The sequence below is a fragment of the Compostimonas suwonensis genome, assembly GCF_002797855.1.
GTDB lineage: Bacteria > Actinomycetota > Actinomycetes > Actinomycetales > Microbacteriaceae > Compostimonas > Compostimonas suwonensis.
In genome coordinates, this window is sequence record NZ_PGFB01000002.1 from 681,780 (window position 1) to 737,274 (window position 55,495).

Sequence of the window (55,495 nt, forward strand, 5' to 3'; positions counted from 1 at the left end):
GACGTCTCGCGCGCGAGCTCGACGAGAACGTGGCGCGCCGGCTCGCGCTGGCCGCGCAGAAGCTCGAAGAGCTCACCCTTCGGCAGAAGTGGGAGGACCGCGCCGAGCCGAGCGGCCTCGACGAGGTGACGGCGGCTCTCCGAGACGCCTTGAGACGGGTGCAGGAGATCTCCGCGACCATCCGGGGCTGACGAACACGCGAACACGGCAGCGGGCGGGCCTCGGCGAGCTCAGCTCACGGCGCCGAGGTGCCCTCCGGTGCGGCATCCGCGTCTTCTCCCTCGCGCGCGGCGGCAGCACCGTCGGGCGCCCGCAACGGGATGCCCCGCAGAGCCGCGATGAAGAGGATGACGACGCCCACGACGATCGCGATGTCGGCGACGTTGCCGATGAAGAAGTTCGCGTAGGCGATGAAGTCGACCACGTGCCCCTGGCCGAAGGCGGGCGGGCGCAGCAGGCGGTCGCCGAAGTGGGTCGCGGCCCCGCCGAGCACGAGGCCGAGGCCCACGGCCCAGACCGTCGAGCCCACGCGCCAGGCGAGCCAGACGAGGAGCACGGCGACCACACCGGTGACGATCGTGAAGACCCAGGTGACGCCCGTGCCCGTCGAGAAGGCGGCCCCGGGGTTGTAGACGAGCTGGAGGCCCAGGAGGTCGCCCAGCAGCGCGACCCGGCCGCTGCCGCTCAGTGCGCTCACCGCCCACCACTTGCTCAGCTGATCGGCGAGCACCACGACGACACCGATGGCGATCGTCCACCAGAACAGCCGGTGACCGGCGCGCCGCGGCTCGCTGTCGTGCGTTTCAGGGCTCGGATCGACCACGTTCGCTGGTTTCCTTCCGTCGGGAATTCCAGCTTCCCACACGGGAGGCCCGTGCGAACGCGGTCTGCTCCGCGCTGTTACGCCGGGGCGCCGGCGATGTTGATCATCCAGCTGACGCCGAACCGGTCGACGCACATGCCGAAGCTGTCGCCCCACGGAGCCGTCTCCAACGGCAGGGTGACCTGGCCGCCCTCGGACAGCTTGCTCCAGTAGCCGCGCAGCTCCGCGTCGTCATCGTGCTCGCCACTGAGGGAGACCGAGTAGTTGCTGCCGGGGGTGTAGTCCATGCTGTTGGGCGTGTCCGACGCCATCAGCACGAGGCCGCTGTCGGTCTCCAGCACGGAGTGCATGATCTTGTCGAGCTCGGCCGGGTCTTCGCTGGCGTGGAACTCCCCGAAGGTGCTGCGGGTGAGCGTGCCTCCGAAGACCGACTGGTAGAAGTCCATCGCGTCTTTCGCCGTGTCGCGGAATCCGAGATAGGGGTTGAGACGAGTACTCATGGTCTGATCTCCTCGCTGTTCAGGATGTTGTGCTCCGATTATCGACCTGTGTCCAGGCGAGCGCGAGCCCCCGAACCCGTATCGACGAGCCGCTGAGCCCGGGCTGATCGCGGAGGGGCTACGGCAGCGCCGAGGCGCCGAGCTCCTCTGCGATCGCCGCGCCCAGCTCCGCCGTCGTGCCCGTGCCGCCGATATCGGGGGTGAGAGGCGATCTCCGGGCACCCTTCGCGAGCACGGCCTCGATCGCGCTGACCACGGCTGCTGCGGCATCCTCGTGGCCGAGATGCTCGAGCATCATCGCTCCCGACCAGATCTGGCCGATCGGGTTCGCGATACCCCGGCCCGCGATGTCGGGCGCCGAGCCGTGCACGGGCTCGAACAGGCTCGGGAACTCGCGCGAGGGGTTGATATTGGCGCTCGGTGCGACCCCGATCGTTCCCGTACAGGCAGGCCCCAGATCGGACAGGATGTCACCGAAGAGGTTGCTCGCCACGACGACATCGAAACGGTCGGGGTGCAGCACGAAGTTCGCCGTGAGGATGTCGATGTGGTACTGATCGAGCCGCACCTCGGGAAAGCGGCGTCCCGCCTCTCTCACCCGCGAGTCCCACCAGGGCATCGTTATGGAGATCCCGTTGCTCTTCGTCGCGCTCGTGAGGTGGCGCGCCGGGCGCCTGTCGGCGAGTTCGAAGGCGAAGTCGAGGATGCGGTCCACGCCCGTGCGGCTCATGACCGTCTCCTGCAGCACGACCTCGCGATCGGTGCCTTCGAACATGATGCCTCCGACGCTCGAGTACTCCCCCTCGGTGTTCTCGCGCACGACGTAGAAGTCGATGTCCCCAGGTTCGCGCCCGGCGAGCGGGCTCGGGATGCCGGGCATCAGCCGGCACGGGCGCAGGTTGACGTACTGGTCGAAGCCGCGGCGGAACTTCAGCAGGCTCCCCCACAGCGAGATGTGGTCCGGCACCCTGTCCGGCCAGCCCACGGCCCCGAAGTAGATCGCGTCGAACGCCGACAGGGTCTCGAACCAGTCCTCCGGCAGCATGTCACCGTGCCGCTCATAGTATTCGGCGCTCGCGAAGTCGAACTCCGTGAACTCGAGCGAAAGGCCGAAGACGTCTGCGGCGGCACGCAGCACCCGCACGCCCTCGGGCATGACCTCGGTGCCGATGCCGTCGCCGGCGATGACCGCAATGCGCTGGCGGCCCGTCACGAGACCACGAACGACCGGAGGAGCTCGACGACCGAGGGCTCCTCTTCGAGGGAGAGCACTCGATCGGCCAGAGCCTGCGGGTCGGTTCGCACGCCGCCCCAGGCCAGGCAGTCGGAGAACTTCTCGATGAGCTCCTCGTCGGACATCGGGTTCTGCGGGCTGCCCTTGCCGAAACTCGCCCGCGTCTCGAGCCGGCGCCCGTCACGCAAGTGGATCGTGATGATCGTGGTCATGTTGTTGTAGCCGGCGGCCTCGGCCTCGGGGGCGACCCCGAAGTCGACCCGCTCGATGAGCTCGCGCACGTCGTCGCGCCGCACGACCTCGTCGGTGAACTGGGCGAGACCCGCGCGCCGTTCGAGCAGCAGGATCGCGACACAGAACTCCATGCTGAACTTCGCCTCGAGCTCGGTCGTCGGGCGGTGGTGGATGAGGGCGTTGGGCATGTGCCGGTTGGTTCCCACAGTCACCCGTTCCACCTGCTCAGGCCGCACGTCCTCGGCGAGGATGAGGTCGAGGAGCGCCCCCATGCCCGGGTGGGTGAGAGAGCCGGAGGGGTGCGGCTTGATCGAGACGCCAGGCTCCTCGAAGATCCACGGCCGGCCGAGCTGCTCGTGGACCGCCGTGGAGTCGTATCCACCTCCGGCCGCATGGAAGAAGCCCCGGCGGGCCTCGAGGACATCGGAGGCGGCGCTGAATCCTGCACCCGCGAGCTCGACGGCGAAGACCGCGCTCTCGGCGGCGTGACCGGCATGGAAGGGCTTCGTCATGGTGCCGAAGTTCTCGCGCAGCCCGGCCGCCTGCGTGGCGGCGAGGCCGAGCGCGATCCTGGTCTCGTGGTCGCCGAGCCCGAGAACCCGCGCGGCGCCCGCGGCCGAGCCGATCGTGCCGAGGGTGCCCGTCGCGTGGAAACCATCGTCGTAGTGCCGGGGGTCGATCGCCTCCGCGAGCTTCGTCGCGACCTCGACGCCGATCAGGTAGCCGAGCAGGAGGTCTGCACCGGTGCCGTTCGCCCGCTCGACGAGGGCGAGCGAGGAGGGCAGCACGGGAGCGGTCGGGTGCGTCAGCAGGCCGTAGACCCGATCCGATCGCACCGCCAGCTGTGTGTCGTCGTAATCGTGGGCGTGGATGGCGAGGCCGTTCATAAACGCGGCGAAGCGGGCCGGCATCCGCGTGCCCGTGCCGAGCGTCGTCGCGTCGGGCCGCAGCTCTCCGTAGCTGCCGATCAGCTCGCCCGGGATCGTCGCAGCCTGCGTGACCGAGCCTGCCACGGCGAGACCGAGGCCGTCGAGCAGCGAGCGCTTGCCCTGCTCGACGACGGCCCGGGGGATGTCGGAGAGCCGGGCCGTGCGCACGAACTCGGCGACCTCCTTCGTGATCTCGAGAGTGGCGCTGTAGTCGCTCGTGCTGTCGGCGAAAGCACTCACGCTCGAGCCCTCGGCAGCGCCGGGGGAAACGTTCTGCGGTGTGGGATGGTTCATTTCTGTCTTCCTCATTCGTTGACGTGGTGTCGAGTGCAGCGGGTGGGGATGAAGCTCTAGATGGTGTGGAGCCGGGTGGGCAGCGTGTTGAAGATCTCGATGCCGTCGTCGGTGACGACGTAGTTGTCCTCCATCTGGAAGCCGCCGAGCCCTCGCACGTAGTAGGGCCGCTCGAAGGCCATAACCATCCCGGGCAGCAGCGGGCGCTCCTCTCCATCGGTGACGTAGGGCGCCTGCTCCCCGATGCCGATGCCGACGGCGTGCCCGTGGTGGCCGCGGGTGTAGGTGGGCAGCCCGTGCTTGCGGATGGTGCCCTCACAGGCCCGGAAGACCTCGCCCATGCTCGTGCCCGGCCGCAGCAGCTCGAAGCCGGCCTGGCTCCCCTCTGCGAGCGCGTCGGCGACGCGCAGCGTCTGCGGCCCGGGCTCACCGGCCGAGAAGGTGTAACCGATGTCGGATGCGAGCCCGTCGATCTGCACGCCGCAATCGATCCAGATGACGTCGCCCTCGCGCACGGGGATCTCGTTGCGGGAGACGATGGGCCCGACCCCACCACCCGTCGAGATGTAGACGCGCATGTCTTCGAGGCCCTCGGTCGCGGGGTCGTTCCTGACCGCGTCCATGATCGCGAGCTGGTACTCGAGCCTCAGCTGCGAGACCGTTTTGCCGCGGGGGTCGGCGTCGAGGAAGATTCTGCGCACTCCGAGCTCGGCGAGCTGGGTGGCGCGACGCAGAGCCTCTACCTCCCCGGGGGTCTTGATCGCCCGCAGATCTTCGAAGAGATGCGTCGCATCGACGAACTCGATATCGGTGAACTCCCCCTCGAGCGCAGCGAGCAGGGCGGAGGGGATCATGGCGCGTTCGAGCCCGATCCGACGGCCGCGCAGACCGCGGTCGTCGAGCAGGTCGCGCAGGATCGCGAGGGTCTGCTCGCGGCTGAACTGCACGGGTTTCTCGACGACCGTCGTCCGATTGGTCTCGAGGTCGTGCAGGTCGTCCATCTCGACCCACAGCTGCACCGTTCTCACGTCGTCGAAACGCGAGCGGATGCGAGCCCAGTGCTCCTCGAACTGCCCGACGACGAACGCGGGCGGCAAGGAGGGGTCCGCGCAGAACAGGGCGCAGAAGATGCCTTTCAGCTTGGGGTTCGCCGGAGCGTGCCCCGTGAGGTAGCGCACGTTCTCGACGCTGAACGGCAGCACGGCGTCGAGGCCCTGTGCCTCCATCGCGGCGCGCACGCGCTCGAGGTCGGCGCGGGGAAGGGATTGTGTGAACGGCGAGCTCTCGAGCTGCATCAGTCGACCTCCAGGACGAGTTCTACTTCCATGGCCATGTTGTGGGGGATGACGGCGACACCGATCGCCGCTCGGGAGTGCCGACCCTTCTCGCCGAAGACATCGACGAGCACGTCGGATGCGCCGTTCATCACGTGCGGCTGCTGGTAGAAGCCGGGGTCGCTCGCGATGTAGCCGAGGGCCTTGACCACGCGGGTCACCCGATCCAGGCTTCCCAGCGCCTCCTTCGCCGAGGTCAGGCAACCGAGCACGCACAGCCTCGCGGCGTCGTACCCCTCCTCGACCGTCAGCTCGGCGCCGAGCTTGCCCGTGTGCACGACCTCCCCGTCCACGTCGCGGGGGCCGTGCCCGGAGACGAAGAGGAGGTCGCCCGTTCTCACGGTCTTCACGAGGTTGGCGATCGTCGACGTCCTCGGTTTCGGGAGCTGCAATCCGAGCTCCGCCAGCCGCTCATCTATCGCTGACATGGGGTGGTTCCTTTCTCTGAGCCGATCGTGGGGCCGGCGGTGGTGTCGGTGAGAGGGTCGGTGACGGCGGAGGACATCAGGCGACGGTCATCGTCAGGGCGCCGACGCCGTCGATGTCGACCCGGAGGTCGTCGCCCGAGACGATCCCCGGCGGCACGCCGGGGGTTCCGGTGTAGAAGAGGTCGCCGGGCTCGAAGGTGATGTACCGGCTGGCGAAGACGAGCAGCTCGAGGGGAGAGAAGATCATCTCCCCGACCGTCGTCTGCTGCTTCACCTCGCCGTTGATGCGCGTCGTGAGGGCGACATCGGGCCCCGGAACCCCGCGGGCGATCCGTGGGCCGATCGGTGAGAACGTGTCGGAGCCCTTCGCGCGCCAGAAGTGGCGATCGGCCCGCTGGAAGTTGCGCGCGCTGATGTCGAAACCGCAGGTGTAGCCGAAGATCGCCTGCGCGGCCGTCTCGGGCGTGAGGTGCTTGGCCCGACGGCCGATGACGAGCACGAGCTCGCCCTCCGCCTCGACGATGTCGGCGTCATCCGGCAGCACGACCTGGCGGCCCGGCCCGATCACCGAGGAGATCGGCTTGTAGAAGAGCTCGGGCTTCTCGGGCGGATCGCGCCGGATCGCGTGGCTGACGTAGTTGACCGCCGCCGCCACGATCTTGCCCGGTGCGACGGGTGCCAGTAGCCGCACATCGTCGAGGCGGAGCTCGGGCCCCGTCGTCGCCGAGCCGCCGAAGGGGTCGCCCTCGAGCGCGTGCACGGCTTCCCCGCTCCACGCCACGTAGCTCCACCCGCTCTCGGTGGCTGCCTGGACTCTGCCGATCGCATCGTCACGTGCGAGATCTGCCATGGTGTTACTCCTCTCTCACCTTCACATCGGCGAAGGTCCGTTGGTGTTTGCGCTTGCGCGCCTTCTGCACGATCGGGATGGCCAGCACGGCCGCGATCGCGACGACGAGCACGGCGCTCACCGGTCGGGTCACGAAAACCCCGAAGTCGCCACGCGACAGGTACATCGACTGACGGAACGCCGTCTCGAGGAACCCGCCGAGCACGAGCGCCAGGATCATCGGCGACAGATCGAACCGGAGCTTGTTGAGAGCCCAGCCGAGAAAGCCGAAGGCCACCATGACCCCCACGTCGAAGACACGGTTGTTGAGGCTGTACGCACCGACGAACATCGTGATGGTGACGATCGTCAGCAGCACCGGCTGCGGGATGCGCAGCATGCTCACCCAGATGCCCACGAGCGGCAGGTTGAGGATGAGCAGCAGCAGGTTGCCGAGATACATCGAGGCGATGACACCCCAGAAGATCGCCGGGTTGTTCTGGATGAACAGGGGCCCCGGCTGCACGTTCTGGATCTGCAGCGCCGCCAGCAGCAGCGCGCTCGTCGCCGAGAACGGGATGCCGAGGGCGAGCAGCGGCACCATCTGGCCGCTCGTGGCCGCGTTGTTGGCAGACTCCGGCCCCGCGACCCCGCGGATGGCGCCGTGGCCGAACTCCTCCGGGCGCTTCGACAGCCGCTGCTCGAGCCGGTAGGAGGCGAAGCTCGAGATCACGTTCTGCGGCCCCGGCACGAGACCGAGGCCGAAGCCGAGGAACGAGCCGCGCCAGATCGCCGGGAAGGCCTCCTTCCACTCCTTGCCGCTGGGGAACAGCTCCCGGAACCGGATTCCCTTGACCGAGGGCAGGGTGCTCGGCCCGCTGACCGCCTTGAGCACCTCGGCCATGCCGAAGAGGCCCATGACGATCGGCACGAGGTCGAGCCCCGCGCTCAAGTCGAGCGAGCCGAAGGTGAAGCGGCTCATGCCGGAGGTGGGGTCCGTTCCGACCGTCGCGATGCCGAGGCCCAGGGCGACCATGGCGATGCTCTTCCAGCGCGAACCCGAGGTCAGGAACGACAGGGCGAGCAGTCCGAGCAGGGCGATGAGGCAGTACTCCGGCGGCGCCAGGTTGATCGCGAGCGAGGCCAGCGTCGGGGCGAAGAGCATGAGCAGCAGCACGCCGATCGTGCCCGCGACCGCCGAGCCGACGGCCGCGACCGCGAGGGCCGCACCCGCCCGGCCTTTGCGCGACATCTGATAGCCGTCGATCGAGGTGACGATCGATGCCGCCTCACCGGGGATCCGCAGGAGGATCGCGGTCGTCGAGCCGCCGTACATGCTGCCGTAGTAGATGCCCGCGAGCATGATGAGGCCCGCGGTCGGGCTCATCACGAAGGTGAGCGGCAGCAGCAGCGACATCGCTCCCGTCGGCCCGATTCCGGGGAGCACACCCGTGAGGGTGCCGATGATGGCTCCGAGGAGACCCGCGAGCAGGTTCTCCGGCGTGAAGAGCACGCTGAAGCCGAGCAGCAGTCCGTTGATGGGATCCATAACGCCCGCCTAGAAGAGGGGCCCGGCCGGCAACGGCACGCTCAACACGGTTCCGAACAGGAACTCGACTCCGGCGCTGAAAACGATGCTCAGCAGCACTGTCAACCACCATCTCTTCGATCGCATTGCGAACAACATGGCCACGCAGAGCACAAAGCCCGCGAGGAACTGGCCGATCGTGGGGATCGCCGCGATGTACACGATCGAGGCGAGCAGCACGACCACCAGACGGAAGGCGTACGAGGCGAGCGGCCACACCACGAACTGCTCACGCGGCAGCCGGATCGACTCCCCGATCAGCCCGATGGACGCCGCGACCATCCCGCACCCGATGATGATCGGGAACAGTCCGGCTCCGGGCTGATCGAGGGTTCCGACGTCGTAGCCGAAGGCCTGTACGAGGTAGATGGCCGAGAGTGCCAGGAACAGGCATCCTGTCACCGTCACCGAGATGCGTTCCGATACCCGGTGGCCGACCTCGGGCTCCTCCTCGAAGAGGTCGGCCAGCGGGTCGTCGGGTGCCTCGGGGGCTCCGCGGGGGTCAGGGTCCGGTGTCATCAGAGCCCGAGGTCGCCGATGATCTTCTTGTACCGGTCGTAGTCGGTCTGGAGGGTCTCACCGAGCTCTGACGAGTCCTTGTACTGAACGATCGCCGAGTTCGCCTCGGCCCAGGTTGTGAAGGAGTCGCTCTCGATCGCGGCTTTCAGGGCATCCTGCAGCGTCTCGGTGACGTCGGCCGGGGTGTCCTTGGGCAGCAGCACGAAGTAGTAGTTGTTCTGTGTGTAGGTGACCCCTGCGGTCGTGAAGCTCTCGACGTCGGGTAGCGATGGGATCGGCTTGTCGTTGAACGAGCCGATGATCTTCATGTCTCCGGATGCCACGTGCTGGGCCACGTCGGCGGGCGAGGAGATGATCGCCTCGATGCTGCCGCCGAGCAGTGCCGGAACGGATTGCGCGAAGCCCTGGAACGGCACGGAGGTGATGTCGACCGAGAGCTCCTGGATCATCTCCTGGAGCGCGACGTCGGGCAGGGTTCCGACGCCGCCCGTGCCGACCCGGATCTCGCCCGGATGGCTCTTCGCGTAGTCGACGAAATCCTGCGGTGTGTCGTACGGCGCCGACGCGCTGACGGCGAGCACCTGGGGGAAGTACAGCAGGCCAGCGACCGGGGTGTAGTCGTCGGGGCCCTTGTAGGGAACGTCGACGCCTTCGCGCCAGGGTTGGATGGCCATGGCCGCCACCGAGCCGAGGTAGGCCGTGTAGCCGTCGGGCTTGGCGCCCAGCATGGCGCTCGCGCCGATGACCCCGCCGTCACCGGCCTGGTTCACGACGACGACGCTCTGCCCGAAGTCCTGCGGGATGTCTTTCGCGACCTCGCGGGCCACGAGATCGAGCGCCCCGCCTGCGGCGAAGCCGACGATGAGCTGCACGGGATGCTGAGGGTAGTTCGAGCCGCCGCTCGCCTCACCACCGGAGCCGGTGCTGCTGCAGGCGGCCAGCGCGAGCGCCGCGGCCGCGGCGATTCCGGCGATGGCCGCGTGGCGGATGCGTCTTCTCAGAGTCGCGCCGGTCTGTGTCATGCGGGCGGGTGCCGTGAGAATCGGTGAAGCGTGATGGTTCATGTCATCTACTCCTTGCTCTGTGGGGGCGGTGCTCCGGGGTGTTCCGTGGATGATCGCTAGCGATCGGTGCGGTTCGAACGGCTCGTCGACGGCACGGTGCCGTGCGTCGAGTAGCCGATCCGTTCGCTTATCTCGCAGGCGGCGTGGACGACGGCCTCCGCCATGCCTGCGATGGTCTGCGGGGTGAAGCGCGCCTCCGGGCCGGTGACGTTGATGGCGGCGATGACGTCGCCCGCGCGGGACCGGATGGGAGCGGCGATCGAGACGATTCCGGCGAGACGGTGAGCCCGCGAGACCGCGAAGCCCTTCTCCCGGATGTCGGCGAGCCAGCCGAAGAGCTCGACCGCGTCCCTGAACTCGATGTCGGGCCAGGGCTGTCCGTTCTGCGGAACGTAGCGGTCGATCTGCTCCTGGGGCAGGAAGGCGAGCATCGCGAGGCTCGGTGCGCCGAGGTAGAGGGGAACGCGCTTGCCGAGGTCGGAGTAGGTGCGACGGAGCTGGTGATACGACTCGACCTGCACGACCCCGACCCGGGAGTCGCCCTGGCGCAGGTGCAGCGCGGCGGTCTCCCCCGTGCGATCCCGAAGGGTCGTGAGGTAGGAGAGCGAGATCGACCGCAGGTCGTCGAGCTGGTGGAGGAAGGTCTCGGAGAGCTGGAGCACCCGCGCCGACAGCTCGTAGCGAGAGCTCTGGCCAGGCCGACGGCGCACGATGCGGTTCGCTTCGAGGATCTGGAGCAGGCGGTGCGCGGTCGTGCGGTTGATTCCGGCGGCGTTCGCGACCTCGAGCGCGGTGGGATGCGGGTTCGCCATGGAGAAGGCGAAGAGCACGTCGAGGATCTTCGCGGCGGACGGATTCGATGCTGGCGACTGCTCCATGACGTTCACTCCTCGAACTCGACGTTCACTGGTTGGCCAACTTTAGGAACCGGTGAAGAGGCCTGTCAAGGATGCGGAGCGCTCAATCCGACAGGGCGTTCGTATGCTGAACGGATGGCGAACTCAGCGTGACGCAGACGCGCCGGAGACCCGGTCTCGTACCGGAGACGGGCCCCGATCTCAGCCCGCCGAGGCGTCTACGTCGTGCTGCGCTACGTGCCCGACTATCCGCTGACCGCCGCGAGCCCGCGTGACAGCCGATGCGAACGCCATCACCGCGAGCTCCGAGCCGGTCGACCTTGCAGCGGTCGTGCGGACCGCCCTGGCCGAGAGCACCGGCGAGGCAGCGCAGCATCGGGTGGTCATCACGTCGAGACTGGATGCCGCCCCGCCGCCGTCGACACAGCACTGCTGGCGCATCTGGCGGCCAACCTCGTGCAGAACGCCATCCGTCACAACCTCAGCCCGGGAACGGCGACGATCGCCACGAGCCACGATCCGGTACGCGGCACGGTGACCCTGCGTGTCGAGAACACCGGCGCCGTCTACGAACCGGAGCAGGCCGCGCGGCTCAGCGAGCCTTTCCTGCGCGGCACCGGGCGCGCCACCCGCCCCGATCAGGCGCGCAGCTACGGCATCGGACTCGCCCTCGTCTCGCGCATCACGGAGGTGCACCACTGCACCCTCGTCATCGCGGCCCGCGACACGGGCGGGCTCGACATCGTCGTTGTGCTTCCCGACAGCACGAGCACCCGGGCACGGGCGGCATCCGGTCACCCAACGCGGTGAGCGAGACGGCGACGGACCGGAGCGGCCCGGTGCGGGATATCAGACCGATGCTCAGAGAGCGCGAAGACGCGGCGCGAGGTCGCGCTCGAAGAGCGTGAGGAACCGGCGCTGGTCGTGCCCGGGAGCGTGGAAGACCAGGTGGTTGAATCCCGCGTCGACGTACTGAGCGATCTGAGCGACCGTCTTGTCGGGGTCGGCCCCGACGATCCACCGCTTGGCGATCTGCTCGATCGGCAGGGCGTCGGCGGCGCGCTCCATCTCGACGGGATCGGTGATCGAGTGCTTCTGCTCGGGGCTCAGCGAGAGGGGCGACCAGAACCGCGTGTTCTCGAGCGCGGTCTGCTCGTCCTCCTCATAGGAGAGCTTGATCTCGATCATCCGGTCGATGCCCGAGGCGTCCCGGCCGGCGAGCTCGGCGCCCTCGGCGACGGCGGGCAGCAGCTTCTCGGTGTAGAGCTCCATGCCCTTGCCCGAGGTGCAGATGAAGCCGTCCCCAGCGCGGCCGACGTACTTGGCCACGACGGGCCCGCCCGCCGCGATGTAGATCGGGATGCCGCCCTCCGGCCGGTCGTAGATGCTCGCGTCATGGGTCGAGTAGTACTCCCCCTCGAAGCTCACCCGGTCGCCGCTCCAGAGAGCGCGCATGACCTCGATCGACTCCCGCAACCGCGCGAACCGTTCCTTGAACTCGGGCCAGTCCTGCGCGCCCGCACCGCGAAAGCCCGTCGCGATCTCGTTCAGCGCCTCGCCCGTGCCCACCCCGAGCATGATGCGCCCCGGGTAGAGGCAGCCCAGCGTGGCGAAGGCCTGCGCGATGACGGCGGGGTTGTAGCGGAAGGTCGGGGTCATCACCGAGGTGCCGATGCGTATGCGCTCCGTGCGCTCGCCGACCGCCGCGATCCAGGCGAGCGAGAACGGCGCGTGGCCGCCCTCGTGCCGCCACGGCTGGAAGTGGTCGCTCACGGCGACGGACTCGAACCCGTGCTCCTCGGCGGCCACCGAGATCTCGACGAGCTCTCGGGGATCGAACTGCTCTGCGGAGGCCTTGTAGCCGAGGGTGAGCGTCATGGGGTGTCCTTTCTGCCGACTGATCTAGCGTACTTCGGCAGCCTGGCCAGCACGGGCTGCCCGAGCAGGATCCCCAGGAAGACCAGCGCGAGACCGAGCAGCTGCTGCACGGTGAGCAGCTCGCCCGCGACCAGGGTTCCGAGCAGCACACCCGTCACGGGGTTGAGCAGGCCGACGAGGCCCACCGTTCCTGCGCTCAGGTGCTTGAGCCCCGAGAACCAGGCGAGATAGGCGACGGCGGTCGCGACGATCGAGAGGTAACCGAAGCCGAGGAGGGCAGGCGCGTCCAGGGCCGGCGGGGCTCCTTCGACCGCGATCGCGACGGGCACGAGCACGACTCCCCCGGCCACGAGCTGCCAGGAGGTGAGCGAGAGCACGTCGACGTCGGAGCTCCACCTCTTGGCGAGGACGAAGCCGATCGACGACATCGCCATGGCGGCGACGGAGGCGATCACGCCGATCGGGTCGATGGCGCCGCCGCCCGTGAGGAGCATGGCGCAGACGCCGGCGATCCCGAGGCCGGCTCCCGCGAGCGGCAGCACCCGCGGCCGCTCGGAGAGGAGCAGCCAGGCGAAGAGCATCATCACGACGGGCGCGGTCGCCATGATCGTCGAGGCGATGCTCGTGGGCAGGAGCTGCGCGGCCAGATAGACCAGAGCGAAGAACGCGCCCATGGTGAGGGAACCGAGCACGATCGACTTCCACCACCACGAGCCGTGAGGAAGCCGCCTGCGTGCGAGGAGCAGGAGCAGCCCCGCCGGAAGCGCCCTCAGCACCGCGCCGTAGAGCGGATGATCGGCGGGCAGGAAGTGCAGGGTGACGAAGTAGCTGCTGCCCCACGCGACGGGGGCGATGGCCGTGATCACCGACCATCGCACAGTAGCTTCCATGGAAGCCACTATAGCTTCCTAGGAAGATGATGACTACAGTGCAGGGATGACCGGAGAACTCGATCACGTCGCCCGCATCCAGCAGGAGTGGGCTCGCGAGCGCCCCGACGTGGATGTCGCCCCGCAGGGCGTCATCGGGCGGCTCCACCGTCTCGCGGGGTTCCTCGACGAGGAGCTCGCGACCGTGTTCCGCGGCCACGGCCTCGGGGAGGGCGACTTCGACGTGCTCGCGGCGCTCCGTCGTGCCGGTGCCCCCTACGAGCGCACGCCGAGCGAGCTGGCGCAGTTCACGATGGTCACGACCGGCGGCACCACCAAACGCATCGACCGGCTCGTGCGCGCGGGCCTCGTCACCCGGCGGCTGAGCGAGAGCGACGGCCGCGGACGCCGCGTGGGGCTCACTCCGGACGGCCTCGAGCTCATCGACCGGGCCTTCGGGGAGCACATGGCCAACGAGCACCGGCTCCTCGCCGGCCTCGCCCCCGAGCAGGTGGCGCAGCTGGAGTCGCTGCTGACGATCTGGCTGGCGCGCTTCGAGAGCCCGCTCCGCCCGCCTCAGAGCTGACAGCGCTTTTCTTTCGGTCTCCTGTGAGGGTTCGCAGCACCCTGCTGTACTGTTCTAGGGCCGGCAGTCGCCGGCAATCAGGGAAGACGTCTCGTTGACCGTTGGGCCCATCCGGCCCGGCCACGATCCCGTCGCCTCCTCTGAGTCACTCAGAGGAGCGTTATGCCCCAGTCCATCTCCCCGTCCGATTTCGTCGTGCAGCGCCTCGAACCCGCTCACGACGCCCTCGCCTCCCTCCCGCTCGGCGCCTCGGCCGTGGTCTACTGCGAAGGCCAGTTCGGCGAGCAGGACGGCAAGACGGCCAACGGCCTCGTGCGGCACTCCGAGAAGTACGAGATCCTCAGCGTCATCGACAGCCTGCGTGCGGGCGCGGACGCCGGGGCCTTCCTCGACGGCACGCCCAACGGCATCCCCGTCGTCGCCGGTCTCGCCGAGGCCGTCGCCGACGCCGGACGGGTGCCCGACTACCTCATCTGCGGCGTCGCGCCGGCCGACGGCCTGCTCTCCTCCGCGCAGCGTGTGGTGCTGCTCGACGGCATCGCCCGGGGAATGCACATCATCAACGGGCTGCACGAGTTCTTGAACGACGACGTCGAGTTCGCGGCCGCGAGCCTCCTCGCCGGCGTGACGATCACCGATGTGCGCCGCCCCGCAGAGAAGAAGGATCTCCACCTCTTCTCCGGCCGCATCTTCGACGTGACCTGCCCGCGGATCGCCGTGCTCGGCACCGACGGCGCGATCGGCAAGCGCACGACCGCCACCCTGCTCGTACAGGCCCTCACCGAGCGCGGCATCAAGGCCGTGCTGGTCGGCACCGGGCAGACGACGCTCATCCAGGGCGGCAAGTACGGGGTGGCGCTCGACGCGCTCGTTCCGCAGTTCTGCTCGGGCGAGGTCGAGCACCAGGTCGTCGCAGCCTTCGAGGGCGAGAACCCCGACATCATCGTCGTCGAAGGCCAGGGCGCGCTCAGCCACCCCGCCTACCTGACCTCCGCCCACATCCTGCGCGGCAGCAGACCGGCCGGCGTCATCGTGCAGCACGCGCCCAAGCGCCGGGTGCTGGGCGACTTCCCGATGGTCGCCATGCCCACCGTGGGCAGCGAGATCGCGCTCATCGAGGCGTTCGCCGACACCACGGTCATCGGCATCACCATCAACCACGAGCAGATGAGCGACGACGAGGTCGGCGCGACGATCGACGAGTACGAGCTCGAGTTCGGCCTGCCCGCCACAGACCCGCTCACCCGTCCCCTCGACCGCCTGGTCGACATGGTGCTGCTATCCTTCCCCGCGCTCGAGGCCTCACTCGCCTCGAGCGGACGGTGACCGCGCCACGCCTGGAGATCGACCTCGACGCGATCGAGCACAACACCCGGATCCTCGTCGACCGGCTGGCCCCCAGGGGCATCCGCGTGACGGGCGTGTCGAAGGCGACCCTGGGCTCCCCCGGCGTCGCCGCGGCCATGCTGCGCGGCGGAGCCGTCGGCATCGGCGACTCGCGCGTCGAGAACCTCGCACGTCTGCAGGATGCCGGTGTCGCAACCCCGCTCACCCTCATCCGCTCCCCCATGCTCAGCCAGGTCGAGCACGTCGTGCGCACCGCCCACCGCAGCCTCGAGACCGAGACCGTCGTTCTCGAGGCGCTCTCGGCAGCGGCCGCGCGCTGGCACATCACCCATGAGGTCGTGCTCATGGTCGAGCTGGGCGACCTGCGCGAGGGGGTGGATGCCGCCGACGTCGTCGAGCTGGCCCGCTCCGCCTCCCGGCTGCCCGGCCTCGAGCTCGCCGGTCTCGGAACGAACCTGGCCTGCCAGAGCGGCGTGATCCCCGACCAGGAGAAGATGGACGAGCTGTCCCGTCTGGCGGAGCGGGTCGAGTCGGCCTGCGGAGCACGGCTCTCGATCGTCTCGGGAGGCAACTCGGCCAACCTGGAGTGGGCGCTGAGCACGCCCGACGTCGGACGCGTCGACGAGCTGCGGCTCGGCGAGTCGATCCTGCTCGGCACGGAGCCGCTGCAGCGGCGGCCGATCGACGGCCTCGACACCCGCGCCTTCACCCTCGTGGCCGAGGTCATCGAGGCGAAGGTCAAGCCCGCGCAGCCGTGGGGCGGGATCGCCCAGGCCGCGTTCGGCGAGCAGGACCTGCGAACGGGCAGCGGCAGCATCCGCCAGGTCATCCTGGCCCTCGGCCGCCAGGACGTCGACCCGCGCGGGCTCACCCCGCCGCCGGGCATCGGCGTGCTCGGAATGAGCAGCGACCACCTCGTGCTCGACGTGGGCGATCATGAGGTGTCGGTCGGCGACGAGCTGCGCTTCGAGCTCGACTACAGCGCGCTCGTGCGGGCCGCGACATCCCCCTTCGTCACTGCGGTCGAACGGGGCGGCTCCGAGGCGTGACGAGCGTGCGTCAGCGGCGCAGGAGGTACGCCTCGATGCGGTCGAAGGCGCCGACCCAGACCTGCTGGCCGAAGAAGTCGCGGATCTCGACGGTCGGGAAGCCGCTCTGCACGACGGTCACGAGCGTGCCGCGGTCGTGCGCCTCGAACGTCAGCTCGGTGCGGGTCGTCATCGCCATGTCGCCCTGAGGGCCGCTGCCCGTCGACTCCGTGACGAGCCGGTGCGGGCGGTCGATCACGAGGAAGGTCTGCGTCTCGCGGAAGAGGGTGCCGGCGTTCGGGCCCCAGACGGCGGTCTGCGTGCCGCCGACCCGCAGATCGACCTCGATCTCGACGATGCCGGGCTCCTCATCGAGGATCGAGAACCAGATCCTCTGCTTCTCGGCATCGGTGTAGGCGTCGAAGACCTCCTCGGGTGTCGCCGGGAGCTGTCGGGTCATCCGCAGTCCGATGGCGTCGGGCTGCTCGCTCATCGTTCTGATCCTCTCGTGAGTGTGAAGTGGAGAGTGCGATCGATCGGTGGATCAACCGGGCTGGACGATGAGGAAGCGGTTGCCGTCGGGGTCGCGGAAGAAGAACTGCACGGGAATCGGATCGGGCACGCTGGCCTCACGCGAGACGAGCCCCGTACGGGTGCCGCCCGCCCCCGCGATCGGCTCGACCACGACACCACGTGCGCTGAGCGCCGTATGGTCGGCCTCGATGTCGTCGGAGGCGAAGGCGCAGTACGTCTGGTCGCTCGGCACCCGCTCGCCCTCGCTCGACGGCACGAGCGCGAGCGCGTTCACCGAGCCGGCTGGGGCCACCTCGATCCACCGGCGGCCGCCGCCGTAGACGAAATCGCCGCGCTTCTCGAAGCCGAGCACGTCGACGTAGAAGCCGAGAGCCCGCTCCTGGTCGGAGACCGGGACGAAGATGGTGCCCACCTGCGTGATGCGGGTCGTTGCCGCGCTGTCGCTCATCGTGTCGAACCTCTCCTGTGACTCGGATATGACTACCGGGGCTGCCCGCCCATTGTCCCTCAGCCGCCGCTGCGAGCACAGAGGTGCTGCGAGATCCAGTCCGGCGCCGCCGACAGCGCCAGGCCTCCCGAGCGGATGAGGCCGGCGAACTCGATCGCCTCGTCGGTCAGGCGCCCGTCGGCCGAGCCCTCCTCGTCGCGCCCCACGTGCACCGACAGCCAGCGGGTGAGGCCAGGGCCGATCCTCGCGCTCACCGCGACGATGCCGGCGAAGTGCCGCACCTGGCCGCGGGTGCCGTCGTCGAGCTCGGAGCGGAAGCCCGCGCCGGAGAAGACGTTCCGGCCGCCGACGGCGGCATCGAGAAACCAGAACGGCCCGGTGCGGATGCCCGCGGCATCCGTGCCCAGCTCGATCAGGAACCGCCGCGGTGTGGGTTTCTCGCGCGCGAGTCGTGCGGCCAGCGAGCAGAGTTCGGCACAGGCGTCCATCGGAGAACCGTATCGGAGACAGCGATGTCGGGCGAACGCTACGCGGTCGGCTTGGTGGCCTTGCCGTCGAGCCACAGGGTGTCGGACTCGTCTCGGTGCACGCCCGTCGTGCCGACGTGCTTCGAGGCGATCGTGGGCCCGTTCTTGATCATGTGCACGAGCGCCATGCCGTGGCCTCGGCCGAGCTCGTAGTCCTCCTTCAGCCACTCGAGGATCGCACCCGCCGCGACCGCCGGGTCGCCCAGGCCTTTCTCGTGCGCGATCTCGAGCAGCTGGCGGGGTGTGAGCCCGGTCTTGTCCTCGATCGTGTCGAGATATGCCTGAAACGACATGTGCGCGACCCTCCTCATATAAAACCGATTGGTTTCCGTCGGGCCCGACCCGGCACGACGCCCGAAGCGCCCGGCGATCCCGCCGGGCGCTTCGGCGTCACCGGGCCGACACGGATTCGTGCGTCCCGTCCGGCCCGCGGGCGTCGACGGGAGGGCGCCGGCGCCCTCTCTCGGCGAGCCGGATCGCCGCACTCGGCTCAGGCGGTGCGCGTGTCGTAGTCGGTGCGCGAGCGGGCGATCCCCGTGTAGTGCTCGATGGCCCAGTTTTCGAGGGCGCGAAGCGGCTCGAGCAGCGAGTGCCCCGCCTCTGTGAGCTCGTACTCGACGCGCACGGGCACCTCGAGATGGGCCGCGCGGCTCACGAGGCCGTCGCGCTCGAGCCCGCGCAGGGTCTGGGTGAGCATCTTCTGCGAGATGCCCTCGACCCTGCGCAGCAGCTCCGAGAAGCGCCGCGGGCCGCCGCCGAGCGCTCCCACGATGAGCACGGTCCAGCGATCCCCCACCCGGTCGAGCACCCGGCGGGTGGGGCAGCCCTCGCGGTAGGGGTCGAGCGCCGGATACTCCGCGCCGTCGATCGTGGTTACCACGAAGTGCCTTCTTCCCATTGGAGAGCAAGTTACGTACAGTAACCAACTGTACGTGCGAAGCATCGAGAGAGGACGACAATGTCGACGATCACAGTTCTGGGAGGCACCGGTTACACGGGCGCCAACATCGTGCGCGAGGCGGCCGCCCGCGGCCACGAGGTCGTCTCGTTCAGCCGCAACGCCCCGCAGGATGCCGTGCCCGGCGTGCGCTACGAGACAGGCTCCCTGCTCGACGACTCCGTGCGCGAGCGCGCCGTCGCCGGAGCCGATGTCGTGATCGCCGCCCTCGCGCCCCGCGGCGAGCTCGAGACCGGGCTGGACGCCGTCTATCGGCGCGTCGCCGAGCTCGCGGCAGCGAGCGGCGCACGTCTCGGCGTGATCGGCGGCTACAGCTCCCTGCGGATGACCGAGGGCGCCCCGCGCATCGCCTACGGCGACGACGTGTACCCCGAGTACGCGGCCGAGAGCCGGGCGATGGCGGAGATCCTCGACGAGCTCGTGGAGAGCGCTCCGGAGGGCCTCGACTGGTTCTCCGTGAGCCCCGGCGCCGGCTACGGCTCCTACGCCCCGGGCGAGGCGACCGGCGTCTTCCGCATCGGCGGGGATGTCGCGCTGTTCGACGAGGCCGGCCAGTCGGCGATCTCGGGGGCCGACTTCGCCACCGCGGTGCTCGACGAGGTCGACTCCCCCGCGCACCACCGCACACAGTTCTCCGTCGCCTACTGAGCGGCTCGCCGGCGCCCTGCCGAGCGGTTCTCCGTCGCCTGTCGAGCGGTCGGGCTCAGAGGTCCAGCTCGTAGACGTACTGGATCGGCCCGCCCTCGCCCTCGCGGTTGACGAATCCGACGCTCTCGTAGAGGGCGCGGGCGGCGACGTCGTCCTCGCTCGTGCCGAGATCCATCCAGGCGGCGCCACGGCCTCGGGCATACTCGATCGCGGCGTTCAGCAGGGCGCGGCCGAGACCGCGGCCCCGGTTCCCGGGGGCGACGTAGAGCTCCGCGAGGTAGCACTCGGGCGCGGCCACCCAGATCGCCGGGCGGAAGCGCAGCACGACGAGTCCGTGCGGGGCGCCGGGATCGTGGGCGTCGTCGGGGTCGTAGCCGAGCAGCACAGCGGTGTCGCCCGCGGCGAGAAGCTGCGACATCCGCTCGGCCAGCTCGCGCTGCTCGGGCACGATGTCGTCGTACTCGGCGTTGAAGGCGCGCAGCAACCGGGCGATGTCGTGCGCATCGGCGGATGTCGCGAGCCGCGTCTGGCTCATACGCCCACGCTACCCCGCAGCGCCGCCCTCATCGAGCCCCTCGGCACGGGGTGTGTCAGGCGGCTGCGCGGAGGCCGAGCGTCGCGGCGAGCCATTCCCGCGCATGGTCGAGGAGCCGCTCGGCGGGGGCCGTCGTCGCGGCCCAGTTCTCGAAGCCGTGGACCGCGCCCGGCACGATCTCGAGGGTGACGTCCACGCCGTCGCGGCGCAGGCGACCGGCGTACTCGACGATCTCGTCGTGGAAGAGCTCGATGTCGGCGGCGTAGAGCCAGGTGGGCGGCAGGCCCGTGAGATCCTCACGACGGGCGGGCACCGCGTAGTCGGGCAGCTCTGCCGCCCCGGGCTCGCGCCCGAGATAGGCGCTCCACCCGAAGCGGTTCGCGCTGTTGTTCCACACCCAGTGGTCGATCCCGTCGAGCTCGCGGCTGGCCGCGGTGCGGTCGTCGAGCATGGGGGCGAAGAGCCACTGGGCCACGGGCTGCACGGCCGAGGTGTCGTGGAGCCGCTGCACGAGACTCGCGGCGATCCCGCCGCCGGCGCTCTCCCCTCCGACGACGACCCGTGCCGGGTCGACGCCGAGCTCGGCGGCGTGGGCCTGCAGCCACTCCCAGCCGGCGGTCACGTCGTCGAGCGCGGCGGGGAACGGCGACTCCGGGGCGAGCCGGTATCTGACCGAGACGACCGTGATGCCGAGCCGGCCGGCGGTCTCGGAGCACAGCCTGTCGTCTTGTCTCGCGTCGCCGATGACGAGACCGCCGCCGTGGATCCAGAGCAGTCCGGGGCCGTCCGCCGCGGCATCCGGCCGGTAGACGCGCACACGCACCGAGCCGTCGCGCAGCCAGCGCGTCGTGACGCCCTCCACGCGGTGTTCGCGCATCAGCCGGGGGCCCACCCGGCCGAGGAGCCGCACGAGGCGCTTGCTGTTGTCGAGCGCCGGCAGCTTGAGGAGCAGCGGGCGGAGTTCTGGGTCGACGGCTTCGATGTCCATGGACCGAGCATCGCTGCACCCGACGACGATGTCAACTAAGTTGATCGATCTCGCGCCTCGGCCTCGCCCGGAACGACGAACGGACGGCCGAACCCGCGAATCGCGGGCCCGGCCGTCCGTCGGTCAGGCATCCCTCACGGGACCCGGGATCAACCCAGGGCGGTGAGCGTCAGCGTGGCCTGGTAGGTGCCGTTCGCGACCTCGAGCGGAAGCCGCAGGTCGAGGTCGGCGCCGAGCTTCGCCGAACCCAGCTCGTGGCCGTTGGCGGCCAGACCGAGGGTCGAGGATGCCGACAGGCCGTCGCCCGAGAGGAAGCCCGACGCGACGGCGTTGCCTGCAGCAGCGCCACCGCCGGCCTCGACGAGGAGCGGGGTCCAACCCAGGTACTTGCCCGAGAACGTCGTGTCACCGTTGGCGAAGTCGCCCACCTGCGCCGAGATCGACCACTGCGGGGCCGAGGTGCGGGTGTCGGTCACGCGAACCGGGTTGATCGAGCCGGTCGCGGCGAAGTGATCGCCGTCCTGCTCGGCCGTGCCCAGGTTCACGAGGCCGTTGGTGCCGTCGATGTTCCAGACGAACTCGCCCGGCTCGCCGGTTCCCTGCTCGGGAACCGTGACCTCGACCTGCTGGTCGTCCGTGTCGGCCGGGGCATCCGGCGTCTCGGAGACAGCGGTGAGCACCGCGCGACCCAGCTGGGCGTCGAAGGTCCAGACGCTGCCGAAGTCCCAGCCGATGGCCTCGTAGGTCGACTGCTGCGCGAGCTGCGCGGCGGTGCGGTTGGCGCCGTTGAGGTTCGTCGCGGTTCCGTTGGTGATGAGCGAGCCGTTGACCGTCGCCGTGTCGAGCGACAGGTTGTCGGTGTAGCTCGGGCTGCCGTTCTCGCGAGCGAGGACTCGCGCACGAGGGCTGTTGGTGGTCTGCACCGTTCCGCTGACCACGACGTTGCCGATGACCCGGGTGCCCGTGTAGCCGTAGCCGGTGAGGATGCCGCCGTTCTGAACGTCGGCCTTCACCGTGGCCGACGCCACGTAGTTGTTCTGCAGCAGCGCCGAGGAGGAGTTCCAGGCGACGAGGCCGCCGACCTCCCAGTTGGCCCGGGCGTTGGCGTCGACCGTGTAGCTGTTGCGGATCTCGGCGTTGTTCTCGGCCGCGATCGGCGCGGAACGCCAGCCGCCGGAGACCTCCGACCCGATCACGAAGACCTGGTCGATGAGTCCGAAGTTGGCCACGGTCACGACCGCGACACGGTTCGCCTGAATGTAGGCTCCCGGGATCACGGCTGTGGCGTCGATGAAGCCGAGCTGGCGGATGGTGCCGGCGTTCGTCATGATGAACGCCTTCGACTCGGAGCCCGCGACCTCGAGGCCCGAGATCTTGTGGCCGTTTCCGTTGATCGTTCCGTCGAAGCTCGCGACGGGGGTCCACGGACGCGTCATCGTGATGTCGGCCGTGACGTTGAACGTCGCGGCCGGGTGCTGCGCGATGAGCGCGAGGTCGGCCTCGCTCGAGATGTCGTACGGGCCGGTCGAGCCGTCCTCTTCGAGGGGGTTGTCGATCGCATCGGTCGTGATGCGCGCGAGGAACCCGCCGCCGCTTCGCAGCGTGGGCGTGAGGGTGCTCGTGCTGTCGACCGTCGTCGTCGTGCGCGACATGCCCACCGCGACCGTCTTGTCGGCGTAGAGGTCGACGTTGTACGTCGTTCCCGCCGGCAGGAAGTCGAGCGGGATCGACAGCTGGCCGGGAGCGGTGGTGCCGGATGTCACGGCGATCCAGTACTCGCCGTCAGCGGTCTCGCGCGCCACGGCGGCGAGGCTTCCGATCTTGCTCTGCGGAAGCATCCAGCTGCGCTTCCAGGTGGTCGGCAGGTTCTCGATCACGTTTCCGACGAGGTCGTGGTACTGACCGCCGGGAGCGAGGTACGCCGGACGCTCGGACAGCTGCATGTACGGCATCGTGTAGACGACCGTCGAGGCCAGCTGGTGAGCCCACGAGACGTTCCATCCCGAGCCCGAGAGCTGGAACGGCGTGAAGTCGGCGGGGCCGGCGATCAGGCGCGTGAACGGTGCGAGCACGTCCTGGTTGGCGTCGTAGCCCGACTGCAGGCCGCGGATGGCCTCACGACCCAGCTCGTTGGGGTACGTGCGGTTCTGGCCGGTCGGCTCGAGCGGGTTGTGGAAGATCACCATGAGCTGACGAGCCGCGGAGTCCCGCGCCATGTCACGGAAGAAGTTGACCTTCGTCTCCGTCTCCTCGTTGGTGTGGTCGACCTTGAGGCCGGCGAGACCGCTCTGCTTCACGAGGTCGAGGTAGGCCTCACGGAAGTCGGGGTTCTGCAGGCTGTTGCGCGCATAGCTGCTGCCGCTGTCGTAGCTGATCGCGTTCGTGAACGTCGTGTCCGCGCCCGCGCCCTTGTCGTAGTCCGTCCACAGCCAGACGTCGACCGGAACGGTCTTCGACTTGCCGCGCTGCACGAGCGCGGCGATGTTCGCGAAGCGCTCAGCGGTGTTGGCACCCCACGAGGCGTCCGTCAGGTTGCCTTCGATGAGGATGCCGGTGATGCCGGCGTCCGCCGTCGAGTCGAGGAGCGACTGCATGCCCGTGAGGCTCTGGTCGTTCGTCGTCTGGGTCGCCCACGAGTTGGTGCCCGGACGGATCCAGCTCAGGTCGCCACCCGGGAACACCGAGGTGTCGATCGGGTCGTTGACGGCCGTCACGATGTCGGAGTTCGTCAGGTCGGTGAGGTTGTCGGCGATCGTGATGACGCGGAACGGGGAGTGCAGCGTCTCGGGCTTGACCGCGAAGGTTCCCTGGCGGTTGTCCGTGGCCCAGTAGTACGTCGAGATCGAGCCGGTGCTCGTGGTCTTGAGCGCGATCGCCGGCCAGTCGAGGACTTTGGCCTCGGTGACGTTGGCGAAATGGCCGTCGGGGAGCTCGACGGTCGGCAGCACGGTGATGTTCTGCGCGCCGGCAGCGGCGAAGGTGTTGCGGCTGAAGCTGTTCTGCAGATCGTCGATCGTGCCGCTCGTGACCACCTGGTAGTTCAGCGTCGAGGCGGGGTCGAAGGCGAAGGTCGTGTCCTCGCGCGAGACGACGGCGCCGGCGAGCGACGGGTCGAGCACGTAGCGCAGGGCGATGCCGGTGTCGAAGACCTCGAACTCGAGCGAGAGGACGCTCGCGTCGTCGCGCAGAACGGGGATGACGCTCGTGTTGTTGTGGTCGCGTCCCGTGTCCTGGTGGCCGATGAGCGGGTAGCTCTCGTCGACCGCGGAGGTGGTGGCGGTTCCCAGGGTCACGCCGGTGCCCCAGTCGGTGCCGCCGATCACGAGACCGAGATCGGATTCGCGCACGACGGTCGCGCCGTCCTGCGTGACGGTGTAGCCGAGGTTGCCCTCGTCGTCGGTGGAGACGGTGGCGACGGTCTTGCCGTCGGGGCTCGTCGTCACGACCTCGGACGCGAGGCCGTCACCGGGCTCGGTCGGGTCGTCGGTCGGGTCGTCCGTCGGCTCGGTGGGCTCGTCGGGCTCGGCCTTCTCGGGCACGGCCGTGAGCACCGGGCGCTGAGCGGCCTGGTCGAAGGTCCAGATGCCGGCGAAGTCCCAGCCGATGGCCTCGTACGTGGCCTGCTGCGCGAGCTCCGCGGCGCTCTTGTTGAGCCCCTGACGGTTGTCGGCCGCGCCACCGGTCACGGCTGCGCCGCTCACCGGGAGCGTCGCGAGCGCGAGGTTGTTGACGTACGTCGCGCCCTTGCTCGCCACGCTCGTGTTGTTCTGGCCGTTGATGCGGCCGATGTTGTTGGCGGACTGGCCGCTGCCCTGGGCGACGGAGCCGCCGAGCGCGACGGCGCCGCGGATCGTCGCGGTGCTGTAGCTGTAGCCGCTGATGATGCCGATGTTGCGGGTCTCGGTGACCATGGTCGCGTCGGCGTAGACGTTCGTGATGCGCTCGGTGCCCACGTTGTCGTTGCGAGCGGCGATTCCGCCCGACTCCCAGCCGGAGTGGATCGAGCCCCGGAAGTAGCTGTTCTGGATGACGCCGTTGGAGAGGTTGTCGGCGACGATTCCGGCCGTGCGCCATCCGCCGTCGATCGAGCCCATGACGTACACCTGGTCGACGAGGCCGTGGTTGTTGGCCACGACGGTGGCCTTCTTGGTGTTGGTGGTCTGCGACTCGGCGGAGGAGGTGCCCGTGATCGACACGCCGCTGAAGCCGACGCGCTCGATGGTCCCGGAGTTGTTGTTGATGAGGGCGGCCGTCTTGTCGGCGCCGCCCGTGCTCGCGTAGACCTTCGATCCCGTGAAGTCGATCGAGAGGCCGAAGACCGTGTGGCCCGTGCCGTCGAGGACGCCCCCGAAGCTGTTGATCATGGGAACCGGGGCGGTGAGGGCGATGTCGGAGGTGAGCGCGTAGTGCGCAGCGGCCGAGCCGGTGCCCGCCGTGTCGGCGTTGACGTTCGAGATGAACGACGAGAACTCGTCGACCGTCCCGATCTTGTAGGGGTCGGCGGCGGTGCCGGCGCCTGTGAGGTCGGGCGCGGCATGCGCGAGCAGGGTCGTCGTCGTGACGCCGGCCACGACCAGTGCGGCGGCCGCAGCCACCGCCCCGATTCGTATACCGCGTCGCGCGACCATCGGATGTGTCTTCACGTGAGCTATCTCCCTTTGCAGACTTCCTGCCGCGCCGAACAGACCACCGCGACAGCGGATGTTGATATGCATCCCAGAGACTCGTCACGCATGCCGACTACTTGCCCACGGCTAACTGAAGGAACCCTCTCCACGAGGTGAACAGTCGACGTCACTCCTGTCAGCTTCGTGTTCATCTTCGTGAGCGGGTCGGACGACGACGCGCAACGGATGCCGCGGCGGCGCTTCAACGACCGAGCGCGGGCCTGTTCGCGGGCGACGAGCGTCTGCACGCCGCGCCCGCGAGCAGACCCGCGCTCGAGAGGAACCGCCCTGAGATCAGCCCCGGGGAACGGGGGTCTCGCGGGAGGAGTCGCCGTCGGTGCCCGCGTCGGATGACGCATCGGCACCCGCGTCGGCGGTGTCGGCCCCGGCTGCCGTGGCGGCATCCGCTGTCGTGCCGGCATCCGCGGGGCGCTTCCCGGAGGCCTCGAGGCGCTGAGCGGCCTCGAGCGCCTCGGCCTCGTCGCCGCCGATCGCCTCGCCGCGGGCGACGAGCCCCGCGACGTCCGACAGCGGGATCTGCTTGAGGAAGAGCGAGAGCACGAATGCGATGCCGATGAACGGCAGCAGGTACCAGAACACCGGAGCGAGGGCGTCCGCGTAGGCGGCGACGACACCGTCGTGGAGGGCGTCGGGCAGCTGGTTGAGCGTCTGCGGATCGAGCGTGGAGGTCGAGCTCGAGGCATCCGCCGCACTGGCGCCGGCGCTCGTGAAGACGTTCTGGAGGTTGTCGGTGAGGCGCGTGGTGAAGATGGTGCCGAACACCGCGACACCGAGCGCGGCGCCGACCTCGCGGAAGTAGTTGTTGGTGCTCGTCGCGGTGCCGACCATCTCGGGGGCGACCGAGTTCTGCGTGATGAGCACCACGACCTGCATGATCAGGCCGAGTCCCGCGCCGAAGACGAACAGGTAGACGCAGATGAGCCAGATCGGGGTGTCTGCGGCGAGGGTCGTCATGGCGACCATCGCGGCCGCCGTGAGGATCGTGCCGAGGATCGGGAACAGCTTGTACTTGCCCGTCTTGGAGATGGCGATACCGGAGGCGATCGAGGTTCCGATCAGACCGACCATCATCGGCAGCATCAGAAGACCGGATGCCGCGGCCGAGGTGCCCGACGACATCTGCAGGAAGGTGGGCACGAAGCCGATCGCCGCGAACATGCCGAGTCCGAGGGTGAGGCCGATCGCCGTCGCGTTGACGAAGATCGGGTTGCGGAACAGCGACAGAGGGATGATGGGGTCTGTGGCCTTGGCCTCCGCGAGCACGAAGAGCAGGGCGGAGAGCACGACGCCGACGCCGAAGAGCCAGGTCTCGATCGCGCCCCAGCCGTGGTCGGAGTCGCCGCCGAAGTCGGTGAAGAAGATCAGGCAGGTCGTGAACGCCGAGAGGAAGACCACCCCGAGGATGTCGATGGGCTGTGTGGCCTTCTTGTTGGGCAGGGTGAGGGTGAACCAGGCGATCGCGAACGCCGCGATGCCCACCGGGATGTTGATGTAGAACGCCCACTGCCAGGTGAGGTGGTCGACGAAGAACCCGCCGAGCAGGGGGCCGCCCACGGCCGAGAGGCCGAAGATCGCGCCGAGCGGGCCGAGGTACTTTCCGCGCTCGGAGGCGGGCACGATGTCGGCGATGATCGCCTGCGAGAGGATGATGAGCCCACCGCCGCCGAGGCCCTGGATGGCGCGGAAGACGACGAGCTGGGTGAAGTCGCCCGCGAATGCGCAGCCGATCGAGGCGATCGTGAACAGCGCGATCGCGATGAGGAACAGCCGGCGGCGACCGAGCACGTCGCCGAACTTGCCGTACACGGGCATGACGATGGTCGTCGCGAGCAGGTAGGCGGTGGTCAGCCAGACCTGGTGCTCGACGCCTCCGAGCTGGCCGACGATCGTCGGCATGGCGGTCGACACGATGGTCTGGTCGAGACTGGAGAGCAGCATGCCGGCGATGAGCGCGGCGAAGATGATCCAGATCCGGCGTTTGGTCAGCAGAAGCGGCGCTTCGGCGGTGGTGGTCACTGGTGGGCCTTTCGGGATGTGGTGGGGTCGAGCTGCGGTGGATCGGGAGGAAGGGCGGAGCGTCGGAGAAGAAGGATCAGGATGCGGCGGGCGCCGTCACCGCACGGAGGGCGGCGAGCGAGTCGAGCAGTGCGGCGCCGAAGTCGGCGGCGACACGGGGGTCGGAGAGCCGGTCGGCGGTGGAGCGCAGGACGGCGGTGGCGACATCCACGGCCGCTCGCGCGAGCGGGTCGTCGAGCGGCACGCCCTCGCGTTCCGAGACGAGCTTCACGAGCTTCAGCTCCTGCACCCGGCCCATGCCGATGACACGGGCGAGCAGGCGCGGTTCCCGCTCGAGGATCGCCACGAACTCGGCGTGCTCCGCGCTGCCGAGCCCCGCGGCGTTCGTGGCCTGGATCGCGAAGTCGACGAGATCGTCGATGACGGCCGGCCATCCTCGCGAACCACGGGCACGGAACTCCTCGATGAAGCGCCGGGTCTCGCCCGCCTCGTCGACGCCGACCACGGCATCCTCTTTGGAGGGGAAATAGTTGAAGAACGTTCGGCGCGAGACCCCCACCTCGCTGCACACCTCTTCTATCGTGAAGCCGTTGAGGCCGCGTTCGGCGGTCAGCTGCCGGCACAGTGCCGTGAGACGGGACGCCGTCGCCAGCTTGCGCTGGGACGCCCGCGTGAGGGTTGCACTCTCATTCACGGTGTGCAGTATTGCACTATCGAATCGATGGTGCAAATCGAGAGCGCGTCACTGTGCCGTCGACGCGGACGGCGGGTAGACGGATGCCGGATGCTCAGCTCATCGACGCCCGACGCTCAGCTCATCGACGCGGTGTCGCCGGCGCGACGGTACGCGGCCTCTGCGAGCCGCGCGGCCCCGAGCATGTCGCCGAGGTCCGTCTGCGGCCCCTCACCCTCCCGCACCCGCCGGATGACGTCGCGCACGAAGGCGGGATAGAGCTCCGCCTGGTCGGTTCCGCCGTCGATCACGACCCGAGGCCCATCGGCAGGGGTCGCGACCACGGTGCGCGTCTCCCCCAGCCAGCGATAGTAGGTGTCCCCCGCGCACACCTCGAGCACGACCTCGGGGACGGGGTTCGGGAGGTAGCCCGTCTCGATCGAGGCGATCGAGTCCCCCGCCGAGAGCACGACGAGGGAGAGGTCGTCGACCTCCTCACCCGAGAAGGAGCCGCTGATCGCTGCACCCGCGACCCTCCAGTCCGCCGAGGGCGCCAAGGCCCGAACGAGGTCGAAGTAGTGGATGCTGAGGTTGAGGGTCGTCCCTCCCCCGGATTCCGCCCGTTGCAGATGCCATTCCGCGCCCCAGTCGCGGTAGCGCTGCGCCGAGCCCGGTATCTGACGGAAGATCCCGTAGCTCATCTCGACGCCCGGCGACAGCTCGGCGATGAGCCGGCGGAAGGGGGTCATCCGCATCGTGAACGGCACGGCGACGAAGGCGCCGGCCTCGCGCGCCAGCCGCTCGTTGACCTCGATCTGGGAGACGGAGATGCCGGTCGGCTTCTCCATCGCGAACGGGATCCCCGAACGGATGAGGAACTCGGCCTGCTCCGCCATCTCGCGATGACGTCCGAAGGCGAAGACGAGCTCGGGTCGCTCCACCTCGATCATCCGCCGGTAGTCGAGATAGGCGGTCGCCCCCGTCTTCGCGGCGAGGTCGTCCGCCCATCCCGGGCGGGGGTCGGCGACACCGACGAGTCGCACGTCCGGCTCGCCGATCACGCCGGGCAGATAGTACGGGGTGTGCCAGTGGGAGACGCCGATGAACGCGACCCGCATGAGTGCTCCTTTTTTCCTGTGACGATCGGGATCGCGGTCGGGCGCTCAGCCCACCGCAGCACCGGGAGCGCTGCCCGAGTGCACATACCGAACCGCGTCACGCCCCGCGGCTGTGCCCGTGATGTGCGCCGGCGCGAGCCCGCCGGCGTAGCCGTAGCTGGAGAGGCCGCCGATGTCGCATCCGATCGCGTACAGCCCGGGGATCGGAGCGCCGTCGCCGCCCAGCACCCTGGCCGTGGTGTCGACGGCGAGCCCTCCCATCGTGAACGTGATCGACGGCTGGACCTCGAGGGCGTAGTAGGGGGGCGTGCGCAGCTCGGCGAGCTGCCCGGCCTCGGGCAGCGGCGCGCGCTCGAGCCGGGAGGCGAGGAACGAGCGGGTGGTGTCACCACGAAGCGTACGCAGCAGCTGCTCGCGGTCGACCCCGAACCCGGCCAGCCGATCGGCGAGCTCCTCGAACGTGGGCGCGACCGCGTGTCGGGCCCCGGCATCCATCGCGTAGCGCAGGCGGTCGAGGCTCACGAAGTTCGGGAACGGCTCCGACAGGGCGTGACTCGAGCGGACCGACTCGTCGAAGATCACAAAACCGCGCATGCCGGGCACGCCGGCGAGATCCTGGTTGAGCAGCTCGTCGCCCCGCGACTCGTCGGAGACACGACGGCCGTCGGCGACGACGAGCACGGCGTGGCTCGAGAAGTAGATCGAGTAGTGGAAGAACTGCTCGGGGCTCCAGCTCGCGATCGGATGCGGGATCAGATGTCCGTAGAAGGATCCGGTGTCGCCGGCTTCGGCCGCTCCGAGGGAGCGGCCGAATCGCAATCCGTCGCCCCGGCTGCCGGGATTCGACCGGACGAGGATGTCGGGGCCCACCTGGGGCAAGAGCTCTGCCCGCAACGCCGCAGAGCCCTGGAACCCTCCCGTCGCGAGAACGACCGCGGAGGCCACGACCTGGGCGACCGCTCCCCCGCGCTCGAAGCGCACGAGGAAATGCCCGCCCCTCCTCTCGACCTCGGTGACGCCCGCATCCGTCAGCACGGTGCCGCCGCGCGCGATCAGCTGATCGCGCATGTGCAGCAGATAGGGGCGGATGTCGGTCGAGTACCCGCGCCCCCATCCCATGACCTGCCGGTGGGGCTCCTCGGCCACGAAGACGCCGCTGGCTCGGATCTGCGCCACCTCGTCGTCGTAGGCCGCGAGCACAGCGGCGGCCAGACGGCGATCGCCGTGGGGAACGTGCTCGTCGTAGGCGGCCATCGTCGGGGGCAGCCAGAACATGCCGGCCGACAGCCGAGCCGATCCCCCGACCTCGTCGAGTTTCTCCAGCACGAGCACGCGAAGGCTCCGAGCGGCGACCGACGCGGCCCGCAGCCCCGACATCCCCGCACCGATGACGACGAGGTCGACCTGCTCCGGCTCGTTCACGCCTCAGCTCTCGTCTGAGCGCAGATACGGCTCGATGAGGGCGTCGTATCGTTCTCTCATCAGACGCACGACGTCGACGTACGGGGAGTCCCAGATCTCCTGGTTGAAGATCTCGACCTCGACGTCGCCGTCGAAACCGGTCGCGGCGACCGACCGCGTGATCGTCGCGAAATCGATGTGGCCGTCGCCCATCATCCCCCGCGCGAGCATCAGGTCGGAGGGAACGGGTGTGATCCAGTCGCTCACCTGATAGCTCGCGACGCGGCCTTCCCTGCCCGCCCGCGCGATATCGGCGGCCAGTTGCGCGTCCCACCAGAGATGGAAGGTGTCGACGATCACGCCGACGGTCTCCTTCGGGAACGGCTCGACCAGGTCGAGGGCGGTGCCGAGGGTGCTGACGACGGAGCGGTCGGCGGCGAACATGGGGTGCAGCGGCTCGAGTGCGAGCCTCACGCCCGCGTCCCGTGCGTGAGACTCGAGCTCGCCGATGGCGTCGCGCACCCGTCCGCGCGCGGCCGCGAGGTCGCGCTCCCCCGGCGCGAGAGGGCCCGCGACCATCACGAGCATGGCTGTCGAGCCCGCCGCGGCCGCCGCATACAGAGTGGCGGTCTCATCGATCGCCCGGTGGTTCTCGTCGATGGCCGCGCGACGCTCCGGTCCTTCCGGAGCCGTCACGAAGACCGCCCGACAGAGACTCGAGAGGCGCAGTCCGGAGTCCGAGAGCCGTCGAGCGGCTTCATCCAACCCGATGGGCTCCACCCGGTCGCGCCAGACGCCGATCGACTCGACGCCGACCTCGACGCACGCGTCGAGGGCTTCGGCCAGCGTCGCCGTGCGCACGGTGCCCTGATTAAGCGAGAGGCGCGATGACATGGTCGCCTTCCTTCGGAGTTCGGGTGATGGGCATCAGTCGGCCGCGACCTCGACGCCCAGGAGCTCGCGCGCTCGCGCGGCGACCTCGATGAAGGCCTCGTCCTGCATGACATCGGCGTAGACCCGCTCCGCGGGCAGCTGCACGTCGAACTCCTCGATGATCCGCCCGGGCCGGGGGCTCATCACGACGACACGCGTCGCCAGGTAGACAGCCTCGGCGACCGAGTGGGTCACGAGGAGCACGGTCGTCCCGGTCTCCCGCCAGATCCGGTTGAGCTCGACGTTCATCCGTTCGCGGGTCAGGGCGTCGAGCGCGCCGAAGGGCTCGTCCATGAGCAGCACGTCGGGCTGGTGCAGCAGCGCACGGCACAGGGCCACACGCTGCTGCATCCCTCCGCTGAGCTCGTGCGGCAGCGCGTTCTCGAAGCCGGTCAGGCTCGTCATCTCGATGAGCTGCTCGCAGCGCTGCCGGGCGGTGGCGCGATCCATGCCGCGCATCTCCGCCTGGAGCAGGATGTTTCCCCGCACCGAACGCCACTCGAGCAACGCCGGCCGCTGGAACACGAACCCGATGTCCTGACGGGGTCCGCGCACCGGCTCGCCGTGCAGCGTGACGCCGCCCGTCGTGGGCGCGGTGAGTCCGGCGATCGCTTTCAGCAGCGTCGACTTGCCGCATCCCGACGGTCCGACGATGGCGATGAACTCGCCGGGCCGAGCCGTCAGGTCGACCTCGCCGAGGGCTTGGACGTCTCCTCGTTTGGAGGAGAACTCGATCGAGAGCCCGGCGACCTCGACCGATGCGAGAGACGTGTCGTTCATGGTGGGGTATGACATCCGGTCCTCCTTGTGCGTTATTTGCCGACGTTGTCGGCGAAGGATCCGTCGTAGTACTTGGTGACGTCGCCCGCGGACTCGATGAGACCCACCTTGGCGAGCAGGTCGAGGCTGTCCTGCCAGTCCTCCGGCGTGTTGACGCCCGGCGCGTCGTCTGCGGTGCGGTCGGTGTGGAGGAAGTCGATCGTCTGCTTCCACTGCGAGAGCACGACCTCGGGCGATTGGAATCCCGGGTCCTTGCCGGTCGTCGATGCCGCCGCCGCCTCGGGATCCTCGACGGCCGCCGCGAACGACTCCGAGACCGCGTCGACCATGGCCTGCACCGTGTCGGGGTGATCGGCGATCATGTCGTCACCCGTGATGAGGCCGTTCGAGTACCAGGTGAGGCCGGCGTCGCGGTAGTAGAAGTAGCGGAGCTTCTTGCCGCCCTGCTCTTCGAGGGTGGGGCCCGCGTCGCTCGCGAAGCCGATCATCCCGTCGGCCTGGCCGGAGAGCACGGCCGAGATCTTGCCCGCCGCGTCGAGGTTCTGCTGGGTGACCGAGCTCTGGTCGACCCCGATGGCGTCGAGGTAGTACGGGAACATCACCGTCGGCCCGTCGCCGGCGGAGACCGCGATCGTGTGACCCGCGATGTCCTCCGGCTTCGTGATGTCGGAGTCCTCCCAGACCTGCACGGCGGCGGGCGACTGCTGCAGGTAGACGCCCAGGCTCTTCGCGCGCACGCCCTTGTCGATGTTCGCCGCGAGCAGCGCGGTGTCGGCCCAGCCGAAGTCCGCCTGCCCCTGGCCGACGGCCTGGATGGTCTTCGTGGATCCCGAGCCTGACTGGATGGTGAGGTTGATGCCGTGCTTCTCGAAGATCCCGAGCTCGACGCCGTAGTAGAGCGGCGCGTGCTCGCCGATCGGCAGCCAGTTCAACAGCATCGTGACGTCGGTCAGCGGTGCGCCGGAGTCGTCGCCCGAGGGCTCGCTTCCGCCGCTGCTGCACCCGCTGAACAGCAGCGCGGCGGCGACGGGGGCGGCGACCAGGCCGAGCAGACGCCGGTAGCGGCGCGGTGAGTTGGTGGATTTCATTTCAGTCTCCTTCGACTTCATTTGACGCGGAATGTGCAACAGGAACGGACGGACGGTCCGACGGGCTACTGCCCGAATTGGGGAAGGGAACGGTTGCGCTGCGAGGCGTGCCACGGGATGAGCAGACGCTCGGCGACCTCGATGATGACGAACAGCACAACACCGAGAAGCGACATCACGAGGAGCGCCGCCACGAGGAGCGCGGTGTCGAGGTTGCCGTTCGCCTGCAGGATCACGTAGCCGAGCCCCTGGTTGGCCCCCACGAACTCACCCACGACGGCACCCGTCACGGCGAGGGTCGCCGCGACCTTGAGCCCCGAGAGCAGTTCGGGCAGTGCGGCGGGCAGCCGGACCTTGAACAGGGTCTTGAAGCGCGAGGCCCCCATGGTCGAGGTGAGCTGCAGGATCTCGGGGTCGATCGAGCGCAGACCGCCCAGGCCCGAGATGACGACCGGGAAGAAGGCGACGAGCACGGCGACGAGGATCTTCGGCGCCGGCCCGAAGCCGAGCCAGACGACGAACAGCGGAGCGATCGCGATCTTGGGCACGACCTGGAAGAACAGGATGATCGGATAGAGCGTCTTCTCCACCGTCGGCGAGTAGACCATCAGGATGGCGACGAGCACGCCGACCACCGCCGCGATCACGAAGCCGGCGAGGGTCTCGTACGTGGTCACCCAGGTGCTCGCGGCGATGTAGCCCGGCTCCTCGATGAAGACCTGCAGCGTCGCACCCGGCGAGGGCAGGATGTACTCCGGCACGAGGCCGAGCGCGGTGACCAGCCACCACACGAAGAGCACCAGCACGACGAAGACCAGCGTGTACCACGGGAAGCCGCTGCCGGCCGGCCGCTTGGCCTTCTTCGGGCTCTTCTGATTCGTCGGGCGCGGTGCATGGGTCTTGCCCGGCGGGGTCGTGCTTGTCGTCGTTAGCATCGCCTACACATCCTTGTGTCGTTATGGGATTCGCAATTGGTTCTACCAATAGCGGGCAAGAGGATGCTAGATCACTGTCGCTCGACATGTCAACGCGACTTCGCCGACAATCGAAAAAAGTTATGCGATCTCTTCCCTCTCGTTGACAGTCCCGCACTTCCTCGTTGACAGTCCCGCACTTCGCCCATAGTGTTCCATTGGTACAACCAATTGTGGCGAGAGATGTCGAACAATCGACTCGGACTCGGCGCACACGTCGAAGCCGACGCGGCGCCGTCGCCCGGAACCCCGTCGGGCGGAGATCCCGGCGCGGGGCCGAGCACCAGCGACAGCGACATCCCCTCGCAGCCAGACAGATGAGGTGACAGCGCCGTGCCCACGACAACATCCACGATCAGCCTGCCGCGCCCGGATGGATCGACCCTCGTGTATACGATGCACGAGCCGCTCGAGCGCCCACGGCATCCGCAGACGTTCACCTCGCGGCTCGTGTACGCCGCACCGCACGTCGTGCCCGATGTGCGCGCGGCCTACACCCCGGGTCGCGGCCCCGCCGTCGACTGGGACACGACCCTCGCCTTCCGCCGCCACCTCTACTCGTACGGGCTCGGGATCGCCGAGGCCATGGACACCACCGAGCGAGGCCCCGACGGCCTCGACTGGCCGCGGGCCCAGGAGCTCATCCGGCTGAGCCTCGAGCTCGCCCGGGAGACCGGCGGGCTCATCGCCTGCGGCGTCGGCACCGATCAGCTCGAGGAGCAGGCACCCAGCCTCCGTCAGGTGACGGACGCCTTCCTGGAGCAGCTGGCCTTCGTCGAAGACCTCGGCGGCGCTGGCATCCTGCGTGCGAGCCATGCGCTGCACCGGGCCGCCTCCTCCGAAGCCGACTATCTGCAGGTCTACGGCGAGGTGCTGACGAAGGCTCAGCGCCCGCTGATCCTGCACTGGCTGGGAACGGCCTTCGATCCGAGCCTCACCCGCTACTGGGGGCACGAGGACCAGCGCGTCTCCATGGATGCCGTCGTGCGGCTCGCCGAGGAGCACGAGGACGACCTCGTCGGCATCAAGTTCAGCCTGCTCGACCAGGCCCTCGAGCGGGAGTTCCGCGAGCGCCTGCCCGAGACGGTCAAGGTCTTCACGGGCGACGACTACGACTACGCCACGATGCTCCGGGACGAGGGCGGCCGTCACAGCCACGGCCTGCTCGGCGTCTTCGACCCGATCGCACCCATCGCCTCGACCGCGTTCGCGGCACTCGACGCCGGCGACGAGCCGGCCTTCGTGCAGCAGATGGAGTCGACGCTTCCCCTCGCGCGGACGATGTTCGAGGCCCCCGCGGCCCGTTATAAGGTCGGTGTGGTCTTCACGGCCTGGATCGCCGGGCATCAGGAGCACGCGCGGATGGTCACCGGCAACGAGGGGATGCACTCCGTGCTGCACCTCGTGGACCTCTTCATGATGATGGACGAGCTCCGGCTGCTGCCGGACCCGCAGCTGGCTGTGCACCGCATGGGGCTCGTCCTCGCCGCCAACGGCGTGGCCTGACATCGACGATCGCAGAGGAACAGCCGAGATGAGACTCGAGGATTTCGTGGAGCGCCTGCTCGCGCTGTCGAGCGAAGAGGGCGAGATGAGGGGCGCCCGGCTTCCACCGGAGCGCGAGCTCGGCGAACGGCTGCAGATCAGCCGAGGAGCGCTGCGCGAGCAGCTCTCGATCCTCGACGGCCTCGGGTTCCTCGAGCGCACTCAGGGGCGCGGCTCCTACCTCCACATGCCGAACGACGAGTTCGTGCGCACCTTCTTCACGGTGTCCCGCCAGGTCGGCTACATCGACGACGACAAATACGCCGAAGCCCGGATGATGATCGAGGAGACGGTCGCAGCCGGCGCGGCGGAGCGGGCGAGCGACGAGCAGATCGCCGCGCTCAGAGAGCTCGTCGACACGATGATCGCCTCGACGCGCGCCGGCGACTACGACGCGGCGCTCGAAGCCGACGTCCGGTTCCACTCAGAGCTCACCGACATCATCGACAACCCGATCTTCCGCTTCCTCGAAGCCGGTCTGAGCCACGTGCTGCACGAGACCATCCAGTACCGCCGCCAGCTCGCGATCGAGGTCGAAGAACCCGACGCGGACGGCATCCGCAAGACCGACAAGGTGCACTACACGATCGTCGACGCGATCGCCGCCCACGATCCCGACCGCGCGCGGCAAGCCATGCGCGAGCACTTCGAGGACTGGCGACGCCTCGGCTTCCCCGACTCCCACTGACCACAACGACGAAAAGCGAGGCCCTGATATGCCTACCTCCTCCCTCTCCCCAGACGTCACCTTCATCGGGCTCGGCGCGATCGGGCTTCCGATGGCGAGCCAGCTCGCCCGCTCGGGGCTCCGCGTCGGCGGCGTGGACCCCTCGGAGCACGCCCGAGAGCGCGCCCGAGATGAGGGGATCCTCGCGGTGCCCTCCCTCGGGGAGGCGCCCGTCGCCCCCGTCGTCGTCGTGATGGTCGCCACACCCGCCCAGCTCGAGAACCTCGTCGCCCAGGTGCTCGCGGAGCGGGCGGCAGCTCAGCACTGGGTCATCATGAGCACGGTGGGGCCGGAGGCGGCCATCGCATCCGGAGCGCGCCTCACCGAGCTCGGCGCCCGTGTCGTCGACGCCCCCGTGACCGGAGGGGTCCCCCGGGCCGAGAGCGGCGAGCTGACCATCTTCGCGTCGGGCGACGATCAGGCCCTCGGCGCGGTGTCTCCTGTCCTCGAGAGGATGGGCCTGGTGCGGGTCGTCGGCGCCCGCGTGGGAGACGGGCAGGCCATCAAGGTCATCAACCAGCACCTGTGCGCGGTGCACATCGCCGTGGCGGCGGAGTCGCTCGCCCTTGCGAGCTCACTCGGCCTGGATCCGGCGGCCGTCCTCGGCTTCGTCGAGACCGGGGCCGCGGCATCCTGGATGCTGACGGACCGCGGCCCGCGGATGCTCATGAGCGATCCCCCGGTGCGCAGTCAGATCGACATCTTCGTCAAGGACACCGGCCTCGTGGCGGCGGCGGCGGCCGAGGCGGGGGCGGAGACGCCGCTGCTCGACGCCGCACGCCGTCGTTTCCTGGCAGCCAGGGAGCTCGGACTCGGCTCGAGCGACGACTCCCGCGTCATCGAGACCTACCCTGCGCCCTCGGACGTCGTCACCGCACGGGCCGACGGCGCGACCCGATGACGAGAACCGTCGTCTTCGACGACGACCCGACCGGCACGCAGTCCGCGTCAGGGGTCGACGTCGTGCTCGACGCGAACCCGCGGACGCTCGCGGACGCCCTCGCGAAGGCGCAGAGCGTCTATGTGCTCACGAACACCCGCGCGATGCCGCAGGCACGGGCCGTGGCGCTCCTGGTGCGATTGCGCGAGGCGGCGGTCGAGGCCGCACGCGGGCTCGGCGACTCCGTTCAGTTCGTGCTCCGCGGCGACTCGACGCTTCGCGGGCACGTCTTCGCCGAGATCGACGTGTTCACCGAGGCCGACTCCGTCGTGCTGTTCGTGCCGGCCTTTCCGGCGGGCGGCCGTCGCACCCGCGACGGCGTGCACTACGTGCGGCTGGACGGCGTGGATGTCCAGGCCCACCTGACCGAGTTCGCCGACGACCCCGTGTTCCCGTTCGGCGCCTCGTACCTTCCCGACTACGTCGCCGAGAAGTCGGCACGGGCTGCCGTGTCGGTGCGCGGCACCGGGGCGGATGCCGAGGAGAGACTACGCAGAACGCTCGTGACGGCGGCTCCCGGCACGGTCGTGATCCCCGACGTCGAGACCGACGACGACGTCGTCCGGATCGCGCGGGCGCTCGAGCGGGCGCGCTCGGCCGGCCGCTCCGTCGTCGTTCGCTCGGGCTCGCCGCTCGCGGCCGCGATCGCAGGCGTCACGAGCCCCGGGCTGCTCCCGAGCCCTCTCGTGCCGCAGGCCCGGCCCACTCTTCTCGTGTGCGGATCGCACACCGCCGCAGCCGGCCGGCAGCTCGCCCGTGTCGAGGCCGATCACGGCCCGGCCGCGATCATCGACACCGAACGTGCGCTCGACGACCCGCTGGCCGAGGGCGAGCGGGTCGCCGAGCTCGTCGGATCCGCGCTCTCGAGCACCGGTTTCGCCGCCCTCGCGAGCGAACGGATCCGCCGCCCCGAGCACGGACTGCTCGATCACGGCGAGCGGGTGATGTCGGCGGTGACCGCGGCGGTCTCGCGATTGCGCGGTGACGCCGAGATCGTCGTGTCGAAGGGCGGGATCACCTCGGCGGAGGTGGCGCGTCTGGGCCTCGGCGCGAACACCGCCCGAGTGCTAGGCCAAGTCCTGCCCGGTGTGTCGGTCTGGTCGCTGCGCACGCCCGAGGGCTCCGAACGCCTCTACGTCGTCGTGCCGGGCAACGTCGGCGACGACGACGCGCTCGTCGACGTGCTCAGCGCCCTGCGCGTGGCTCGCGCCTGACCGCGTACGCTAGCCCGGCAGCATCTTGACCTGGCGCTGGTGCCACACCAGCGGAGCCGGCAGCTCGTCGCTCAGCATCGCCACCACACGGAACACGACGATGTCGTGGTCTCCCGCCGGGTAGACGTGTTCGACGACGCATTCGAGCCAGGTCGGCGAGCCCTCGAGGAAGACGGCCCCGGAGGCCGTCTCCGTGCGCCCGACACCGCGAAGGCGATTGTGCTTGTCGCGCGATGCGAGCTGGCGGGTCGACTCCGCGTGGCCCTCGCCGAGGATCGACACGCCGATCGTCGGCGCGCTCGCGAGCAGGGGCCAGGTGCTGGAGGTCTTCTGCGCCGCGAACGAGACCATGGGGGGCTCGTAGGAGACCCCGACCGAGAACGACGACGCGATCATCACGACCGCCTCGCCCTCGACCATCGCGGCGAGGGCTGCGACACCGGAGGGGAAGCCCGAGAACGCGGCCGACATCTCGGCCGGGTCGGAGGTGAACTCGTGGATGAGAGACATCCTGCTCACCTCTCCCGCACCGAGGCGTGCACGGCCTCGCCCCAGCGATCGACCCACGCCGTGAGCGAATCGTCGGCGGCGTACCGCGAGTCGAGCTGGTACAGCCCCTGCGCGGGGCAGATCGCGCCGAGCTCCACGAGCACGGGCTTGAGCGTCAGCTCCGGCGCCAGGGCGTGAGCGGGACCGGCGCCGAGCATGATCGGGATGCCGACCTGGCCGGCGAGCCCCGTACCGGTCGCGAACTGGTCCAGGAAGACCTTGAGCAGGCCCGTGTACGTGCCCTTGTACGTCGGGGATGCCGCGATCACGAGCTCGGCGGCCTGCACCCGTGCCACGGCCTCCGCCACCACGGGGTCGCCGAAGCCGAGCACACCCGCGCCCAGCTCGGCGACCTCGATGACGACGGTCTCAGCGCCGAGGGCCGCCGCGAGCCGTTCCGCGGCGTCGCGCGTGCGCGAGCCGGTCTTGGGGTTTCCCACGATGATTGCTGCCGTGACCATCAGGCGACCTTCGTCCGTTCTTCTCGTTGTTCCGCGAGTCGCGACCGTGCGTCGCTCTCGTCCTTCCGCATCGCGTCGATGAGCTCCCCCGCGTCGGCGAAAGCCCGTTGCAGACGGATCAGCTCGCCGGGGACGAGCTCCGCCCGCTGTCCGTACAGGTCGCCGTCGAAGTCGAGCACGTGCACCTCGACGGTGTGCTCTCGCCCCGGAAAGGTCTCGTTGGAGCCGATCGAGATGAGAGCGGGCCGTGACGATCCCCAGGATTGCACGCGGAAGCGCCCGAGGTACACACCGTCGGCCGGCGTCGGCGCCGGCGGTTCGAGCGCGATGTTGGCGGTCGGGTAGCCCAGCCCGTGCCCGGCCCCTTCGCCTGCCACCACGACCCCGGTCAACGGCGCGAGGGCGAGGTCATCGGCATCCTTCCGCGTGTGATCGGCAGAGGAGCGCCCCGGCAGCAGCGCGGCGGCCAGCACGCTGACGAGCCCCACGGCGGCGAGTACCAGCAGGGCCCCGGCATTCGTCGCGGCAGCCAGCACGACCGCCGTGACCGCGCTGCCGAGCACCGCGCCGAGCTGCTTCATGCCGTTGAACGCACCGGACGCCGCTCCGACCGAGTCGCGGGGAACGGTCGTCACGGTGGCGATCGAGAACGGCGACCAGACGAAGGAGTTGGCGACGCCGAACACCGCGAACACCGCCGAGATCGCCCAGAGCGGCGCATCGGCCGACACCAGAGCACCCGTGCCGCCGATCGAGACGACGAGCGCGGCCGCGCCGATGAGCGCCACGACGCGGATGCCGACGGTGTTGTTGAGCCAGGCCGAGAACGGTGCGGCGAGAAGGCATACGACCCCCATCGGCACGATCAGGAGCGACGCCGTCACGACGTCGAGTCCGCGCGCGTCCTGAAGGGCGAGCATCAGCGGGATGGGGGCGGAGCCCACGACGAAGGCCGCAGCCGCGGCGCCCCACGACGCCGTGACGAAACCACGGCTGCGGAACAGGGTCACGGGCAGCAGCGCGTTCTCGCGCGACCGCCGCTGCGCCCAGACCACGACGACGACCAGCAGAACGCCGACCAACGACCACAGCCAGCGGGGAACGCCCGCGACGACGGCCGAGGATGAATCGGTGCCCTGGATCCCGAGCACGAGCGCGAAGACGCCCGCGCCGTTGCCGGCCATCGCCCACACCGGGATCCGGGCCGGGCGGCGCGCCGAGACCGGCACCCACACGAGCACCGCGACGGCCGCCAGCACCCCCAGCGGCAGGTTCACCGCGAAGATCGCGGGCCAGCCCCACGCCCCCACGAGGAACCCGCCGAGCAGCGGCCCGGCGACGGTCGCCGCGCCGCCGACGGCACCCCAGACGCCGAGCGCGACCGCGAGACGCGGAGGCTGGAAGAGCGAGCGGATGATCGTCAGGCACTGCGGCGTCATCAGCGCTGCCCCCACGCCCTGCAGCACGCGCCAGACGATCAGCATCTCGACCGTCGGAGCGAGGGCGCAGAGCAGAGAGCCGATCGTGAACGCGGCGAGGCCGGCGAGATAGACGCGGCGCGCCCCGAACCGGTCGCCCAGCCGCCCCGCGATCAGCAGCGGCACCGCGTAGGCGATCAGGTAGGAGCTGTTGACCCAGATCGCGAGGGTCTGCGTGGTGCGCAGCTCCGACATCAGGGCGGGCAGGGCGACGGATGTGATGGTGCTGTCGAGAAGCAGCATAAAGAACCCGAGACACAGGCTGCCGAGCGCGAACCACGCACGCATCGTCACCCTTCCCTCCGCGCCCCTCATCTCACACCGCCAGGTTCTCGCGCAGGGTCGCGCCCGGGTACCGAGGGGCGAGGGCGCCGCGCGCACGCAGCTCCGGAACGAGCAGTTCGCTGATCTCGGCCAGCCCCGCCGGCATCCCGAGCGGGCTCGAGAGCATGTAGCCGCCCCGCGACCCCGTCGCCGCGAAGTTCTCCTCGAGTGCGTCGGCGACGGTCGCGGCGTCTCCGACGACGGTGTGGTCGAGACCGGTCGCGGCGAGCCAGCCGTGCTCGAAGAACTCCGATCTGCTCAGGGTGCGGTCTTCGCCGAGCTCCGCGACGAGCGAGCCGACGAAGCCGGCCGGGCTCGCGTTGGCCGCGACGATCTCATCGCGCACCTCGCCGAGCCGGAACGATGCCGGCAGGGTGGAGAAGTCGTAGCCGGAGTTGTGCGAGAGCATGGTGCCCACCGCCTCATCCGTCCAGAACCTCATGACCGCGTCACGACGTTCCCGCGCCTCCCGCTCGGTGCGGGCCACGATGACCTGCGTCGCCCACAGGATCCCGACGTGCGCCGGGTCCCGCCCCTCGGCGGCGAGCGCCTCGTCGAGCATCGCCCGATGCCGCTGCTGGCCGCCGAGATGCCCGCCGAATCCGAAGATCAGATCGGCGAACGACGCCGAGCCGGCGATACCGCGCGGCGAGTTGCCCGCCTGCACGATGACCGGGTGCAGCTGCGGGCTCGGCGCGGAGGCGAGCGGCCCCTTCACCGTGAAGAAGCGCCCCGCATGATCGATCGCCCGCACTTTCGCGGGGTCGGCGAAGCGTCCGGTCGCGCGGTCGCGAACGATCGCATCGGGTGCCACCGAGTCCCACAGGGCACGGCACACGCCGATGAACTCCTCCATGCGCTCATAGCGCAGATCGTGGTCGATGAGCTCCGTGTACCCGTAGTTCGCGGCATCCGCCCCCCGGCTGGAGGCGACCACGTTGAAGGCGATCCGCCCGCCCGTGACATGGTCGAGCGAGTTGAGCAGACGCGCGACGTAGAACGGGTGCATAAACGTCGACGAGTAGGTGAGGCCGAAGCCGATGTGCTCGGTGACGGTCGACATCGCCGCGATGATCGGCGACATGTCCTGCCGGGGCCATTGAATGCCCCATTCCACCGCCGGCTCGATGCTTCCGCGCCAGGTGCTGGGCACGCCGGAGCCGTCGCCGAAGAACAGCATGTCGACGCCCGCCCGCTCGGCCGTGCGCGCCACCTCCATGTACATCCGCACATCGGGGAAGTCCTGCCCGACCCAGGAGCCCGGCTGCGCCCAGCGGCCTTCCGTGTGCGTGAACGAGAGATCGTAGGCCAGGTGCATCCCGCTCATCGGATCGCCCGCTCCCAGAGGCCGATGACCTCGTGCGCATCCGACAGCACGGCGACGTTCAGCTCGAGCTGCGCCAGGGCGGCCTCGTTGACGGCGAGGTCGTAGGCCGCGGTCGCGTCCCGCGGGACGACGACCGGCCAGTCCAGCTGCATCGCGTCCTGAGCGGTCGCGTCGACGCAGCACTCGCTCGTGAGGCCGACGATCGTCAGCCAGCCGTATCCGGCGGCCCGCAGCTGCTCGTCGAGCCGGGTGCCCAGGAAGCCGCTGTAGCCGCGTTTGACGACACGGAGCTCTCCCGCGGCCGGCTCCATGCGATACCACTCGGCCCCGGGGGTGCCGATCACGCACGGCTCGGAGTCGCCCATGGGCGCGTCGTAGTCGCCCTCGCGCAGCCAGTTGCTCGCCTTCCAGGGGTGCGCGGGATCGCTTCCCAGCTCCACCCACACCACGGGCACTCCGATCCGGCGCGCCGCGTCGACGAGCTCGCCGATCCGCGTGACCGTGCGATCGAGCTCGGTCAGCGCGTCGTCGTCGAGCCCGTATGCGCCCAGACGTTCGGGGTCTCCGAAGTCTCGTTGCACGTCGACGACGACGAGTGCCGGCGTGCGATCGGGCACGACGAGCTGTGCGAGCTGATCCTGCCTGAGCGACGTCACAGGATGCCTGCTTCGTCGTGAGCACGGAGGGCGGGCAGCACGGTCTCGCCGAACAGGACCATGTCCTGGTCGTACTCGGGGAAGATCAGCATGAGCCCGTCGAGATCGGCTTCGCCGACGATGTACTGGATGTGCTCGGTGACGGTGTCGGCGGAGCCCGCGACATAGGCGGTCTGGAACGCGGCCTCGCCTTCGGCGTCCGATGCCCAGGCGCGGGCCTGCTTCTCCGGGACCCCCCACGACGCGCGCATCAGGGCGAGCGCCTCGCGATCGACGCCGTCGCCCCACTCCTTCACCTTCTTCTCGGCGAGGGCGTCCGTCTCCGCCTGCACGATCGTGAGCATCGAATAGGTCTTGCAGACCCGGCCGTTGGCCGCGGCGCGCTCGTGCACGTCGCGCGACAGCTCCGTCATCTCGGCGAGGCTGTCGCCGGCGAGGAAGGCTCCGTCGGCGAAGCGGGCCTGGAACGCCCGCGCGTCCTCCGACTTGCCCGCGCTGATGATCGTCGGCCGGGTGGCCGGGTGCGGGCGGGACTCGCAGTCGACGAGGTCGAAGTACGGGGTGCGCATGGTCACGGAGTCCTCGCTCCACAGCCGGGTGACCGCCTCCGTCCACAACTCGGTCATCGCGTAGCGATCGGCGTGGCTGAGCTCCGGATCCCAGATGCCGAACTGCTCGAACTCGGCGGCGTAGGCGCCGTTGACGATGTTCATGCCGGCCCGCCCGCCCGAGATGTCCTGCAGAGTGGTGTACATCTTGGCCGCGACGGCCGGGTTGTGCACGTTCGCGTGCATGGTCGCCCAGATCTTGACCCGGCTGGTCACCGCGGCGAGCGCCGACATCAGGGTCATGGACTCGAGCGATCGGCCCCAGTGGTCGGTCGCGCCCCCGAAGCCACGCCACTTCGCCATCGACATGATGAAGTCGAGTCCGATCTCCTCGGCGTGCACGGCCGCGCGCTTGTTCCACTCGTAGCTGGCCTCCGGGTGCGGGGCCGTGGTCGAGAGCATCCATCCCCCGTTCCCGATCGGGAGGAAGATTCCGTAGTCTTTCGCTGGCATCGTGCTGGCCTTTCGGTGGGGTTCGGGGTTCGTCGGATCCGGTGATCGGGTGCGGTGACTACGGCGCCGGCCAGATGAGCTCGTCGCCGTCGTAGATCGCCTGGATGTACGAGTCGTCGAACCAGCCGGCGGCCTCCTCCGCGGTGACCTCGGGCGGCACGATGGAGAACTGGTGCAGCATGTCCACGAGCTTGCTCACGTTCTCGGGATCGATGCCGCCGAACGGCTGGCCCGGTGTCGGGTTGTCTTCGGCCACCTGGGTCTCGGTCTTCCAGATCGTCGTGTTCAGCTCGGTGTCGTACGTCGCGCCGCCGGACAGCTCGGCCGCGTAGCCGACGCACTGCTTCGCGTTCTCGTCGCTGGAGGAGCAGAAGTCGTAGGCGTGCAGGGCCGCGCGCAGCACATCCTGCACCGCCGTGGGGTGGGCTTCGGCGAAGGCGGGGTTCACGGCCATGGCGCCCAGCGAGCTCGGGATGCCGTAGTCGACCGGCTGCCACACCGTGACATCGTCACCCGCTGCCTTGAGCTGGTTCGGCTCGTTGGAGATGAAGCCCGTGAGCGCCGCGAGGCCGTCCTGCTCGCGTGGCAGCACCGAGGGGTCATAGCCCTCCTTGACGAGGGTGAGCGAGTCCCAGTCCACGCCCGCGTCGACCATCATCGCCTGCACGGCGGCGGGAACGTAGCCCTTGTGCCCGACGACCTGCCCGTCGAGCTGGGTCAGCTCGGTGATGTCGGGGTTGGTCATGAGGATGTCGAGCCCCGCGTTCGAGTACGACGAGATCCCCTCGATGTCGATGCCGTTCGCCTGCGCCTGGATGAGGTCCTGCTGCGAGATCGCGGAGACGGTCGCCTGTCCGCTGGCGAGGAGCTTGGTGTTCTGGGCTGTGTCGCCCGATCCCGGCTTGAGCTCCACGTCGAGGCAGAGATCGTCGAAGTAGCCGAGCTTGCTGGCCGCGATGTACTCGAGGATGGATGCCGAGGACTGGAACTGATAGCCGGAGAGGTAGGAGATCGTGCCTGCGGCCTTGTTCTCCTCGCAGCGCTCCGAGGATATGGCCGAGCCGGCGCTCGACCCTTCGGCGGAACCGGAGCTGCACGCGGCCATGCCGAGCGTGAGCACGGTGGCGGCGAGGGTGGCGAGACCGGTCTGGATGAGACGGTGTTGCATGGGACACTCCTTCAGGGATGGCGGGTGCAGGGGGTGCGGTGGGGTGGGGTGGGCGAAGCCGATGCATCGCATCGGAGGATCGAGGGGGCCTTCGGCTCCCGCTCGTGCGGACGATCGGGGTGGGCCGACGCCTAGTCGGTCGAGCTCGCGTGCCAGTGCAGCACGCGGCGCTCCACGAGGGTGACGATGCCCAGCAGCAGCACGCCCATCACGGCGAGCACGAAGATCGCGGCGTAGACCACGGCCAGCTGGTTCATCGACGAGGCCACGCTGATGACGGTGCCGAGCCCTCCGGTCGATCCCGACGCCGAGAGCTCGGCGACGACGGCGCCGATGATCGACAGCGGGAACACGATCCGCAGCGCCGCGAAGAGGTACGGCAGCGCGTTCGGGATGCGCAGGTGCACGAGAAGCTCCAGCCGCGACGACTTGATGGTCTTGTAGACCTGCAGAACCTGCTGGGGAACCGAGCGCAGGCCGACCGCCGTGTTGATCAGGATCGGGAAGAAGCAGATGAGCGCCGTGATGATGAGCTTCGGCAGGGGTCCGAAGCCGAACGCCACCACGAGCGCCGGAGCGATCGCGACCAGCGGCGTCACGTTGAGCACGACGGCGATGGGCATGATCGCTCGGCGCGCCATGGGCAGCTCGCTGATCAGCACCGCGACGACGAAGGCCGCGACGAAACCGATCGCAAGGCCGGCGACCGCCTCTCCGAGGGTGATGAGCGCATTGCTCAGGTAGTACCCGAGATTGCTCGAGAGCGACTCGCCGATCGCCGGCAACGGAGGCAGCAGATACGGCATCGCCGCCGCGCCCCACTGCCACAGCCCGGCGAGAACGGCGAGCATGACCACGAGGGGAAGCCAGACGCGGGGGCGGATCCAGCCGATGCGCGATCGGGGATGTCTGAGGCTGAACCGCGAGGGCTCTGCGGCCGGCTCGACGGTGGTCGTGGATGACACGGTGACTCGTTCCGTTGCGACGCTCATCTCCGCCCGCCTCACGCCGCATCCGTGGATCGCCAGGCGCTGTGCAGCCGATCCCTGATCAGATCCTCGTACTCGTGGAACCGCCGCTCGGCGAAGAGCCGTTGATTCCGAGGCCTCGGCAGCTCGATGTCGATCACGTCGACGATACGACCGGGGCGCGGGGCCATCACCACGACGGCGTCGGACATCCGCACCGCCTCCGAGACGGAGTGGGTGACGAACAGCACCGTCGTCTTCAGCTCATCCCACAGGTCGAGCAGCTGGTCCTGCAGGCTCTCGCGGGTGAACTCGTCGAGGGCGGAGAAGGGCTCGTCCATCAGCAGCACGTCCGGCTGCAGCCCGAAGGCCCGCACGATGGCCGTGCGCTGCTGCATCCCGCCCGACAGCTGAGCGGGGAGCTTGTCGACGGCGTCTTCGAGCCCGGCTCGTCTCAAGAGCTCCATCATGTCGGGCTGCACACGTCCACCGCTTCGCTCGGCGAGGTCGCCGATCCGCTCGCGGCGCTTGCCCGCATCCTTGTTGACCTTCTGCGGGAGGGTGACGTTGCCCAGCACCGAGAGCCACGGCAGCAGCGCCGGCGACTGCGGCACGAGCCCGATGAGCTTCGCCGCGCAGGCCTCGTCCGGGCTGACGTCGTGCACACGAACCGTGCCCCGGTCGGCCGTCTCGAGGCCGGCGACGATGCGCAGGAGCGTGGACTTGCCGCATCCGCTCGGCCCGATGAGACTCACGAAACGGCCCGGCTCGATCGACAGATCGACGTCGCTCAGGGCGATCATCCCCGATGATCCGTAGCCGTACACCTTGCCGACCGAGCTCAATTCAACAGCTGGCGTCGCCATACACACCCTCCATACCGTCTGCGGACACGAGTGTCTGCTCTTATATGGCGGAGAGCGTGCGTAGCGAGTTCGATGTCTGCCACGCGGAATCCGCGTCTTGGGTTATGACGCTACCCCGGCCATGTTTCGCGAAACCGCATGTGCAGATTGCACGCACGTTAACTCTCGCTGCGCAGCCGCTCCACCCGTTCGCCGTCGAACACGTACACCTCGATGCCGAGATCGACCGCGGCCACGGCCACCCATCCGCCCAGCGCCTGCACGACGAGCCGGGTGACCACGAGCACCGCGCGCTCCGCGTTCGGAACACTCTCGCGCAACCAGAGCAGCTTGAAGAGATCGGCCATGACCTTGTTGCGGTAGGACGGCTTGTAGGCACCCTGGTTGGCGACGAGCTGAACGACGATCCGCCCGTCGGCGTCGATCCCCTCCACCTCGACACGGCTGCCCGCCAGCACGAGCGGCCGCGGGCGCAACTCGACCCCGCACTCGTCGCTCATCGCGGCCAGCATCCTCCGCTCCACCGAGCCGGCGGCGAACCGTCTCCACTCGGACGAGGCGTGAGCGTTCGTCACAGGCATACGCACAGTCTAGGAACGGCTCGTTTCGCCCGTGTTTCGGTCGGAGGGCGTCGCGATCCTGCTCCTCTTCCTCCGGTGGATATCCAAGGCGACGGAGGAAGCCTGGGCGCCGATCCGCCGCCGAACGACTACCGTTGGCGTATGGCTCCTACAGACACGACCGCGCCCAGTGAGCCCGAGGCTCCCCTCGCCGGCCAGACCTTCTCGGAGCTCGGGCTCGACGACGCGGTGCTCAAGGCACTGAAAGACGTCGGATACGAGACCCCCTCCGCCATCCAGGCCGCGACGATCCCTCCCCTCCTCGCCGGCCGCGATGTCGTCGGCCTCGCCCAGACGGGCACAGGCAAGACGGCCGCATTCGCACTGCCGATCCTCTCGCGCCTCGACCTGGCGCAGAAGAGCCCGCAGGCGCTCGTGCTCGCGCCGACCCGCGAGCTCGCCCTCCAGGTCTGCGAGGCGTTCGAGAAGTACGCCGCCCATCTGCGCGGCGTGCGGGTTCTGCCCGTCTACGGCGGCCAGGGCTACGGCGTTCAGCTCTCCGCGCTGCGCCGCGGCGTCCATGTCGTCGTCGGCACGCCCGGCCGCATCATGGATCACCTCGACAAGGGCACCCTCGACCTCTCCGAGCTCAAGTACCTCGTGCTCGACGAGGCCGACGAGATGCTCAAGATGGGCTTCGCCGAAGACGTCGAGACGATCCTCGCCGACACCCCCGACGACAAGCAGGTCGCGCTGTTCTCAGCCACCATGCCCGCGCAGATCCGCCGGATCTCGGCGAAGTACCTGCACGACCCTGAAGAGATCACGGTCAAGAACAAGACCACGACCTCGGCGAACACGACCCAGCGCTACCTCGTCGTGTCGTACCCGCAGAAGGTCGACGCGCTCACGCGCATCCTCGAGGTCGAGAACTTCGAGGGCATGATCGTCTTCGTCCGCACCAAGAACGAGACCGAGACGCTCGCCGAGAAGCTGCGGGCCCGCGGATACTCGGCCATGGCCATCAGCGGAGACGTCGCCCAGGCACAGCGCGAGCGCACTGTGAACCAGCTCAAGTCGGGCAAGCTCGACATCCTGGTGGCGACGGATGTCGCGGCCCGCGGCCTCGACGTCGATCGCATCAGCCACGTCGTCAACTACGACATCCCGATCGACACCGAGTCGTACGTGCACCGCATCGGGCGCACCGGCCGAGCCGGCCGCAGCGGAAACGCCATCAGCTTCGTGACCCCGCGCGAGCGCCGCCTGCTCACCGCGATCGAGAAGGCGACCCGCCAGCCGCTCACCGAGATGCACCTCCCGAGCGTCGACGATGTCAACGCCACGCGTCTCGCACGCTTCGACGACGCGATCACCGATGCCCTCGGCCAGACCGACCGCATCGAGCGCTTCCGCGACATCATCCGCCATTACATGGAGCACAACGACGTGCCCGAGGTGGATGTCGCGGCCGCACTGGCCGTCGTCGCCCAGGGCGAGACCCCCCTGCTGCTCTCGGCGGAGGACGAGCGGGCGCAGCGCCGTGAGCGCGACCGCGACGAGCGCAGCCGGGGAGACCGCGACCGCGGCGATCGTGACCACGGCGACCGGCACGGTGCTCGGGAGCGGGGCGGCCGCGAGGATCGCTTCGACCGCTCCGATCGCCCGGCGTCGAGTGAGCGCCGTGTGCGCCCCAGCGCCTCGTTGGCGACCTACCGGATCGCCGTCGGCAGGAGGCACCGCGTGGAGCCCCGCCAGATCGTCGGCGCGATCGCGAACGAGGGCGGGCTGAGCCGCGAGGACTTCGGCGCCATCCAGATCCGCCCCGACTTCTCACTCGTCGAGCTGCCGTCGAACCTCTCCCACGAGGTGCTCGAGAAGCTCGAGGGCACCCGCATCAGCGGCAAGCTCATCGAGCTGCGCCCCGACCGCGGCGGCCCGGTCAGCTACGGAGACGACCGGCCTCCGCGCAAGCCCCGCCACGGCTAGCCGGAGCAGGCCGCTCCCCGGGATCGCGTCCGCCGCGGCCGCTCACGATCAGCCGCGGCGGAATCGGATGCCCGTGACCGTGCGCGGGACGATCTCGAAATAGTTCCACTTGTCGGAGCTCGTCATCGTCTGCAGCCCCTGCACACCCGATTCCCCGATGAGGGTGTCATCGTCGAGCCGGTGCGCCTCCCCGCGCACGACCACGCTCCACCGTTCCCGCTCGTCGGCCCCGTCGATCTCGACGGCCACGCTCGGATGCTCGGTCAGACTGACGATCTTCGTCCCCGGCGCGCTGCGGAAGAACAGCGAGCCGTCGTTGACGAGATAGTTGATCGGGAAGATGTCGGCCCCCTGCTCGTCGACGACGGCGAGCCGGGCGACCTCGGCCGATTCGAGGAGCCGCCAGCACTCCGCCCGGTCGAGTGCCCGGATGCCGGTGGGCGGCGCAACGGGCGGCTCTGCTCGAAGATACGGATTACGCGTCATGGGGTGTGCTCCCTTCCGACGCCACGCTAGCCGCCGAGATCGTCGTGGCGAGGGACTTTGGTCCCTGCGCCGCGGGCCCGGAGACCGGATGCTGGAGTCATGGACACCTCAGACAGCACACCCGGCACGGCGGCGGGATACACCCGCATCGTCGTCGGCATCGACGGATCGGACGCATCCGTCGAGGCCCTCCGTCACGCGATCGGCATCGCCGAGAAGTTCGGCTCCTCCGTCAAGGCCGTCACCGTGTGGAGCTACCCGATCTCGTACACGCCGGTACCCGTCGAATGGTCGCCCGAGGGTGACGCTCGACAGATCGTGGAGCAGGTCGCGACAGCCGTGTTCGGGCCGGTTCGACCCGAGTGGTTCACCGCGGCGACCAGGGAGGGCTCGCCGGCCCTCGTCCTGATCGACGAGAGCGCCTCGGCCGATCTGATCGTCGTCGGCAGCCGGGGCCACGGCGGGTTCGCCGGCCTGCTGCTCGGCTCCGTCAGCTCGCAGTGCGCCGAGCACGCGCACTGCCCGGTGCTGGTCGTGCACGATCCGGCAGCCGAAGCGCGCGGAGCCACGCGGTGAGGGCGCCTGACCGAGCGGCGCTCGGCCGCTGACCACGACTAGGCGGCGCGCACCTCGATCGCTCCCGGCTCCGCGCCGTCGACGCCGAACACGAGCATCCGCGTCGCGATCTTGTCGGTGAAGAAGCGGTCGTGGCTCACGACGACGACCGCACCCGGGAAGTGCACGAGAGCCCGCTCCATGACCTGGGTGCTCGCGAGGTCGAGGTGGTTGGTCGGCTCGTCGAGCAGCAGCACCGAGGCGCCCGAGAGCAGGCACTGGGCCATGGCGACACGGGCGCGCTGCCCGCCCGAGAGCTCGCGGATGCGCTTCTTCAGGTCGGCCTCGGAGAACTGGAACATCGAGAGGAACCGGCCCACCGACTTGCGCGTCGCCGTGAGGGCGAGGCTGTCGGGCATGGCGTTCACGGCGTGAGTGACGGTGTCGCCGTCGTCGAGCTCCTCGAGAACCCGGTTGTACGAGACCACCTTCGCCCCGGACGCCCACGAGACGTCCCCGGCATCCGCCTTCTCCTCACCGGTCAGCACACGCAGCAGCGTGCTCTTGCCGCTTCCGTTGGCGCCGAGGACCACGATGCGGTTGCCCCGCCGGATCTCGACGTCGAGCCCGGCGAACAGCGTGCGGTCGCCGTACGACTTGCCGAGGCCCGAGACGCGGCAGAGCACGTCTTTGACGTGCAGCCCGTCGTAGATCTCGGTGATGATCTGGTCGACGGGTCGCGGCGCGCGCGACTTCTTGATGCCCGCGAGCTGCTTGCCGAGGCTCTTGCCCGCGGCCTTCGCCGCCTCTCGTCGGTCGGCGATCCCCTCGGCCTCGAAGGCCAGCAGCTCGGACTCGTGCACGAACTGCTGCTCGAGTGTCTTGAGCCGGAACTGCTTCTGGATGACGTACTCGCCGAAATTGCCCGGGTACTCGTGCAGATGGTAGTTCTCGACCTCGATGATCCGTGTCGCGACGGCGTCGAGGAACTTGCGGTCGTGCGAGACGATGATCGCGGCCCCGCCGAAGTCGCGGAACCAGGATTCGAGCCACTCCACGCCCGCGACGTCGAGGAAGTTCGTGGGCTCGTCGAGCAGCAGCACATCGGGGTCTTCGAGCAGGATCTTCGCGAGCGCCGCGCGGTTGCGCCAGCCTCCGGAGAGCTCGTCGATCGCGCACGTGCGGTGCGCCTCCGTGAAGCCGAGCGTCGTGAGCGCCTGATCGATCTTCCGCGGGTAGTCCCAGCCGTCGAGCCTGTCCATCTCGGCGAAGAGCTCCGCCTGCCGCTCGATGAGCCGGTCGAGCTCGGGGCCGCCCGACGGATCGGCCGCGATCGCCGCGTCGATCGCGGCGAGCTCGTCTTCCACGGCGTGCACCTCGACGAAGAGCGCGTCCAGCACCTCGACGATGGTCTTCTCGCCGGCGAGCTCGGAGAACTGCGAGAAATAGCCGATACGGGTGTCGGGGTCGACGGCGACCGTTCCCGAGTGCGGCTGCACCTGGTCGAGCACGAGCTTCAGGAGCGTCGTCTTGCCGGAGCCGTTCCGGCCGATCAGGCCGACCCTGTCGGTGTTCTCGAGACGGAAGAACGCCTCCCGGAGGATCTGCGTGTTCTCGAATCGAACGCTGACGTCATTCAGTCGAACCAGGCTCATGCCGGGTGCCCTCTCTCACCGTATGACCACCGGCCACGGGGGCCCAGTCTTCCAGACGGCGCAGATGCCGCCGAATCGATGCCGCGGTCTCCTGGCCCGTCACGGCGCATCTTCTTCGTCACGGCGCCCCGAACACTGTGCGCCCCGACGAACACCGTACGCCGCGACAACCGTGGAGGGCTTCGGCGTTCACCATCCCCGTCACGGTGAGCCAGGCCGAGTTCCGGTTGGGGTCCCCGATCGCACGCTTGACGCTGCCGAGCACGGAGAGCACGGTCGCCCTCGCGGCCTCGGTCGCGGCATCCAGCGGCACCTCGGAGGGAACCTTCCCGAAAGGCCCGGCGAGCACGCCGTCAGCGGTCTGAGCAGAATGGCCCGAGACGCACACCCTGTTGCCACGCGCCCTCGCCCATTCGGAGGAGAAGGCGAAGCACGGCGGAGGGGTGGCCGGCTGAGGAAGGACCAGGCCGAGCTGCTCGAGCAGGGATGCGACGCGGGACATGCTCAGAGGCTATTCACCGCGATCTCACCGAACACGTCGCGCTCCCGTTTCGAGCCTCTCCTCGGCGGCATGCAGACAACGGGTGTCGTGCGACCTGCACGACAAACGGCCGGAGCCTCAAGGGTTCCTTCACATTTCCACGTACGCGTTGTACATTACTTCACAAAACAAAGCGGTAGCAATTCACCATTTATGACGACTTACTTGTCCATTCCATCTGACTGAAAATCATGAGTACACCCGATAAACAAGTCAGTACGTTTGAAAGGGAGTTCCATGTCACAAGAAACGGCAAAGCCACTCACCACAAAAGCGAAGACAAGGCAACGACGATTCCTCTCTGTTCTTGACTGAATAAATAAAGGACAGGAAGGCTTCTTCGTCGGCCGACTGGTCAATATTCATTTCGCCACGGTTGGCCCGGTGCCATCGCCACGATGAGCCGGGCCGACTAACCGTCCGCCGTCAGAACGACCGTTACCTGTGTCCCCTCGTCAGCCGGCCGACCGTGGATTCTCACGAACACTCCGCGATCCGCACAGCGAACGAAGACTTCAAAAGGCTGATCGCCGGCGCGCTCGGCACCCCACGCCAGTACGTCATCCACATCGGTCACATCACGGAGCTCCCAGTCGTCGATGCTCCAGGCAAATCCAGCTCGAGAAGGCGCAGCCCATAGACGCACGCGATAGACGGCCGGGATCGCATCGATGTCGATAACGGGGGTCGTGAGTTCTGCTCTCATCAGTACTGCCTTCCGTCGTGGCCTCGTTATCTGGGCATACTCCAGCGAGTATGCCCCTCAGCGACATGCACCTGTCAAGCGCAATGGGTGCGATGCAGCTTGGTCGTACGACACCCATCGCCTCGGTCTCGGAGCGAGCAAGACCCGTGAAGCGTCAGGCCTGAGCGCTCAGCCACTCCTCAAAGCGGGTCGGCGCGATACGGGCGACGGTGACGGCGTCGAACCAGGCTCATGCCGGGTGCCCTCTCTCACCGTATGACCACCGGCCACGGGGGCCCAGTCTTCCAGACGGCGCAGACGCCACCGAATCGGGCAACCGCGGCGTCCCGGCATCGCCTCCGGGCACGCAGACGTCCCGCGGGCCCGTGATCTTTCACGTGCCCGCGGGACAATCGGATGCCGGATGCCGCGCCGAGCGGCAGGCAGCGGGTCAGGCGCGGCGGCGCCTCCGCATCAGCACGAGCGCGGCGCCCACGAGCAGCAGGAGCGCAGCTCCCGTGCCCCAGCCGATGAAGGCCGCCGCATCGACGCCGGTCGCGGCGATGCCGCCGTGCAGACCCTCACCGGGAGCCGGCGTGGGCGTGCTCGCGTCGTCGTCCGCCGCTGCGACGTCGAGTCGGAACGATGCGACCTCGGCGCCCTCGCGCAGCACCACGACGGTGTGCTCGCCCGGGGTCACCGACGAGGGGATCGCCGCGCGGAGCTCGAACTCACCGGCATCCGTCGACCGCACCGTGCCGAGAACGATCGGGTCGGAGTGCAGCTGCACCTCGAACTCGGTGCCGGCCGCGAACCCGCTGCCGTGGACGACGATCTCGCCGCCGACGGTGACCGAGCCGGTCACGACGATCGTGCCGTTCTCCTCGGGGTCCTCACCAGGGTTCTCGCCGGGATTCTCTCCGGGGCCCTCACCAGGGTTCTCACCCGGGTCCTCGCCAGGGTCTTCGCCAGGGTTCTCACCGGGGTCCTCGCCAGGGTTCTCTCCGGGATCCTCGCCAGGATTCTCACCCGGATCCTCCTCGACGACCCGCACGCTCGCCGACGGCGCCGACGCCGGCGACTGGCCCGC

The 55,495-nt window shown here is 69.1% G+C and carries 56 protein-coding genes (2 of these 56 only partly in view); 12 read left to right on the forward strand and 44 right to left on the reverse strand.

Annotated elements, in window-relative coordinates; all coding sequences use genetic code 11:
* Window positions 1-191: the 3' portion of a sensor histidine kinase gene (locus tag CLV54_RS06960; RefSeq protein ID WP_100344193.1), read on the forward strand. Its footprint begins 79 nt before the window's first position; only the last 191 of its 270 coding nucleotides appear in the window; the start codon falls outside the window, past its left edge; its stop codon occupies window positions 189-191.
* Between the two features lie 44 nt (window positions 192-235).
* Here the strand turns inward: CLV54_RS06960 and CLV54_RS06965 are convergent, their stop codons facing one another.
* The 11 genes from CLV54_RS06965 to CLV54_RS07015 all read right to left on the reverse strand — a co-directional run bounded on the left by CLV54_RS06965 (window position 236) and on the right by CLV54_RS07015 (window position 10,654).
* Window positions 236-823, reverse strand: coding sequence for a signal peptidase II (locus tag CLV54_RS06965; protein ID WP_170061960.1), 588 nt, complete (start codon window positions 821-823; stop codon window positions 236-238).
* 77 nt (window positions 824-900) lie between these two features.
* On the reverse strand, window positions 901-1,323 hold the full coding sequence (locus CLV54_RS06970) for a VOC family protein (protein ID WP_100344195.1): 423 nt from the start codon (window positions 1,321-1,323) through the stop codon (window positions 901-903).
* Window positions 1,324-1,441: 118 nt separating this feature from the next.
* Entirely contained in the window at window positions 1,442-2,536 is a 1,095-nt protein-coding gene (locus CLV54_RS06975; protein WP_211294464.1) for a tartrate dehydrogenase, read from the reverse strand.
* Complete coding sequence (locus CLV54_RS06980; protein WP_100344196.1) at window positions 2,533-4,014, reverse strand: MmgE/PrpD family protein; 1,482 nt, start codon at window positions 4,012-4,014, stop codon at window positions 2,533-2,535. The genes CLV54_RS06975 and CLV54_RS06980 overlap by 4 nt, the downstream gene beginning before the upstream one ends.
* Before the next feature lie 56 nt (window positions 4,015-4,070).
* Window positions 4,071-5,309, reverse strand: coding sequence for a M24 family metallopeptidase (locus CLV54_RS06985; protein ID WP_100344197.1), 1,239 nt, complete (start codon window positions 5,307-5,309; stop codon window positions 4,071-4,073).
* A complete protein-coding gene (locus tag CLV54_RS06990; protein ID WP_100344198.1) occupies window positions 5,309-5,776 on the reverse strand; it encodes a RidA family protein in 468 nt (155 codons plus the stop codon). The genes CLV54_RS06985 and CLV54_RS06990 overlap by 1 nt, the downstream gene beginning before the upstream one ends.
* Before the next feature lie 76 nt (window positions 5,777-5,852).
* Window positions 5,853-6,626, reverse strand: coding sequence for a fumarylacetoacetate hydrolase family protein (locus CLV54_RS06995; protein WP_100344199.1), 774 nt, complete (start codon window positions 6,624-6,626; stop codon window positions 5,853-5,855).
* A gap of 4 nt (window positions 6,627-6,630) precedes the next feature.
* Window positions 6,631-8,154 (reverse strand): tripartite tricarboxylate transporter permease, encoded by a 1,524-nt coding sequence (locus tag CLV54_RS07000; protein WP_100344200.1) that lies wholly within the window; start codon window positions 8,152-8,154, stop codon window positions 6,631-6,633.
* A gap of 9 nt (window positions 8,155-8,163) precedes the next feature.
* Window positions 8,164-8,712 carry a tripartite tricarboxylate transporter TctB family protein gene (locus tag CLV54_RS07005; protein ID WP_100344201.1) on the reverse strand — a complete coding sequence of 183 codons (549 nt, stop codon included), beginning with the start codon at window positions 8,710-8,712 and terminating at the stop codon, window positions 8,164-8,166.
* Window positions 8,712-9,734, reverse strand: coding sequence for a Bug family tripartite tricarboxylate transporter substrate binding protein (locus tag CLV54_RS07010; protein ID WP_157802862.1), 1,023 nt, complete (start codon window positions 9,732-9,734; stop codon window positions 8,712-8,714). Before CLV54_RS07010 ends, CLV54_RS07005 begins: the two co-directional genes overlap by 1 nt.
* A gap of 98 nt (window positions 9,735-9,832) precedes the next feature.
* Window positions 9,833-10,654, reverse strand: coding sequence for an IclR family transcriptional regulator (locus CLV54_RS07015; RefSeq protein ID WP_100344203.1), 822 nt, complete (start codon window positions 10,652-10,654; stop codon window positions 9,833-9,835).
* 216 nt (window positions 10,655-10,870) lie between these two features.
* Between CLV54_RS07015 and CLV54_RS18120 the strand changes: the two genes are divergently transcribed.
* Window positions 10,871-11,443, forward strand: a complete 573-nt coding sequence (locus CLV54_RS18120) for a sensor histidine kinase (protein ID WP_281258164.1) — start codon at window positions 10,871-10,873, stop codon at window positions 11,441-11,443.
* Window positions 11,444-11,494: 51 nt separating this feature from the next.
* Here the strand turns inward: CLV54_RS18120 and fgd are convergent, their stop codons facing one another.
* Both fgd and CLV54_RS07030 read right to left on the reverse strand, forming a co-directional pair.
* Window positions 11,495-12,511, reverse strand: coding sequence for a glucose-6-phosphate dehydrogenase (coenzyme-F420) (fgd, locus tag CLV54_RS07025; protein WP_100344205.1), 1,017 nt, complete (start codon window positions 12,509-12,511; stop codon window positions 11,495-11,497).
* Window positions 12,508-13,401 (reverse strand): EamA family transporter, encoded by an 894-nt coding sequence (locus CLV54_RS07030; RefSeq protein ID WP_211294465.1) that lies wholly within the window; start codon window positions 13,399-13,401, stop codon window positions 12,508-12,510. Before CLV54_RS07030 ends, fgd begins: the two co-directional genes overlap by 4 nt.
* Window positions 13,402-13,447: 46 nt before the next feature.
* Between CLV54_RS07030 and CLV54_RS07035 the strand changes: the two genes are divergently transcribed.
* The 3 genes from CLV54_RS07035 (at window position 13,448) to CLV54_RS07045 (ending at window position 16,362) form a co-directional block, all read left to right on the forward strand.
* Window positions 13,448-13,966 carry a MarR family winged helix-turn-helix transcriptional regulator gene (locus CLV54_RS07035; protein ID WP_100344207.1) on the forward strand — a complete coding sequence of 173 codons (519 nt, stop codon included), beginning with the start codon at window positions 13,448-13,450 and terminating at the stop codon, window positions 13,964-13,966.
* A gap of 162 nt (window positions 13,967-14,128) precedes the next feature.
* Window positions 14,129-15,292, forward strand: a complete 1,164-nt coding sequence (locus tag CLV54_RS07040) for an N-acetyltransferase DgcN family protein (protein ID WP_100344208.1) — start codon at window positions 14,129-14,131, stop codon at window positions 15,290-15,292.
* Complete coding sequence (locus CLV54_RS07045; protein WP_100344209.1) at window positions 15,289-16,362, forward strand: alanine/ornithine racemase family PLP-dependent enzyme; 1,074 nt, start codon at window positions 15,289-15,291, stop codon at window positions 16,360-16,362. Before CLV54_RS07040 ends, CLV54_RS07045 begins: the two co-directional genes overlap by 4 nt.
* Before the next feature lie 10 nt (window positions 16,363-16,372).
* Here CLV54_RS07045 and CLV54_RS07050 read toward each other — a convergent pair whose 3' ends face one another.
* The 5 genes from CLV54_RS07050 to CLV54_RS07070 form a co-directional block, all read right to left on the reverse strand.
* The gene (locus tag CLV54_RS07050) at window positions 16,373-16,834 is read right to left on the reverse strand and encodes an SRPBCC family protein (RefSeq protein WP_100344210.1); all 462 of its coding nucleotides are present in this window, start codon (window positions 16,832-16,834) and stop codon (window positions 16,373-16,375) included.
* Window positions 16,835-16,885: 51 nt separating this feature from the next.
* On the reverse strand, window positions 16,886-17,323 hold the full coding sequence (locus CLV54_RS07055; RefSeq protein ID WP_100344211.1) for a VOC family protein: 438 nt from the start codon (window positions 17,321-17,323) through the stop codon (window positions 16,886-16,888).
* 59 nt (window positions 17,324-17,382) lie between these two features.
* The gene (locus tag CLV54_RS07060; RefSeq protein ID WP_100344212.1) at window positions 17,383-17,811 is read right to left on the reverse strand and encodes a hypothetical protein; all 429 of its coding nucleotides are present in this window, start codon (window positions 17,809-17,811) and stop codon (window positions 17,383-17,385) included.
* A 38-nt stretch (window positions 17,812-17,849) separates the two neighbouring features.
* Complete coding sequence (locus CLV54_RS07065; protein WP_100344213.1) at window positions 17,850-18,143, reverse strand: DUF4287 domain-containing protein; 294 nt, start codon at window positions 18,141-18,143, stop codon at window positions 17,850-17,852.
* Window positions 18,144-18,340: 197 nt separating this feature from the next.
* Complete coding sequence (locus tag CLV54_RS07070) at window positions 18,341-18,730, reverse strand: winged helix-turn-helix transcriptional regulator (protein WP_245861456.1); 390 nt, start codon at window positions 18,728-18,730, stop codon at window positions 18,341-18,343.
* Window positions 18,731-18,808: 78 nt separating this feature from the next.
* Between CLV54_RS07070 and CLV54_RS07075 the strand changes: the two genes are divergently transcribed.
* Complete coding sequence (locus CLV54_RS07075; RefSeq protein ID WP_100344215.1) at window positions 18,809-19,456, forward strand: NAD(P)-dependent oxidoreductase; 648 nt, start codon at window positions 18,809-18,811, stop codon at window positions 19,454-19,456.
* A 55-nt stretch (window positions 19,457-19,511) separates the two neighbouring features.
* Here the strand turns inward: CLV54_RS07075 and CLV54_RS07080 are convergent, their stop codons facing one another.
* The 11 genes from CLV54_RS07080 to CLV54_RS07130 form a co-directional block, all read right to left on the reverse strand.
* On the reverse strand, window positions 19,512-19,991 hold the full coding sequence (locus CLV54_RS07080) for a GNAT family N-acetyltransferase (RefSeq protein ID WP_100344216.1): 480 nt from the start codon (window positions 19,989-19,991) through the stop codon (window positions 19,512-19,514).
* 55 nt (window positions 19,992-20,046) lie between these two features.
* Window positions 20,047-20,979 carry an alpha/beta hydrolase gene (locus tag CLV54_RS07085; protein WP_100344217.1) on the reverse strand — a complete coding sequence of 311 codons (933 nt, stop codon included), beginning with the start codon at window positions 20,977-20,979 and terminating at the stop codon, window positions 20,047-20,049.
* Between the two features lie 149 nt (window positions 20,980-21,128).
* A complete protein-coding gene (locus CLV54_RS07090) occupies window positions 21,129-25,622 on the reverse strand; it encodes a glycoside hydrolase family 97 protein (protein WP_170061961.1) in 4,494 nt (1,497 codons plus the stop codon).
* A 318-nt stretch (window positions 25,623-25,940) separates the two neighbouring features.
* On the reverse strand, window positions 25,941-27,683 hold the full coding sequence (locus CLV54_RS07095) for an MDR family MFS transporter (RefSeq protein WP_100344219.1): 1,743 nt from the start codon (window positions 27,681-27,683) through the stop codon (window positions 25,941-25,943).
* Between the two features lie 76 nt (window positions 27,684-27,759).
* Window positions 27,760-28,377: a TetR/AcrR family transcriptional regulator gene (locus CLV54_RS07100; RefSeq protein WP_157802864.1), complete on the reverse strand. Its 618-nt coding sequence runs from the start codon at window positions 28,375-28,377 to the stop codon at window positions 27,760-27,762.
* 116 nt (window positions 28,378-28,493) lie between these two features.
* Window positions 28,494-29,474 (reverse strand): Gfo/Idh/MocA family protein, encoded by a 981-nt coding sequence (locus CLV54_RS07105; protein ID WP_100344221.1) that lies wholly within the window; start codon window positions 29,472-29,474, stop codon window positions 28,494-28,496.
* A 45-nt stretch (window positions 29,475-29,519) separates the two neighbouring features.
* A complete protein-coding gene (locus CLV54_RS07110) occupies window positions 29,520-30,896 on the reverse strand; it encodes an FAD-binding protein (RefSeq protein ID WP_100344222.1) in 1,377 nt (458 codons plus the stop codon).
* 3 nt (window positions 30,897-30,899) lie between these two features.
* Window positions 30,900-31,769, reverse strand: coding sequence for a sugar phosphate isomerase/epimerase family protein (locus CLV54_RS07115; protein WP_100344223.1), 870 nt, complete (start codon window positions 31,767-31,769; stop codon window positions 30,900-30,902).
* Window positions 31,770-31,802: 33 nt separating this feature from the next.
* Window positions 31,803-32,603: an ABC transporter ATP-binding protein gene (locus CLV54_RS07120; protein WP_100344224.1), complete on the reverse strand. Its 801-nt coding sequence runs from the start codon at window positions 32,601-32,603 to the stop codon at window positions 31,803-31,805.
* 17 nt (window positions 32,604-32,620) lie between these two features.
* Window positions 32,621-33,676, reverse strand: coding sequence for an ABC transporter substrate-binding protein (locus CLV54_RS07125; protein WP_100344225.1), 1,056 nt, complete (start codon window positions 33,674-33,676; stop codon window positions 32,621-32,623).
* A 65-nt stretch (window positions 33,677-33,741) separates the two neighbouring features.
* A complete protein-coding gene (locus CLV54_RS07130; RefSeq protein ID WP_100344226.1) occupies window positions 33,742-34,611 on the reverse strand; it encodes an ABC transporter permease in 870 nt (289 codons plus the stop codon).
* A 372-nt stretch (window positions 34,612-34,983) separates the two neighbouring features.
* Here CLV54_RS07130 and CLV54_RS07135 point away from each other — a divergent pair, with 372 nt between their 5' ends.
* From CLV54_RS07135 to CLV54_RS07150, 4 genes are read left to right on the forward strand one after another with little or no spacing between them, the layout of a single operon-like run.
* Window positions 34,984-36,156 carry a DUF993 family protein gene (locus tag CLV54_RS07135; RefSeq protein ID WP_211294466.1) on the forward strand — a complete coding sequence of 391 codons (1,173 nt, stop codon included), beginning with the start codon at window positions 34,984-34,986 and terminating at the stop codon, window positions 36,154-36,156.
* Between the two features lie 28 nt (window positions 36,157-36,184).
* Entirely contained in the window at window positions 36,185-36,883 is a 699-nt protein-coding gene (locus tag CLV54_RS07140; RefSeq protein ID WP_100344228.1) for a FadR/GntR family transcriptional regulator, read from the forward strand.
* Between the two features lie 28 nt (window positions 36,884-36,911).
* A complete protein-coding gene (locus CLV54_RS07145) occupies window positions 36,912-37,823 on the forward strand; it encodes an NAD(P)-dependent oxidoreductase (protein ID WP_100344229.1) in 912 nt (303 codons plus the stop codon).
* Window positions 37,820-39,076 carry a four-carbon acid sugar kinase family protein gene (locus CLV54_RS07150; protein ID WP_100344230.1) on the forward strand — a complete coding sequence of 419 codons (1,257 nt, stop codon included), beginning with the start codon at window positions 37,820-37,822 and terminating at the stop codon, window positions 39,074-39,076. Before CLV54_RS07145 ends, CLV54_RS07150 begins: the two co-directional genes overlap by 4 nt.
* A 9-nt stretch (window positions 39,077-39,085) precedes the next feature.
* On the opposite strand, the gene CLV54_RS07155 is transcribed toward CLV54_RS07150, so the two are convergent.
* From CLV54_RS07155 to CLV54_RS07200, 10 genes are all read right to left on the reverse strand, one after another.
* The gene (locus CLV54_RS07155; protein WP_100344231.1) at window positions 39,086-39,586 is read right to left on the reverse strand and encodes a flavin reductase family protein; all 501 of its coding nucleotides are present in this window, start codon (window positions 39,584-39,586) and stop codon (window positions 39,086-39,088) included.
* 5 nt (window positions 39,587-39,591) lie between these two features.
* Window positions 39,592-40,086: an NADPH-dependent FMN reductase gene (locus CLV54_RS07160; RefSeq protein ID WP_100344232.1), complete on the reverse strand. Its 495-nt coding sequence runs from the start codon at window positions 40,084-40,086 to the stop codon at window positions 39,592-39,594.
* Entirely contained in the window at window positions 40,086-41,852 is a 1,767-nt protein-coding gene (locus CLV54_RS07165) for an MDR family MFS transporter (protein WP_100344420.1), read from the reverse strand. Before CLV54_RS07165 ends, CLV54_RS07160 begins: the two co-directional genes overlap by 1 nt.
* Window positions 41,853-41,880: 28 nt before the next feature.
* The gene (locus tag CLV54_RS07170; RefSeq protein WP_100344233.1) at window positions 41,881-43,215 is read right to left on the reverse strand and encodes an NtaA/DmoA family FMN-dependent monooxygenase; all 1,335 of its coding nucleotides are present in this window, start codon (window positions 43,213-43,215) and stop codon (window positions 41,881-41,883) included.
* The gene (locus CLV54_RS07175) at window positions 43,212-43,871 is read right to left on the reverse strand and encodes a cysteine hydrolase family protein (protein WP_100344234.1); all 660 of its coding nucleotides are present in this window, start codon (window positions 43,869-43,871) and stop codon (window positions 43,212-43,214) included. The genes CLV54_RS07170 and CLV54_RS07175 overlap by 4 nt, the downstream gene beginning before the upstream one ends.
* Entirely contained in the window at window positions 43,868-44,932 is a 1,065-nt protein-coding gene (locus CLV54_RS07180; RefSeq protein WP_100344235.1) for an LLM class flavin-dependent oxidoreductase, read from the reverse strand. Before CLV54_RS07180 ends, CLV54_RS07175 begins: the two co-directional genes overlap by 4 nt.
* A 58-nt stretch (window positions 44,933-44,990) precedes the next feature.
* Window positions 44,991-46,100 carry an ABC transporter substrate-binding protein gene (locus CLV54_RS07185; protein WP_100344236.1) on the reverse strand — a complete coding sequence of 370 codons (1,110 nt, stop codon included), beginning with the start codon at window positions 46,098-46,100 and terminating at the stop codon, window positions 44,991-44,993.
* A 131-nt stretch (window positions 46,101-46,231) separates the two neighbouring features.
* The gene (locus tag CLV54_RS07190) at window positions 46,232-47,092 is read right to left on the reverse strand and encodes an ABC transporter permease (RefSeq protein ID WP_100344237.1); all 861 of its coding nucleotides are present in this window, start codon (window positions 47,090-47,092) and stop codon (window positions 46,232-46,234) included.
* Window positions 47,093-47,103: 11 nt separating this feature from the next.
* Window positions 47,104-47,934 (reverse strand): ABC transporter ATP-binding protein, encoded by an 831-nt coding sequence (locus CLV54_RS07195; RefSeq protein WP_100344238.1) that lies wholly within the window; start codon window positions 47,932-47,934, stop codon window positions 47,104-47,106.
* A gap of 158 nt (window positions 47,935-48,092) precedes the next feature.
* Window positions 48,093-48,515, reverse strand: coding sequence for a hypothetical protein (locus CLV54_RS07200; RefSeq protein WP_100344239.1), 423 nt, complete (start codon window positions 48,513-48,515; stop codon window positions 48,093-48,095).
* A 141-nt stretch (window positions 48,516-48,656) separates the two neighbouring features.
* Between CLV54_RS07200 and CLV54_RS07205 the strand changes: the two genes are divergently transcribed.
* Window positions 48,657-50,483, forward strand: a complete 1,827-nt coding sequence (locus CLV54_RS07205; RefSeq protein ID WP_100344240.1) for a DEAD/DEAH box helicase — start codon at window positions 48,657-48,659, stop codon at window positions 50,481-50,483.
* 48 nt (window positions 50,484-50,531) lie between these two features.
* Here CLV54_RS07205 and CLV54_RS07210 read toward each other — a convergent pair whose 3' ends face one another.
* Complete coding sequence (locus CLV54_RS07210) at window positions 50,532-50,969, reverse strand: pyridoxamine 5'-phosphate oxidase family protein (protein ID WP_100344241.1); 438 nt, start codon at window positions 50,967-50,969, stop codon at window positions 50,532-50,534.
* 99 nt (window positions 50,970-51,068) lie between these two features.
* On the opposite strand from CLV54_RS07210, the gene CLV54_RS07215 reads away from it, so the two are divergent.
* On the forward strand, window positions 51,069-51,545 hold the full coding sequence (locus CLV54_RS07215; RefSeq protein ID WP_100344242.1) for a universal stress protein: 477 nt from the start codon (window positions 51,069-51,071) through the stop codon (window positions 51,543-51,545).
* 38 nt (window positions 51,546-51,583) lie between these two features.
* Here the strand turns inward: CLV54_RS07215 and CLV54_RS07220 are convergent, their stop codons facing one another.
* The 4 genes from CLV54_RS07220 to CLV54_RS07230 all read right to left on the reverse strand — a co-directional run.
* Window positions 51,584-53,179, reverse strand: coding sequence for an ABC-F family ATP-binding cassette domain-containing protein (locus tag CLV54_RS07220; protein WP_100344243.1), 1,596 nt, complete (start codon window positions 53,177-53,179; stop codon window positions 51,584-51,586).
* 118 nt (window positions 53,180-53,297) lie between these two features.
* On the reverse strand, window positions 53,298-53,681 hold the full coding sequence (locus CLV54_RS07225) for a RidA family protein (protein WP_100344244.1): 384 nt from the start codon (window positions 53,679-53,681) through the stop codon (window positions 53,298-53,300).
* 451 nt (window positions 53,682-54,132) lie between these two features.
* Complete coding sequence (locus tag CLV54_RS17470; RefSeq protein WP_157802865.1) at window positions 54,133-54,426, reverse strand: hypothetical protein; 294 nt, start codon at window positions 54,424-54,426, stop codon at window positions 54,133-54,135.
* Between the two features lie 430 nt (window positions 54,427-54,856).
* On the reverse strand, window positions 54,857-55,495 hold the end of the coding sequence (locus CLV54_RS07230; protein WP_100344245.1) for a DUF2341 domain-containing protein. It continues 6,747 nt past the right edge of the window; the window shows 639 of its 7,386 coding nt (coding positions 6,748-7,386); its start codon lies beyond the right edge, outside the window — the gene reads right to left on this strand; the stop codon is at window positions 54,857-54,859.

What these genes read in the sequence shown, in the direction of transcription:
- CLV54_RS07200 (WP_100344239.1), bottom strand. Translation starts at nt 48,515, where the DNA reads ATGCCTGTGACGAACGCTCACGCCTCGTCCGAGTGGAGACGGTTCGCC.
- CLV54_RS07190 (WP_100344237.1), bottom strand. Translation starts at nt 47,092, where the DNA reads ATGAGCGTCGCAACGGAACGAGTCACCGTGTCATCCACGACCACCGTC.
- CLV54_RS07225 (WP_100344244.1), bottom strand. Translation starts at nt 53,681, where the DNA reads ATGTCCCGCGTCGCATCCCTGCTCGAGCAGCTCGGCCTGGTCCTTCCT.
- CLV54_RS07140 (WP_100344228.1), top strand. Translation starts at nt 36,185, where the DNA reads ATGAGACTCGAGGATTTCGTGGAGCGCCTGCTCGCGCTGTCGAGCGAA.
- CLV54_RS07030 (WP_211294465.1), bottom strand. Translation starts at nt 13,401, where the DNA reads ATGGAAGCTACTGTGCGATGGTCGGTGATCACGGCCATCGCCCCCGTC.
- CLV54_RS07130 (WP_100344226.1), bottom strand. Translation starts at nt 34,611, where the DNA reads ATGCTAACGACGACAAGCACGACCCCGCCGGGCAAGACCCATGCACCG.
- CLV54_RS07195 (WP_100344238.1), bottom strand. Translation starts at nt 47,934, where the DNA reads ATGGCGACGCCAGCTGTTGAATTGAGCTCGGTCGGCAAGGTGTACGGC.
- CLV54_RS06990 (WP_100344198.1), bottom strand. Translation starts at nt 5,776, where the DNA reads ATGTCAGCGATAGATGAGCGGCTGGCGGAGCTCGGATTGCAGCTCCCG.
- CLV54_RS07120 (WP_100344224.1), bottom strand. Translation starts at nt 32,603, where the DNA reads ATGTCATACCCCACCATGAACGACACGTCTCTCGCATCGGTCGAGGTC.
- CLV54_RS07165 (WP_100344420.1), bottom strand. Translation starts at nt 41,852, where the DNA reads ATGCGTGCGTGGTTCGCGCTCGGCAGCCTGTGTCTCGGGTTCTTTATG.
- CLV54_RS07060 (WP_100344212.1), bottom strand. Translation starts at nt 17,811, where the DNA reads ATGGACGCCTGTGCCGAACTCTGCTCGCTGGCCGCACGACTCGCGCGC.
- CLV54_RS07105 (WP_100344221.1), bottom strand. Translation starts at nt 29,474, where the DNA reads ATGCGGGTCGCGTTCATCGGCGTCTCCCACTGGCACACCCCGTACTAT.
- CLV54_RS07035 (WP_100344207.1), top strand. Translation starts at nt 13,448, where the DNA reads ATGACCGGAGAACTCGATCACGTCGCCCGCATCCAGCAGGAGTGGGCT.
- CLV54_RS07180 (WP_100344235.1), bottom strand. Translation starts at nt 44,932, where the DNA reads ATGCCAGCGAAAGACTACGGAATCTTCCTCCCGATCGGGAACGGGGGA.
- CLV54_RS07185 (WP_100344236.1), bottom strand. Translation starts at nt 46,100, where the DNA reads ATGCAACACCGTCTCATCCAGACCGGTCTCGCCACCCTCGCCGCCACC.
- CLV54_RS07215 (WP_100344242.1), top strand. Translation starts at nt 51,069, where the DNA reads ATGGACACCTCAGACAGCACACCCGGCACGGCGGCGGGATACACCCGC.
- CLV54_RS07170 (WP_100344233.1), bottom strand. Translation starts at nt 43,215, where the DNA reads ATGAGCGGGATGCACCTGGCCTACGATCTCTCGTTCACGCACACGGAA.
- CLV54_RS07150 (WP_100344230.1), top strand. Translation starts at nt 37,820, where the DNA reads ATGACGAGAACCGTCGTCTTCGACGACGACCCGACCGGCACGCAGTCC.
- CLV54_RS07155 (WP_100344231.1), bottom strand. Translation starts at nt 39,586, where the DNA reads ATGTCTCTCATCCACGAGTTCACCTCCGACCCGGCCGAGATGTCGGCC.
- CLV54_RS07005 (WP_100344201.1), bottom strand. Translation starts at nt 8,712, where the DNA reads ATGACACCGGACCCTGACCCCCGCGGAGCCCCCGAGGCACCCGACGAC.
- CLV54_RS07085 (WP_100344217.1), bottom strand. Translation starts at nt 20,979, where the DNA reads ATGGACATCGAAGCCGTCGACCCAGAACTCCGCCCGCTGCTCCTCAAG.
- CLV54_RS07210 (WP_100344241.1), bottom strand. Translation starts at nt 50,969, where the DNA reads ATGACGCGTAATCCGTATCTTCGAGCAGAGCCGCCCGTTGCGCCGCCC.
- CLV54_RS07145 (WP_100344229.1), top strand. Translation starts at nt 36,912, where the DNA reads ATGCCTACCTCCTCCCTCTCCCCAGACGTCACCTTCATCGGGCTCGGC.
- fgd (WP_100344205.1), bottom strand. Translation starts at nt 12,511, where the DNA reads ATGACGCTCACCCTCGGCTACAAGGCCTCCGCAGAGCAGTTCGATCCC.
- CLV54_RS07205 (WP_100344240.1), top strand. Translation starts at nt 48,657, where the DNA reads ATGGCTCCTACAGACACGACCGCGCCCAGTGAGCCCGAGGCTCCCCTC.
- CLV54_RS07160 (WP_100344232.1), bottom strand. Translation starts at nt 40,086, where the DNA reads ATGGTCACGGCAGCAATCATCGTGGGAAACCCCAAGACCGGCTCGCGC.
- CLV54_RS07000 (WP_100344200.1), bottom strand. Translation starts at nt 8,154, where the DNA reads ATGGATCCCATCAACGGACTGCTGCTCGGCTTCAGCGTGCTCTTCACG.
- CLV54_RS07075 (WP_100344215.1), top strand. Translation starts at nt 18,809, where the DNA reads ATGTCGACGATCACAGTTCTGGGAGGCACCGGTTACACGGGCGCCAAC.
- CLV54_RS17470 (WP_157802865.1), bottom strand. Translation starts at nt 54,426, where the DNA reads ATGAGAGCAGAACTCACGACCCCCGTTATCGACATCGATGCGATCCCG.
- CLV54_RS07010 (WP_157802862.1), bottom strand. Translation starts at nt 9,734, where the DNA reads ATGACACAGACCGGCGCGACTCTGAGAAGACGCATCCGCCACGCGGCC.
- CLV54_RS07115 (WP_100344223.1), bottom strand. Translation starts at nt 31,769, where the DNA reads ATGTCATCGCGCCTCTCGCTTAATCAGGGCACCGTGCGCACGGCGACG.
- CLV54_RS06970 (WP_100344195.1), bottom strand. Translation starts at nt 1,323, where the DNA reads ATGAGTACTCGTCTCAACCCCTATCTCGGATTCCGCGACACGGCGAAA.
- CLV54_RS06995 (WP_100344199.1), bottom strand. Translation starts at nt 6,626, where the DNA reads ATGGCAGATCTCGCACGTGACGATGCGATCGGCAGAGTCCAGGCAGCC.
- CLV54_RS07050 (WP_100344210.1), bottom strand. Translation starts at nt 16,834, where the DNA reads ATGAGCGAGCAGCCCGACGCCATCGGACTGCGGATGACCCGACAGCTC.
- CLV54_RS07080 (WP_100344216.1), bottom strand. Translation starts at nt 19,991, where the DNA reads ATGAGCCAGACGCGGCTCGCGACATCCGCCGATGCGCACGACATCGCC.
- CLV54_RS07125 (WP_100344225.1), bottom strand. Translation starts at nt 33,676, where the DNA reads ATGAAATCCACCAACTCACCGCGCCGCTACCGGCGTCTGCTCGGCCTG.
- CLV54_RS06985 (WP_100344197.1), bottom strand. Translation starts at nt 5,309, where the DNA reads ATGCAGCTCGAGAGCTCGCCGTTCACACAATCCCTTCCCCGCGCCGAC.
- CLV54_RS06980 (WP_100344196.1), bottom strand. Translation starts at nt 4,014, where the DNA reads ATGAACCATCCCACACCGCAGAACGTTTCCCCCGGCGCTGCCGAGGGC.
- CLV54_RS07040 (WP_100344208.1), top strand. Translation starts at nt 14,129, where the DNA reads ATGCCCCAGTCCATCTCCCCGTCCGATTTCGTCGTGCAGCGCCTCGAA.
- CLV54_RS07065 (WP_100344213.1), bottom strand. Translation starts at nt 18,143, where the DNA reads ATGTCGTTTCAGGCATATCTCGACACGATCGAGGACAAGACCGGGCTC.
- CLV54_RS07220 (WP_100344243.1), bottom strand. Translation starts at nt 53,179, where the DNA reads ATGAGCCTGGTTCGACTGAATGACGTCAGCGTTCGATTCGAGAACACG.
- CLV54_RS07055 (WP_100344211.1), bottom strand. Translation starts at nt 17,323, where the DNA reads ATGAGCGACAGCGCGGCAACGACCCGCATCACGCAGGTGGGCACCATC.
- CLV54_RS07015 (WP_100344203.1), bottom strand. Translation starts at nt 10,654, where the DNA reads ATGGAGCAGTCGCCAGCATCGAATCCGTCCGCCGCGAAGATCCTCGAC.